The following is a 57671-nucleotide window of genomic DNA, read 5'->3' on the forward strand; positions in this document are numbered from 1 at the left end:
ATGATGTAGTCGCGTTCTTCGTCAGTCAGTTTTTTCTGGTCACGCGGGTGTTTGTAGAAGATAAGCCAGGCCATTGCCCATGCGAAGCTCAGCACACCAGAGATAATAAATGCCATCTGCCAGCTGTGCATGACGATTGCCCATACCACCAACGGAGGCGCAATCATCGCACCGATAGAGGAGCCGACGTTGAAGTAACCCACCGCGATAGAACGCTCTTTTGCCGGGAACCATTCGGAGCTCGCTTTCAGGCCAGCCGGGATCATTGCCGCTTCTGCCGCACCGACCGCACCACGTGCCAGCGCCAGTCCCCCCCAGCTACCTGCCAGCGCGGTTGCACCGCAGAAGACAGCCCAGGCAACGGCGAAGAAGGCGTAACCAATTTTGGTGCCCAGAATATCCAGCACATAACCGGCTACAGGCTGCATCACCGTATAGGCCGCGGAGTAAGCGGCAATGATATAGGAGTATTGCTGTGTAGAAATGTGCAGCTCTTCCATCAGGGTTGGAGCAGCAGCTGCAACGGTATTACGCGTCAGGTAGCCCAGCACGGTGCCCAGCGTCACCAGTGCGATCATGTACCAACGTAATCCTTTAATTTTACGCATGTAAACCTCATCGTGTCGTTATTCCGCATTTTCATACGGTCTTCATCCAGTACTACGGGAGGATGTCTCAATCGAGGGGCTTACCGGGAGAACCCGGTACGACCCGAACCTTGCCTTCGTACTCGTGCTTAATTCGGTATCCGTACCGTTAAGTCAGTTGAATTTTTCACCAACATGCATTCCGTCGGCTTATGTTTGACGGGGTGCACAATAACTTGTCATACAACTTTAAAAGGTGAATGCTGTCACAAAAGAGGTAATTTGAGTGTGGATATAGGTGGTAGGGCTTAAAACCAGTCGTGGCGCGGCTTGTGGCGCTTTTTTTAGTTTTTTAATGTCATTTTTTGTCAATTTTTATTGATCTAACTCACGAAAAAATCTTCGGCTTGGCGAAATTGGTGTGATAACTTTGTCAGCATTACAGATAAACATCTGACCACTCGTGAGAGGAAGACGATAATGACCCCGTTTATGACTGAAGATTTTCTGTTAGATACCGAATTTGCCCGCCGTCTGTACCACGACTACGCAAAAGATCAGCCGATTTTTGACTATCATTGCCACCTGCCGCCGCAGCAGATTGCTGAAAACTATCGTTTTAATAACCTGTATGACATCTGGTTGAAAGGCGATCACTACAAATGGCGCGCCATGCGTACCAACGGTGTGGCAGAGCGTCTGTGCACCGGTGACGCATCCGATAGGGAAAAATTTGATGCGTGGGCGGCGACCGTACCACACACTATCGGCAACCCGTTATACCACTGGACGCACCTCGAACTGCGTCGTCCGTTTGGCATCACTGGCAAACTGCTTTCGCCGTCTACCGCCGACGAAATCTGGAACGAATGCAACGAACTGCTGGCGCAGGACAAATTCTCCGCGCGCGGCATCATGCAGCAGATGAACGTGAAAATGGTCGGCACCACCGATGACCCGATCGACTCGCTGGAACACCACGCGACCGTGGCGAAAGACAGCACCTTCTCCATCAAAGTGCTGCCAAGCTGGCGTCCGGATAAAGCGTTCAACATTGAACAGGCCACCTTCAACGACTACATGGCGAAGCTGGGTGAAGTGTCTGATACCGATATCCGTCGTTTCACCGACCTGCAAAGCGCGCTGACCAAACGTCTCGACCACTTCGCCGCACACGGCTGTAAAGTGTCTGACCACGCGCTGGATGTGGTGATGTTTGCCGAAGCGAGCGAAGCCGAGCTGGATAGCATCCTGGCGCGTCGTCTGGCGGGTGAGACCCTGAGCGAGCATGAAGTCGCGCAGTTCAAAACGGCTGTGCTGGTGTTCCTCGGCGCAGAATACGCGCGTCGCGAATGGGTACAGCAGTACCACATTGGCGCGCTGCGGAATAACAACCTGCGTCAGTTCAAGCTGCTGGGCGCGGATGTCGGTTTCGACTCCATCAACGACCGCCCGATGGCGGAAGAGCTCTCCAAACTGCTGAGCAAACAGAATGAACAGAATCTGCTGCCGAAAACCATCCTGTACTGTCTGAACCCGCGTGACAACGAAGTGCTGGGCACCATGATCGGTAACTTCCAGGGTGAAGGAATGCCGGGCAAAATGCAGTTCGGTTCCGGCTGGTGGTTCAACGACCAGAAAGACGGTATGGAACGTCAGATGACTCAGCTCGCACAACTGGGCCTGCTGAGCCGCTTTGTTGGCATGCTGACCGATAGCCGCAGCTTCCTGTCTTATACCCGTCATGAATACTTCCGTCGCATTCTGTGCCAGATGATTGGCCGCTGGGTGACTGCGGGCGAAGCGCCAGCGGATATCAACCTGCTGGGCGAGATGGTGAAAAATATTTGCTTTAACAATGCGCGTGACTACTTCGCCATTGAACTGAACTAAGGTCCGGGGTTGATATGCAATACATCAAGATCCATGCGCTGGATAACGTTGCGGTAGCATTAGCGGATTTGGCTGAAGGCACGGAAGTCACGGTCGACAACCAGACGGTAACGCTCCGTCAGGCGGTAGCGCGTGGGCATAAATTCACGTTGTGCCCTATCGCCAAAGGTGAAAACGTCATTAAGTATGGTTTACCCATTGGTCATGCGCTGGTGGATATTGCCGCGGGTGAACATATTCACTCGCACAATACGCGTACCAATCTGAGCGACCTGGATACGTATAGCTATCAACCCGATTTCCAGCCTGAAGCGGCGCAAGCGGCAGATCGCGATATCAATATTTATCGTCGCGCTAACGGTGACGTTGGGGTGCGTAACGAACTCTGGATCCTGCCGACGGTGGGCTGTGTGAACGGCATCGCCCGTCAGATCCAGACGCGTTTCCTGAAAGAGACGAATGACGCTGAAGGTACTGACGGCGTGCATCTCTTCAGCCACACTTACGGCTGCTCTCAGCTGGGCGACGACCACATTAATACCCGTACCATGCTGCAAAACATGGTGCGTCACCCTAACGCGGGTGCGGTGCTGGTGATTGGTCTTGGCTGTGAAAACAACCAGGTTGATGCCTTCCGCGAAACGCTGGGTGAGTTTGATGCCGACCGCGTGCACTTTATGATTTGCCAACACCAGGACGATGAAGTGGAAGCGGGGATTGCGCATCTCCATCAGCTGTACAATGTGATGCGTAACGATCAACGCGTACCGGGCAAGCTGAGCGAGCTGAAGTTTGGCCTCGAGTGCGGCGGTTCCGATGGCCTCTCCGGGATCACCGCCAACCCGATGCTGGGTCGCTTCTCCGACTACGTGATTGCCAACGGCGGCACCACGGTGCTGACCGAAGTGCCGGAAATGTTTGGCGCGGAACAGCTTCTGATGAGCCACTGCCGTGACGAAGCGACGTTTGAGAAACTGGTCACCATGGTCAATGACTTCAAGCAGTACTTCATTGCCCATGATCAGCCTATCTACGAGAACCCATCACCGGGCAACAAGGCGGGGGGTATCACCACGCTGGAAGATAAATCGCTGGGCTGCACGCAGAAAGCGGGCTCCAGCCAGGTGGTGGATGTGCTGCGCTACGGTGAGCGTCTGAAAACGCCGGGTCTGAACCTGTTGAGTGCGCCGGGTAACGATGCGGTTGCCACCAGCGCGCTGGCGGGTGCGGGCTGCCACATGGTGCTGTTCAGTACCGGTCGCGGTACGCCGTACGGCGGTTTTGTGCCGACGGTGAAAATCGCTACCAACAGTGAACTGGCGGCGAAGAAAAAACACTGGATCGACTTCGACGCGGGTCAGTTGATTCACGGCAAAGCGATGCCGCAGCTGCTGAACGAGTTTGTGGATGCGATTGTCGATTTTGCCAACGGCAAACAGACCTGCAATGAGCGTAACGATTTCCGTGAACTGGCAATCTTTAAGAGCGGCGTCACATTGTAATAAAAATGTGATCTGATACGATAAAACGGCGTTTCACTTCCTGAAACGCCGTTTTTTTATGGTGTTCAATAAGGACTTCTCCATGACTGCGTATTGGCTTGCCCAGGGCGTAGGGGTACTCGCGTTTTTAATCGGTATCACCACTTTCATCAACCGTGATGAGCGGCGCTTTAAGTTTCAGCTCTCTCTCTACAGTGCGACGATTGGCGTGCATTTTTTTCTGATGGGGGCAATCCCGGCGGGAATGAGCGCGGAGCTCAACGTCATCCGCACCCTCATTTCGGTGTACACCCGCCGCATCTGGGTAATGTTTGTATTTATCGCCCTGACGCTGATTCTGGGGCTCAGCAAGCTGCACCACGCGATGGAACTGCTGCCCATTGCCGGTACGGTGGCCAGTACGTGGGCGTTGTTTCGTTGTAAAGGGTTGTCGGTGCGCTGCGTGATGTGGTGCTCAACGGCCTGCTGGGTTATCCATAACTTTTGGCTTGGCTCAATAGGCGGAACCATGATTGAGGGAAGTTTTCTGGTGATGAACGGCCTGAATATCATCCGTTTCTGGCGCATGCAGCGTCGCGGGATTGATCCGTTCAACGTCGAGAAGAAAGTACAGAAAGAAAGCCCCTCCGCCTGATGGCGAAGGGGAAAAGCATTAGCCCCGCAGCGCGTCCTTCGCCAGGCGAGCATCTTCTGCCTGGCAAACGGCGGCGGTGAACATCACGTCGGTGGAGGAGTTGATTGCAGTTTCGCAGGAGTCCTGCAATACGCCGATGATAAAGCCGACAGCCACCACCTGCATGGCGATTTCGTTCGGAATGCCGAACATATTGCAGGCCAGCGGGATCAGCAGCAGTGAACCCCCCGCCACACCCGATGCGCCGCAGGCGCACAGGGATGCCACCACACTTAGCAGCAGCGCTGTCGGCAGGTCAACCGGAATGCCCAGTGTATGCACCGCCGCCAGTGTGAGCACGGTGATGGTAATTGCCGCGCCAGCCATGTTCACTGTCGCACCCAGCGGAATGGAAACCGAGTAAGTATCGCGATCCAGATTCAGCTTCTCGCACAGCGACATATTCACTGGAATGTTCGCCGCAGAACTGCGGGTGAAGAAGGCGGTCACGCCGCTTTCACGCAGGCAGGTAAAGACCAGCGGATACGGGTTGCGGCGGATTTGCAGCCATACCAGCAGCGGGTTGATCACCAGCGCCACGACGGCCATACAGCCGACCAGCACCAGCAGAATTTGCGCGTAGCCCCACAGCGCGGAAAAACCGGTGGTGGCGAGGGTGGAAGAGACCAGGCCGAAGATACCAATTGGCGCAAAGCGAATCACCACCTTAACAATAAAGGTGACCGCGTTGGACATATCGTTGACCAGGTTTTTGGTGGTGTCATTGCTGTGACGCAGGGCGAAGCCCAGACCCACGGCCCACACCAGAATCCCGATGTAGTTCGCATTAATCAGGGCATGAATCGGGTTGGCGACGATACTCATCAGCAACCCGTGCATCACCTGTACAATACCTGTTGGCGGGGTAATGTCCGTCGCGCCGGTTGTGAGTTGAAGCGTGGAGGGGAACATAAAGCTCACCACCACCGCAGTTAACGCCGCCGAGAAGGTGCCCAGCAAATACATCCACAGAATAGGGCGGATATTGGTTTTTTGCCCTTGTTGATGGTTAGCAATCGAGGCCATAACCAGCGTGAGTACCAGTACCGGCGCGACCGCTTTCAGGGCGCCAACAAAAAGCGTACCGAGCAGGCCCGTGGCTTCCGCAGCCGGTTTTGAAATTAATGCCAGCGCGATACCCAGCACCAGACCAATCAATATTTGTTTTACCAGACTTCCCTGCACCAGGCGGCGAAAGAAGCTGGAAGACGGAGATGTCGTCATGAATGTATTCCTTCCAGTGATGTAATGTGCCATCCCGGTTACGAGTTATTTGTCTCGTTTATGTCAGGATGTAAAAAAATGTTTGCCTGGTTGAGTATAAGGAAAGTTGGCTGGCGGGGAAGCGTAAAATGCTGGAATTTACGCGGTGCATCATATTTTTTAACTTTAGTTTTACATCGCTGCCGGGCAGCGTACTGCTGCCCGGCGGAAAAGCTTAAGCTTGCTGATTCTTCTTGTCGTTCTGGTGGTTCACCCAGGCGTTGATAAGCAGCGTCAATACCAGAATGCCGCCCACCACGCCCAGCGAAATCGCGATAGGGATGTGGTAGAAATCGACGATCAGCATCTTGATACCGATAAACACCAGGATCACTGCCAGGCCATATTTGAGCATCGAGAAGCGCTCTGCCACGCCCGCCAGCAGGAAGTACATGGCACGCAGGCCAAGGATCGCGAACAAGTTAGAGGTCAGTACGATAAACGGATCGGTGGTGACCGCGAAGATCGCCGGGATGCTATCAACGGCGAAGATAATGTCGCTGAACTCGACCAGAATCAGCACCAGTAATAGCGGTGTGGCGTAGATAACACCTTTTTGGCGCACAAAGAAGTGCTCGCCCTCTATCTTATCGGTCATGCGCAGATGGCCGCGCAGCCAGCGTACCAGCGGTTTATCGCCAATGCCGCTCTCATCCTCTTTTGCCAGCGCCATCTTGATACCGGTGAACAGCAGGAATGCGCCGAACACATACAGCAGCCATTCAAACTGGGTGATAAGCCAGCTACCGGCGAAGATCATGATCGTACGCAGCACAATCGCACCTAATACACCATAAACCAGCACGCGGCGTTGCAGCGCTGCCGGAACCGAGAAGTAGCTGAACAACATCAACCAGACGAAGACGTTATCCACGGCCAGCGATTTCTCAATCAGATAACCGGTAAGGAAAGCGAGAGCCTGCGGATCGGCAACCGCGCGACCCTGAGTTTCCGCCAGATACCACCAGAAGGCAGCGTTGAACAACAACGAGAGCGTGACCCAGACGATAGACCAGGCTGCAGCCTGCTTCATGGTCATGGCGTTAGCGCCGCGTCGACCCTGCAACATCAGGTCGATGGCTAACATAATCACGACGACGACAGCGAATCCGCCCCACAGCAACGGTGTGCCGACACTATTCATAGATATTTTCCTTACGCATAAAAAAACGGCTGATGTCGAAAGACGTCAGCCGCTGCTTTTTTATGCATAGACCTCGCCTTCCGGCAAGGTCTCACTTACAACAAAAAGTATGCCCTTCAAACGGTTATCCGAAGGTGCATACGTTTTATTGCCCGGCGACCGGATATGGTTTTTCACATATCGTAATGACGGCCCACCGGCAAGGAAGTTACTCCCCTTTGCAGGTTACAAAATATTACAGACCATCAATGGCGTCAATGGCCTGTAACATCCGTTTTACATAGCTTTACGCTGGTACCTGCTCACTGATGTCATCAGCAGGGAAGGTGACACCCGTTTGGCGGCGAATCTCCGTTTGCAGTTTTGCCGTGGTACGGCTGACGGCAAGACCAGGATGGTTCACTTCATTGGTTTCCACCAGACGGGCAAAGACCTCTGCTTCATACAGCATAGTATTAATATGCTGCGGTTGAGAGAGATCCTGCGCTTTGCCGCCGCGCGGCACGAAGGTGACCTTCTGGCATTCGGAAATCTTCTCGATGACCAGTGAACCCTCTTCGCCCTGAATTTCGCTCGGCAGCACCGAGTCACTTACTTTTGAGTGCTGCAAAGTGACGCTGAAATCGCCGTAGTCGAGCACCACCAGACCGTGTGCATCCACACCGCTTTCCAGCAGGCTCGCCGATGCCTGTACGCCGTGCGGCTCGCCCCACAGCGCAACCGCCGAGGCCAGGCAATAAAAACCGATATCCATAATCGAACCGTTGGAGAACGCCGGATTAAAGGTATTTGGATTCTCGCCATCGAGATAACGCTGATAGCGTGAAGAGTACTGACAGTAGTTGATAAGCGCTTTACGCACCTTGCCTACTTTACTGAGCGACTGCTGCAACAGCAGGAAATTCGGCAGGCTGGCGGTTTTAAACGCCTCGAACAGCACCACCTGATTTTCGCGTGCGGTTTCAATCGCGGCTTCCACTTCGCGCAGGTTCGAGGCCAGCGGCTTCTCGCAAATTACATGCTTTTTATGGCGCAAGAACAGTTGAGTTTGTGGGAAATGGAGCGAGTTCGGGCTGGCGATGTATACCGCATCGATGGCATCGCTTTGCGCCATCGCTTCAAGCGAAGTAAAAAGATGCTCGACGGGGTAATCGTTGGCGAACGTTTGGGCCTGCTCAAGGCTGCGGGAGTAGATAGCGGTAAGCTTATATTTGCCGGTCTCGTGGGCGGCATCGACAAACTGTTTGGTTATCCAGTTTGTGCCAATAACTGCGAAACGTATCATAGACGCTGACGTGCTCCATAAAAGGGGATCTTCCTTCAATGTAGCACGCTGGCGTGACAAAATGAGTGCGCAGTAACGCACTTATTTCGTGGCGGGGCAACCGTGCTCGCTGTTCGGGCCAATCATGACCGTCGGGCCGAGATATTTGGGCTGACGGTGGAGGATTGTTGCATCAATCACTGCGCTGACGCGGGCGAGTTTTTCGCGCAGACGCACCAGCTTGCCGCGGCCTTGATCCAAATCCTCAGCGTTATAGCCGATGGCATCAATGCCATATTGCTTCGCCAGCCAGATGGCGCGTTGATTATGGAATTCCTGTGAGATAATCGTGATGTTATTTTCACCAAAGACTTTATTGGCGCGCACGACGGAGTCGAGAGTGGAGAATCCAGCGTAGTCACAGAAGATAGCGCTGGCGGGCACGCCTTTGGCGATCAACGCCTGCTGCATGCCGGAAGACTCATCGTAATTTTTACGGCTATTATCGCCGCTCACCAGCAGCCATTTTACTTTCCCGGAATGATACAGTTCCGCAGCGGCGTTAATTCGCCGGGTGAAGTAGTTGTTGCCCGGTTTGGCGCCTAACAGCAATCCCACATTACGCACAGGGATAGCGTTAACATCATTCCACGTCAGGTGCTCGCTCGTCTTGACTATCTCCCGGTTGGCGAAAAATATCATGGCAATAGCCGCAAACAATAGAAAACAGGCGAACCTGAACATGCGTCGAGAGCAAATAATGTGACGAAGAAAACGGGCTAGCGCGCGCAGCATTGAGCGTTATCCTTAACAAAAGCGGGGGGAAGACGATTGTAGACGTTAGTGGATAAAATCATAACGATCCGCTATCGATTTCAGATTTTGCCTTGCCCCAGCGACATCTGTGTCAGCCACAACCGGGTATCAAACTCCAGTTGGTGATACTGCGGTTCCATATGGCAGCAAAGCTGGTAAAACGCTTTGTCGTGCTCTTTCTCTTTCAGATGCGCTAATTCATGCACCACAATCATGCGCAGGAACGGCTCTGGCGCGGTGCGAAAAACGGTGGCAACGCGAATCTCCGCTTTGGCTTTTAGCTTTCCGCCCTGCACGCGCGAAACGGCGGTATGCAGGCCCAGCGCGTTTTTCAGCACATGGATCTTATTGTCATACATCACCTTATTAATGGGTGGCGCGTTGCGCAGATACTGGCTTTTCAGATCCTGTGTGTACTGCCACAGCGCTTTATCGGTGGCGAAATCGTGCGTGCCGGGATAGCGCTTTGCCAGCACGGTACCCAGACGCCCTTCTGCAATAAGCGTGCGCACTTGTGCCAGCAGGTGTTCCGGGTAGCCCTGGAGATAAGTTAGTTGCGTCATCACAGCCCCAAATCGGATTAAAAAGTGTATACTCACGCACCCTTTTCAGGGATAACGCCAAATTTTACCATTCTGGAGGGCCGATGAGCCACATAGACAACGGTTTCCGTTCACTGAACCTGAAACGTTTCCCGGAGACGGACGACGTCAACCCGCTACAGGCGTGGGAAGCGGCGGATGAGTATCTGCTGCAGCAGTTGGACGACACCGAAATCAACGGCCCGGTCCTGATTTTTAACGACAGCTTCGGTGCACTGAGCTGCGCGCTGGCAGAGCATAAGCCGTACAGCATCGGCGACTCTTACGTCAGCGAGCTGGGCACGCGTGAAAACCTGCGCCATAACGACATTGACGAATCCAGCGTCAGATTTCTCGACAGCACCGCAGAATATCCATCCGCGCCTGCCGTTGTGCTGATTAAAATCCCGAAAACGCTGGCGCTGCTGGAGCAACAACTGCGCGCGCTGCGTGAGGTCGTGACCCCGCAAACCCGCATTATCGGCGGTGCGAAAGCGCGTGATATTCATAACTCTACGCTGGCGCTGTTCGAGAAAATCCTCGGCACCACGACCACCACACTTGCGTGGAAAAAAGCGCGCCTGATCAACTGCACCTTCACGAAGCCGGCGCTGGCCGATGAGTCGCAAATCGTGAGTTGGCCGCTGGAAGGTACCTCGTGGACCATTCATAACCACGCGAATGTCTTCTCTCGCACCGGTCTGGATATCGGCGCACGCTTCTTTATCGAGCATCTGCCGGAAAACCTGGAAGGTGAGATTGTTGATCTCGGCTGTGGCAACGGGGTGATTGGCATGACGCTGCTGGAAAAAAATCCAGAAGCGACGGTGGTATTTGTGGATGAATCACCGATGGCGGTCGCCTCCAGCCGCCTTAACGTTGAAAGTAACCTGCCGGACGCGATTGACCGCTGCGAGTTTATGATCAACAACGCGCTCTCTGGCGTCGAACCGTTCCGCTTCAACGCGGTACTGTGCAACCCGCCGTTCCACCAGCAGCATGCGCTGACCGATAATGTGGCCTGGGAAATGTTCCATCATGCACGTCGCTGCCTGAAAATTAACGGTGAGCTGTATATCGTGGCTAACCGTCATCTCGACTATTTCCATAAGCTGAAGAAGATTTTCGGCAACTGCACCACTATCGCCACCAACAGCAAGTTTGTGGTGCTGAAAGCGGTGAAGCTGGGGCGTCGTCGTTAAGGCGAATCCTTCACTCCGGCCCTCTCCCATAGGGAGAGGGAGCAAAACCTCCGCTTCTGGAAGCGTGCTCGCAGCATTAAAATTCTCCATTTCCCTTCTCTTGTATCGCTCTGTTTGAAGCGTAATCTCATTTCGCCATGATGATCTAACGTATTGCCAATTTGGCAACATGCGTTATGATATTGCCAATTTGTCAACGGAGTTGATGAAGAATGCACTTGATAACACAAAAAGCGTTGAAAGATGCAGCCGAAAGATTTCCCCGGCATGCGATGGAAATCCTCGCGCTGGGGAAGGCGGTTTCGAAAGGATACTTCAGGACGCCTGAGGCACTAAAGGGGCTTTTCCCCTCTCTGGATAATCTTAAATACCTGGATAAACATTATGTTATCGACATTGGCGGAAACGAATTACGCGTCATTGTGATGATTTTTTTTGATTCGCAGAAGTTCTATGTTCGGCATGTCTTCACACATAAAGAGTACGACAGGTTTACGGCGGAACATCGAAGAAGGGGAAAAAAATGATGGTCATTTCTGATGTGCTCAAGGCGGGTGAAAAGCTGACAAAAGCCGCTCCTTTTTTGGCAGGGATCCAGAATGACGAGCAATATAAAGAAGCGCTTATACTGATTGAGCATCTGTTGCTTAACGATCCTGATAACCCGCTCGTTGACCTCGTGTGCGCAAAAATCACGGCCTGGGAGACATCCGCACCGGAATTTGCTGAATTTAATGCGAGGCTTGAAGCGATGCCAGCAGGCATAGCGGTAATCCGTACGTTAATGGATCAGTACGGATTAACGTTATCCGATCTTCCCGAAATTGGTAGCAAATCGATGGTATCGCGAGTTCTTAACGGACAAAGGAAGTTAACCCTTGAACACGCGAAAAAGCTGGCGGCCCGTTTTGGTATTTCACCGGCGTTGTTCATTGATTAAGGCATCGCAGCCCTAACACCACGCACGCTAGATCCCCTCTCCCTCATGGAGAGGGTTTCATATCTCCAGTGCCAGCTTAGTCCCCTGCGCGATTGCCCGCCGCGCGTCCAGCTCCATTGCCACATCGCAGCCGCCAATCAAATGCACGATTTTCCCGGCTTCTGCCAGCGGCTGCGCCAGCGCGCGCTGCGGATCCTGCCCGGCACAGATCACCACATGATCCACCTTCAGCACCTGCGCTTCATCGCCGATCGTGATATGTAACCCTTCGTCGTCTACCTTCTGATAACGCACCGCCGGGATCATCTTCACGCCGCGCGACAGCAGCGTAGCCCGGTGGATCCAGCCGGTGGTTTTGCCGAGCCCATCGCCGGGTTTACTCGCTTTACGCTGAAGCATCACGATCTTGCGTGGGCTCTTCGGCAGCAGCGCACCTTCCGGATGCAGGCCGCCCGGCTGTTGCAGCGTGGTGTCGATGCCCCATTCCTGACAAAATTCCGCAATATTCTGGCTGGTAGAAACGCCTGGCTGACTTAAATACATCGCGGTATCAAAGCCAATGCCGCCGCAGCCGATGATGGCCACCGAATTTCCCACTGGAACTTTATCGCGCAGCACCTGGAGATAGGTCAGCACTTTGGGATGGTCGATCCCGTCAATCGCGGGTATGCGCGGGACGATCCCGCAGGCGAGGATCGTTTCATCAAATGCCTGGAGATGATCCGCCGTGACGAGATGATTCAGTTTAAGCGTCACGCCCGTGACGTCGATCATCCGCCGGTAGTAACGCAACGTTTCGTAAAATTCTTCTTTGCCGGGGATCTGTTTGGCGATATTAAACTGCCCGCCAATTTCGCTATGTGCATCAAACAGCGTGACCTGATGCCCGCGTGCGGCGGCGTTGATGGCAAACGCCAATCCGGCCGGGCCCGCGCCGACGACGGCGAGATTTTTCTTTTTTAGCGCCGGGACAATCGGCATTTTGGTTTCATGGCAGGCGCGGGGATTCACCAGGCAGGAGGTAACCTTGCCGACGAAAATCTGATCGAGGCACGCCTGATTGCAGCCGATACAGGTGTTGATCTCATCGGCGCGGCCCGTCTGCGCTTTTGACAGCAATTCGGCGTCGGCCAGGAATGGACGCGCCATCGATACCATGTCTGCATCACCGCGCGCCAGAATATCCTCCGCGACCTGAGGATCGTTGATGCGGTTGGTGGTCACCAGCGGGATCGCGACGTGGCCTTTTAGCTTGCGCGTGACCCAACTGAATGCCCCGCGTGGCACCGGTGTGGCGATGGTGGGTATGCGCGCTTCATGCCAGCCAATGCCGGTATTAATGATCGTCGCCCCCGCCGCTTCAATGGCCTGCGCCAGTTGTACGGTTTCATCAAATGCGCCGCCGCCTTCCACCAGATCCAGCATTGAGAGGCGGAAGATGATAATGAAATCTTTGCCCACGCGTTCACGAACCGCGCGCACCACTTCCACGGCAAAGCGCATCCGGCGCGGATAGTCGCCGCCCCATTCGTCATCGCGATGATTGGTGCGTGCCGCCAGAAATTCGTTAATCAGGTAGCCTTCTGAACCCATCACTTCAACGCCATCATAGCCCGCTTCCCGCGCCAGTTGGGCGCAACGGGCGAAATCATCAATCAGCACGAGAATTTCGTCGTGCGTCAAAGCATGGGGCGTAAAGCGGTTGATCGGTGCCTGAATGGCCGAAGGCGCCACCAGATGCGGCTGGTAGCTGTAGCGCCCGGTGTGCAGGATTTGCAGGGCGATTTTGCCGCCCTCCTGATGCACCGCATCCGTCACCAGACGATGCTGAGGAAGCTGGCTGGCATCACTCAGCACCGCACCGCCTTCCATGCCCACGCCGGAAAGTGCCGGTGCGACGCCCCCGGTGACAATCAATGCCACGCCGTGACGCGCCCGTTCAGCATAGAAAGCCGCCAGACGTTCTGCACCCTCCGCATGTTCTTCCAGCCCGGTGTGCATCGACCCCATCAGGACGCGGTTTTTAAGGGTAGTGAAGCCCAAATTCAGCGGGGCAAACAGCGACGGATAGCTCATAAGATTGTCCAGTATGTAAAATTATTGTTATGTGGTCGGATGAGTTTAATTTAGCCGTCGGCGTCGAAAAGGGAAAAGAGGAATGTGGGGATTGTGATGGGATTCAAAGAACGCCCCCATGAGTGACATGGGGGCGTGCGATTTAGTGTTCGGTCGTGACCTGTTTTTCAACACGCAGCGACGCCAGTGCCTTACGCGCCGCCTTCAGCACCAGTTCGCATTGCTCGATAGTCAGCGTCAGTGGTGGCTCAATGCGGATGGTTTTGGCATTGTTGAGCGTTCCGGCAACCAGCACACGCTGGCGGAACATTTCGCTCGCGAAGCTGTAGCCAATTTCGTTATCAACAAATTCTATGGCCATCAGCATTCCTTTGCCGCGCGCTTCCCGCACCACGTCCGGGTATTCACGCGCCAGGCTGCGGAAGCCGTCCAGCAGCATGTCACCTTTCTGCTCTGCCTGTGCCGGGAGGTTTTCCGTCAACAGTACGTTGATGGTCGCCAGCGCCGCCGCACAGGCCAGCGGGTTACCGCCAAAGGTGGTGGTGTGCAGGAACGGATTATCGAACAGCACCGAAAAGACCTCTTCGGTGGCGATGGTCGCGCCGATTGGCATCACGCCGCCGCCGAGCGCTTTCGCCAGGCACAGAATGTCCGGCTGCACGTTTTCGTGCTCGCAGGCAAACATTTTGCCCGTGCGGCCCATCCCGGTTTGCACTTCATCGAAGATCAATAACGCGCCAAACTCATCGCACAGCTTGCGTACCGCCGGCAGATAACCCGGCGGTGGCAGGATCACACCGCCTTCACCCTGAATCGGTTCCAGGATCACCGCCGCCACGTCATCGCCGGTTTTCTGGCATTCAGAGAGCGCCAGACGCATAGCGTCAATGTTGCCAAACGGCACATGACGGAAGCCTGGCAGCAGCGGCATAAACGGTTTACGGAACGTGGATTTCGCCGTGGCCGAGAGTGCGCCGAGTGATTTGCCATGAAACGCGCCGCTGGTGGCGATGAAAGTGAATTTACCGCGTGGCGACTGGTACGCTTTGGCAAGCTTAAGCGCCGCTTCCACGGATTCGGTGCCACTGTTGCTGAAGAAACTGTACTTCAGTTTCCCCGGAGCCAGCGCGGCCAGCGTTTTTGCCAGCATCGCCCGAAGCGGGTCGAGCAGTTCCTGGCTATGTAGCGGTTGTTTGACGAGCTGATTCTGTACGGCGGAAACCACAACTGGATTACGGTGCCCCACGTTGAAAATGCCAAAGCCACCCAGGCAATCAATAAACTCCTGTCCCTGGGTGTCGACAAGCGTATTCAGACTCCCCGCTTGCCATTCTACGGCTCCGTAATCCCCGCCAGCAGTTACAGATTTTCGATACTCCAGAAACCCCGGATTCACGTGCTCTTTAAAGTATTCTCTGACCTCCTGGTTAAGTGCTTTCATCTCCTCATGATCAAGCGTGCGCTTTTCAATGAGATTCAGGGCGTGTGCGCTACAGGCCAAAGCCGATGCGCTGGAAGGTAACCTGTTCAAAATATGCTCCCGGGGCTCACGTATCACACGATACTGAATTAAGTATTGCAGGGAATGCGCCACTTCGAAGCGGGCGCTGAAAATCGGGATAAACACCAGGGAGAAATGCAGTTGCACAATATTTAATCGTCCAGCAGCCGCATGGCCGCAGGAGAAGGGGAAATACCCTCTCGCCAGATTGGGGCGAATTGCGCGAAAACGGGGCGGATCGTGCGCCATTTTGACGCATCAGAGAATATATCCTCTAAAAATGCGAGCTGAATCGAGATTAACGAATAAAGCTAATGTATTCACCGCCGACATACCCTTTACACAATAAGCCTTATTACCGGCAAGGATACCTGCATGTCAGCACAAACCTGGGTTAGTCAGCGTGAATACCCGCTGGATGAACACACGACCTTAATGTCGACCTCCGACCTTAACAGCTACGTCACCCACGTGAACGATGCGTTCATTCAGGTGAGCGGTTACAGCCTCGAAGAAATTAGCGGTCAGCCGCATAATCTGGTGCGCCATCCGGATATGCCAAAAGCGGCGTTTGCCGATATGTGGTACACCCTGAAGCAGGGTGAGCCCTGGAGCGCTATCGTTAAAAACCGGCGTAAAAATGGTGACCATTATTGGGTGCGCGCGAACGCCATCCCAATGGTGCGACAAGGCAAAGTGACCGGCTATATGTCAATTCGTACCCAGGCGACACCGGAAGAAATCGCGGTCACGGAGCCGCTTTATCGGGCGCTTAAAGAGGGGCGAAGCCACAAACGCCTGCACAAAGGAATGGTGGTGAGTAAACGCTGGTGGGGCAAGCTGCCCGCGATGCCGCTGCGTTGGCGCGTGCGGTCTATTATGACGTGTGTTTTTATCCTGCTGGCAGGAATGTTGTTGGCGACGCATACATCGTGGATACCATTATTGGCTACGGCATTGCTGACTGTCTTCGCCACGGTAGTTTTGGAAGCACAGATCGTGCGTCCGATAGAGAATGTCGCACGTCAGGCATTAAGCGTGGCGACGGGTGGGCGTAACAGCGTGCAGCATCTCAAGCGTAGCGATGAGCTGGGGCTGATTCTGCGATCTGTTGGGCAACTGGGGCTTATCTGTCGTTGGCTGAAAAATGATGTCGCAAGCCAGGTCTCCAGTGTCAGTCAGGGAAGTGATACCTTAGCCAGAGGCAATGATGTCCTTAACGAACGCACCCGCCAAACGGTGGTGAATGTTCAGCAGACGGTGGCGACAATGAATGAGATGAACGCCTCGGTGCAAAGCAATTCGCAAACGGCGGCGGCAGCCGACAAACTCTCAATTGCCGCCAGTGGCGCGGCCGAGCAGGGCGGGCAGGCGATGCAGGGCGTCGTCAGAACGATGGATGAAATTGCCGACAGCACGCAGCGCATTGGCTCCATCACCACGCTGATTAATGATATCGCCTTCCAGACCAATATCCTGGCGCTCAACGCTGCGGTCGAAGCCGCGCGAGCGGGCGATCAGGGGAAAGGTTTTGCCGTGGTGGCAGGGGAAGTACGGCAGTTGGCGAGCCGCAGCGCTACGGCGGCGAACGATATTCGTAAGTTGATTGAAGCCAGCGCCAGCAAAGTGCATTCCGGTGCCGATCAGGTTCATGCGGCGGGGCGGGTGATGAACGATATTCTGGCGCAGGTGCAGAATGTGACGCAGTTGATCGCGCAGATCAGCCAGTCGACCTCAGAACAGGCCAACGGGCTGTCAGATATTACGCGCGCGGTAGCGGAACTGGATGCCATTACGCAGAAAAATGCCGGGCTGGTCGCGGAAAGCGCGAATGTGTCGGCGATGGTAAAACATCGCGCCAGCCGGCTGCAGGACGCCGTAACGGTTCTGCATTAATCGAGCTGCGAAATCTCCAGCGCCGCGCGGTCGATCACGCCCACAATCTGTTTTAGCTGCGCGTCGCTGAGTTCGCTTTGGTTCACTTTCAGGTTCAGTACGGCCTTAAAGTTTTCCAGCGCGCGCTTCATTTGCGGATCTTTGCGCAGTTCGTGGCCGACCATCCGGGCTTTAAGTTTTAGCTGAACCTGCTCCAGCACCTCTTTATTTTCCGCCAGCACGTTGCTGCCTTCCCCGGTGATGGCGATTTTTTTGCGTCCACCGTCTTCTTCCTGGGTGGTGATCAGCCCCTGATCCTGCAACAGATCGAGCGTCGGGTAGATCACACCAGGGCTTGGGCTGTAGTTGCCCTGGGTCATGTTTTCGATCTCTTTGATCAGTTCATAACCGTGGCTGGCGTTGCGGGAAAGAATATCCAGCACCACCAGGCGCAGCTCGCCGTGGCCGAAGAAACGTTGACGACGTCCGCCGCCAAAACCGCCTCCACCGCCGTGACGACCTTCACCACGACCACCACGACATTCGCGATCACCATGGCATTCACGACCACCGCGTCCACCGCGGTCAAACTCTGAAAAGTGTCTCATCATTTTTTACCTTATCTTGTTTTAGATATATCTAACTTATATCTAAATGTATATCTTTAGCAAGGTGGAGATGCGGTTAACTTTTATCTTCATGAAATATAAATAATTAATTTGGTTTTGAAGGTTTTTTTGTGCGAAAGGATAACTATATCTTAAAAAAGACTTGCTTTCTGTCTAACTGGCAATCATTATCATTTGCATCAAGTTTAGATATATCTGTTTTTCACGAAGGCGACGGATAACACCACTATGAAAGAAAAAAAATACCCCCAGCGCGTGCGTAATGAGCTGCGTTTTCGCGAATTGACCGTGTTACGCGTGGAGCGCATTGGCGCAGGTTTCCAGCGGATCGTGCTGGGCGGCGAGTCGCTGGAAGGCTTCTCCTCACGCGGCTTTGACGATCACACTAAACTGTTTTTTCCTCAGGCAGGCGAACGTATCGCTCCGCCGACCATGACCGACGAAGGGATCGTCTGGCCGGAGGGTGTCCGTCCGCAGTCGCGTGATTACACACCGCTCTACAACGCGGAGCGCCACGAACTGGCCTATGACTTCTTTATTCATGATGGCGGCGTGGCAAGTTCATGGGCAATGAATGCCCGCGTGGGTGACACGCTGACGATTGGCGGGCCGCGCGGTTCGCTGGTGGTGCCGGAGGATTACGCCTGGCAGCTTTATGTCTGTGATGAGTCCGGGATGCCCGCACTGCGCCGCCGCCTGGAAAGCCTGCGCTCGCTGCCGACGCGTCCACAGGTAAAAGCGATTGTGACTATCGCGGATGAGGCGTATCAGGACTATCTGGCGGAATTCAGTGAGTTCGATATCGACTGGGTGATTGGTCATCGCGAGCAGGCAGTGGCCGATAAGCTGGCGACGCTGGACGTTCCAACAGAAGACTATTTTATCTGGGTGACCGGGGAAGGCGCGGTGGCGAAATCGCTGGTTGGCCGTTTTGAAACCGACGCGATTGATCAACAGTTGGTGCGAACTCAGGCGTACTGGCATAAGAAGTAAGTGCGCTTTTTGTCGGGTGGCGCTTCGCTTACCCGACCTACAAAAAACGGCAAAGCTTTGCAAAAAATAAGCTTATTGCCTCACCCGGCGCGGCGACTCGCTTATAACCTCTCGTAATAACACATTCCTTTTTGTTGTTTGCTATCTGTCACTCATTCCCGATATCGTCTGGACGTCCATACTTCTAAACCGCTATTTGGCAGACGAATGATAGTACTCAGGAATATTTCAAAGATTTTTAACCCTGGAAAAGGGACGATAACGGCAGTCGATAACGTCAACCTGAGCATCGAGCAGGGGCAGATCTACGGCATTATCGGCTACAGCGGCGCGGGAAAAAGCACGCTGATTCGCCTGCTCAATGGGCTGGAAAAACCGTCTGCGGGCAGCGTGATGGTGAATGGGCAGGATATCTCCGCCGCGAAAGGCGAAACATTGCGTCAGGCACGCCTGAAAATCAGCATGGTATTCCAGCACTTTAACCTGCTCTGGTCGCGTACGGTCAGCGAAAATATCGCCTTTTCGATGCAGATTGCCGGCGTACCGAAAGCCAAAATTCGCGCTCGCGTGGCGGAGCTGGTTGAGCTGGTGGGCCTGAAGGGGCGTGAAAATGCCTATCCCTCACAGTTAAGCGGCGGGCAGAAGCAACGTGTGGGTATCGCCCGCGCGCTGGCCAATAACCCGGACGTGCTGTTGTGCGATGAAGCCACCTCGGCGCTCGACCCGCAAACGACCGATCAAATTCTCGACCTGCTGCTGGATATCAACCGCCGCTTCCGTTTAACCATTGTGCTCATCACCCATGAAATGCACGTGGTGCGCAAAATCTGCGACCGCGTAGCGGTGATGGAAGAGGGCAAGGTGGTGGAAGAGGGCGATGTGCTGGAGGTCTTTACTCATCCGCAAAAACCGATTACTCAGCAGTTTGTACGCCAGGTGAGCCAGTACGTCGAAGAAGAGGCGTTTAACCCCGCACTGACCGACGACCTGACCGGCAGCATTATCAAACTGACCTTCACCGGGCAGACCACGCATCGCCCGGTGGTGGGCGAACTAACGCTGCGCTATGGCCTGCCGTTCAACATTCTGCACGGCAAGATGACGCAGACCACGCACGGCGCGTTTGGTCAGCTCTGGCTGCACGTGGTGGCGAACCCTGAACAACTGAAAAGCATCCTCGCAGATTTGCAGGAAACCGGTATCGACAGCGAGGTAGTAAAACATGGCTGAGCAATTCTTACCGCATCTGAAATGGGACGCCCTGTGGGCCGCCACCCAGGAGACGCTCTACATGACCGCGCTTTCCGGCGTGGCGACGTTTGTTCTCGGCATTGCGCTTGGGTTGGCGCTGTTTTTAACCGCCAAAGGCGGGCTCTTTTATAACCGCCCGCTCTACAGCGTGATTTCGGTGGTGGTGAATGTCTTCCGTTCCATCCCGTTCATTATTTTGATTGTGTTGCTGATCCCGTTTACCAAAACGATCGTCGGCACCATTCTCGGCGCGAACGCGGCGCTGCCTGCCCTGATTGTTGGCGCGGCTCCGTTCTATGCGCGACTGGTCGAGATTGCCCTGCGTGAAGTCGACAAAGGGGTGATTGAGGCAACCCGTTCTATGGGCGCACGCCTGTCGACGCTGATTTTCCGCGTCCTGCTGCCCGAATCTTCCCCGGCGCTGGTTTCCGGTATTACCGTCACGCTGATTGCGCTGGTGAGTTACAGCGCGATGGCGGGGGTAATCGGCGCAGGTGGCTTAGGGAATCTGGCTTATCTGGAAGGATTCCAGCGCAACCACAATGACGTCACGCTGGTCGCGACGGTGACGATTCTCATCATCGTTTTCATCATCCAGTTCTGCGGCGACGTACTGACTTCTCTGTTAGATAAACGCTAATAACACACACACAGGAACCATCATCATGAAAAAGACACTCACGCTAATCGCCGCCGCTACTCTGAGCGCCCTGAGCTTTGCTTCCTGGGCTGACACCCTGACCGTGGGGGCGTCCAACACGCCGCACGCGGAAATTCTGGAGCAGGCGAAACCGATTTTGGCGAAGCAGGGCATTGACCTTGAGATCAAACCGTTCCAGGACTACATCCTGCCGAACACCGCGCTGGCGGGCCGCGACATTGACGCTAACTATTTCCAGCACATCCCGTATCTGAACAGCGTGCTGAAAGATCATGCGGGCGATAAAGATTATGATTTCGTAAGTGCCGGGGCGATCCACATCGAGCCGATTGGTATTTACTCCAAAAAATACAAAACGCTGAAAGACCTGCCGGAAGGCGGAAAAATCATTATGCGTGACGCGGTTTCCGAAGAGGGGCGTATTCTGACCATCTTTGAAAAAGAGGGGGTGATTAAGCTGAAGCCGGGGATTGATAAAGTGACCGCGCGTATCAGCGATATCGTGGAGAACCCGAAAAAGCTGCAGTTCCTGCCGAACGTAGAAGCGTCTCTGCTGCCGCAGATGTACAACAACGACGAAGGCGCTGCGGTGGTGATTAACGCCAACTACGCGATTGATGCGGGCCTCGACCCGGTGCATGACCCGATTGCGGTAGAGAGTGGCGAAAATAACCCGTATGCCAACATCATCACCGTACATCGCGGCGACGAGAAGAAAAAAGATATCGTGGCGCTGGTGAACGTGCTGCACTCGAAAGAGATTCAGGAGTGGATCCGCACCAAATACAAAGGCGCGGTGATCCCGGTTAATAACTGATCCTTCCGCCCGGTTTACGCCGGGCGTTTCTCCCTCTCCGACACTTCTTTACAGCAATAAGATTGCCAAACCATTTTCGCCCGTTAAGATGAAGAGCCTGTGCGATTAGGTGTAATTGTTGCAGGCAGTTTGGACACGGACAGCGCGGAGGAACCGGAGCGTACACGTAGTACGTGAGGATTTCGAGCACTGCCCAGGGCCAAACTGACAAATAAAATAGCCTAATCGGATAGGCTCTAAGCCCGTATTTATACGAGGTAATGATGATTCATCGGCAGCGAAAGGCGATATTACTGGTAGCCCTTGCATGTCTGGTGGTGCTGGTTTGCACCGCGCAGCGCATGGCGAGCCTGCACGCCCTGACGATGAACGTTGCCTCCGTAAGCCAGACCGTCTCATCGGATGGCGATGCGCCCGTCACGCCGTGTGAACTGAGCGCGAAATCGTTGCTGGCGTCGCCACCTGTACTGTTTGAAGGCGCGTTGTTTGCCGTTGCACTGCTGCTGGCGGTACTGGCGGCGCTGCCCGTCTTCTTCACGCGCGTCTGGCCTCCCCGTGTTATCTCTCCGCCCCGATTGCGGGTGCATCTACGATTGTGTGTCTTCCGTGAGTGAGTTTTAGCCTGCGTTATTCAGGTTAATTAACTACTTACGGAGAAAACCAATGCTTACTTTTTTCAGGCAGCTTCTGCTCTGCCTGGTTTGTCTGTGGCTGCCCGCAAGCTGGGCGGCGGACAGCGGCTGGCTGCGCGCCGCCGATAACGATCACGCCAGCGTGCGGCTGCGCACGCAAACTCTTCCGGGCGGTGAGACGCGCCTGCTTCTGGATGTTCAACTGGAGAAGGGCTGGAAAACCTACTGGCGCTCGCCGGGCGAGGGTGGGATTGCGCCCACTATCGTCTGGGATGATGCGCCGTCGGTGACCTGGCGCTGGCCGGTGCCGCAACGTTTTGATGTCGCAGGCATTACGACGCAGGGCTATCACGATAACGTCAGCTTCCCCATCACGCTGCATGATGTCAAAACGTCGACGCTGAGCGGTGTGCTGACGCTCTCTACCTGTAGCAACGTCTGTATTCTGACGGACTATCCGTTCTCGCTCGACCTGCACGCTCCGGCGGATAAAAACATCGATTACGACTTCACTCGTGCGATGGGCACACTGCCACGCGAAGATGGGCTGACCACCACGTTGCAGGCGGATTATGCGCCGGGAAAAATGATCGTTACCGCCACGCGTGAGGGCGGCTGGCAATCGCCCGCGCTGTTTCTCGATACGCTGGACGGCGTCAGTTTTGCCAAACCCACCTTCCGGGTGAAAGGCGACACGCTCATCGCCACCGTGCCGGTGACGGACGAATGGGGCGATAGCGCACCGGATTTACAGGGCAAAACGGTGTCGCTGGTGCTGGTGGATAACGGCCTCGCGCAGGAGAGCACGCGGGTTATAGGCCGAGCGACTGGGCTACCACCTGACGGCGTGTCGCTGTGGCTGGTGCTGTCGATGGCGCTGCTCGGTGGGCTGATTCTCAATATTATGCCCTGCGTATTACCGGTTCTCGCGATGAAACTTGGCTCGGTATTACAGGGCGATAGCACGCAGCGTGATGTGGTGCGGCGGCAGTTTCTGGCCTCAGTGGCGGGGATAGTGTCGTCATTTTTGGCGCTGGCATTGATGATGACGGTACTCCGTCTGAGCAATCAGGCGCTGGGCTGGGGAATACAGTTCCAGAATCCATGGTTTATTGCGGCGATGGTGCTGGTAATGGTGCTGTTCAGCGCCAGCCTGCTGGGGCTATTTGAGATTCGCCTCTCTTCCAATGCCACAACATTTCTCGCCACGCGAGGCGGTCATGGATTAGCGGGGCATTTCTGGCAGGGGGCATTTGCCACGCTGCTGGCAACGCCCTGCACGGCGCCGTTCCTCGGCACGGCGGTGTCGGTGGCGCTGGTTGCGCCGCTGCCGAAACTGTGGGGCATTTTCCTTGCGATGGGGATTGGCATGAGCCTGCCGTGGCTGCTGGTCGCGGCATGGCCGGGGCTGGCGCTGCGCCTGCCGAAGCCGGGCCGTTGGATGAACCTCGTGCGTATCATATTGGGCGTGATGATGCTGGGTTCTGCGCTCTGGCTGCTGACGCTACTGAACATGCATATTGGGGCAGCCATCACCTGGGGCGTTGGCGGCGTAGTGGCATTACTGCTGTGTGTCGCACTGGCCTGGCGCTATCGCGGGCGTGTGGCGCTCGGCGCGGCAGGGCTCATGCTGCTGACTGCGGCGGCGCTATTCTGGCTGCCGCAATCCACTTCCCCGCTGCGCGACCGAATTGACTGGCAGCCGCTGAGCGAGCAGGCGATCCAGACGGCGCTGGCTGACGGCAAGCGCGTGTTTGTCGATGTGACCGCCGACTGGTGCGTCACCTGTAAAGCCAATAAATACAATGTGCTGCTAAGCGATGACATTCAGCAGGCGCTCACTGCGCCAGATGTTGTCGCCCTGCGCGGTGACTGGAGCCGCCCGTCCACCGTCATCAGCCAGTTTCTCCAGCGCCGCCAAAGCGCGGCTATCCCGTTTAATCAAATTTATGGCCCCGCAACGCCGCAGGGCGAGATCCTGCCGCCGCTGCTCAGCCGCGATGCGGTACTGAATGCGTTGTCCAACGCCAAAGGAAAAAACTAATGCGCGTATTTACTCTGATATTACTGCTGTGTGTGGCCACCTTTAGCCAGGCACAAGAAGCGGACACACAATCGCAGCTCACCGAGATGATTTTCAATGATCCGACAAGCCCGCGCCAGGGTGCGGAAAAACCGGCGCTGGTGATCGTCAACTTTACCGATTACAACTGTCCTTACTGCAAGCAGTTTGACCCGATGCTGGAGAAAATTGTGCAGGATTACCCACAGGTGCAACTGGTCGTCAAACTGCTGCCGTTTCGCGGCGAAAGTTCGATGACTTCCGCGCGCGTGGCGTTAACCACCTGGCGTCAGCAGCCGGAAAAATTCTGGGCGCTGCATCAGCGGTTGATGGCGAAAAAGGGCACGCATGATGACGCCTCGATCCTGAGTGCGCAGCAGAAAACCCAGACGGCGGATATCAAGGCGGATGCGCAAAGCACGGATAGCGTGAAGCTGAATCTGATCCTGTCGCAGGTGCTGGGCATTCAGGGGACGCCTGCGACGATCGTTGGCGATCAAATGGTGGCGGGTGCCATCGCCTATGACGATCTGGAGGCGCTGGTGAAAGAGCAACTGGCGAAAGCCAATGCGCAGTAAATTGCGCCGCTGGCTAAAGGATCTGGTCATCCTGCTACTCCTGGCGATGGCGCTGATGTGGGGGATGGATCAACTTCGTAAGCCTGAACTCCCGGAGAATGTTTCCGGGATAACCTTACAGACGCTGGACGGCGAAACCCATTCGCTGGCAGAGCTGAGCCAGAAAAAGCCGTTGCTACTCTACGTATGGGCGAGCTGGTGTGGCGTATGCCGCTACACCACGCCTGCGGTGGCGCAACTTTCGCAGGAAGGCCATAACGTGCTGAGCGTGGCCCTGCGCTCCGGAGACGACAACCAACTGGCGCAGTGGATGGCCAAAAAGCATCTGACCCTGCCGGTGGTAAACGACCCGCGCGGCGAGCTTTCCGCGCGCTGGCGGGTGAGCGTGACACCCACGCTGGTGGTCATCTCTCAGGGGCAGGTGGTAAATGTGACCACCGGCTGGAGCAGCTACTGGGGCATGCGCGCCAGGTTGTGGTGGGGCGGGCTTTAGTAGGTCACGTTGATGGTGACCGTATCGGCGTAGGTGTCGGGCGTGTAATTCGCGCTCGGCACCGTGGCATACGCATTGTAGGTGATGGTTTGCCCGTTCCCCGTTCCGGCAACCGTATTGCTGCCAGTAGTATTTCCCCACGGCGCACCGCTGGTTCCGGCGGTGGAACGAAGCTGATACGGCACCTGATCGCTGTTGCTGGCATTGCCGGTATTGGTTTTCATCACTCCGCTGCCGGTCGTGCTGTTGTTGGACGGTACCAGCCCGATGGTATAGGGCGTGTTGCTGGTGCAGGCCACGCCAATGCTGTTGCTGGCGCTGAGGTTAGTATCGGTGAAGGCCGCATTGCCAAAATTAATATTGCTCGCCGTGGTGACGTTGCAAAATTTGGTTACGGTAGCCGAGACGGTAAAGGGAAAGGTTGCCCCCTGCGTGGTACCGCAGTTTGCGGGGGGCGCAGCCAGGCCGATGTTTATTGTCATACTGGCGGTCGCCGCCGTGTAAGTATCCTGATAACTTCCCGGCACGACGCTGGTTTGTCGGGCGGGCACTTTGGCATACACCGTTAAGCTACCCGTCACCGGCGTCAGGTTTAACAAATTAAGCTGGATCGCCGGAACGGTGGTTCCGCTTTGATATTGGCTGCCCCAGACCGTAGTGTACGACGCGTTCGAATAAAGCTGATAATCGAGTGTCCCGGCAGGTGGCCCTGCGTAAGCCATTCTGCGCGGTATCACCTGCCCGCTGTTCGCTGATGCGCCGATGTTAAAGCAGATGGTGACGCCGGCCAGTAAATCGCCAAGCTCCTTAGTACAGCTGTAGTTGAAGGTCATGCTGGTATTGGTATCCGCGCTGCTTAACGGATTGACGTTCCCAAAACTGATGTTTTGCACGCCGGACATTGAGCACACGACGGCTTTGCTGGCCAGCGGGCAGAGCAATAATCCCAGCAGCAGTAATACCAGATGAATTAACCGCACATCACGACTCCTGTAGTTAGCGACAGACCAATGGGCCAATTTGCGGGATGCCTTTGGCCTGACGCGGGTAATCGAACTGCACCGCGCATTTGCCGCCCGGCAGAGCAACCTCCAGCGTGTTATGCGAAGAGACCATATCGAAATAGGCCATCCCATCAAAACCGATCATTACCGTATCTGTACTCTGTTGCCCTGGGTTGAGTGTGGCCTGGCTGCCTTCCGGCAACGCGCGGCCCTGCGCATCCACTAAGACAATCAACGCGGGTTGCGTGGTGGTAATACCAAACTCCACCAGCGTGCCGGAACGATCGGCGGGAACCGCGGCGGCGTTAACCCGATCGACGCGCGTGTTGGCCGGAAGATTCAGCGTGTCGATGCTTATCTGATTGTTTTGATAGCTATTGAGCTGTGTCACCAGCAGTAAGCCGTCGTCGTCGCTGGTGCCAACCACGTTATTCTCCAGCATCACCGGCACGTCCGGCACGCCCTGCGTCGACACCACCGCAAAGCCATTATTGATTTCCCGCGCGGCAAACAGACCGCCGCCCATCATTACCAGCGAACCGGTCGCGCCCGCGTAAGCGTAGTGGTTATCGGGAACACGGTTAAAGCCGGTATAGACCTTCCCGTATCGCCCCTGATAGCCGACTTCGCCCTGGCCGCTGGTTTCTGACGCCTGGCGATTGGCGGCGATATTCCAGCCCCAGCCACCTTCAGACGGCAGCATCTGGCTGGCATTCATCATGTAACCCGTCTCATCGTTAGTGCGCTGAACGGTACCGCTGACGGTGCGGTTGTTCTCCAGTGAAACCGTGAGCATCAGGTAGACGCTGCTGTCCTGGTGATCGTCAAGATTCTGGTTCAGCCCGAGGTTAAGCCAGGCTTTCTCCGTCAGCGCTTTTGACCAGTTGGCATTCACGTAGCGCAGGTTGCTGTCGTGCGGATAGCGAAACTGTAAATAGCCGACGCTGAAATTGCCGAGTGCCTGGGCGTTATAGCCCACCACCGTATTGCTGTTCAGCTCTGGCGGCGCCTGGCCGTAAGCAGTGGCGATATCGCGATAGTCGCCGCTGGTGACGGTCGTTGAGGTATTGAAGCTGAAAATATCGTTCGACCAGCGATAGCCGAGGCTGTACAGCGCGCCGTTTTTCCCTTGATCGCCGCTGAAGGCGATGGCGGCTGAAATCGTGCCGCTGCGCGGGCCTGGCACCCAGTCGTTACTGATGCCGCCGTTAAGCAGACTGTCGCTGGCTTCGCCATGGGCGGCGGTGGTGAAGGTGTTGCTGATGCCGTGACGCCACGTGGCGCTAAGCGCGGGTTTGCTGGCGTAATCAAACGAAGTGTAACCGTAGTTTTCCCGCACCACGCCCAGTTCGGCTGACCATTCCGTTAACCCCTTTCGCAGCAACGACTGATCGTTATAAAACGAAAAATTTTGCACAGTTGTGCGCCCCAGCGCATCGGTCATTGTCACCTGGGCGTTCCCCGCGCCGTTGATATTGGGCAGGGTGTTAATCTCAAAATTTCCGGCGGGGACGTTGCCGTTGTAATTTCTTACCCCGTTTACATACAGTTCCACACTCGACGGAAGTGTCGCGGAACCAAAAAATGCGGGCAGCGGGGTGGTGGGCTGATAGGGTTGCAGGCTGAAATCGGTGCCGATTTGCAGGCCGGCAATACGCGTGGAACGCGACCATGACAGAGCGCTGCTGAGCGTGTCGCCCAACGAGACATACAGCATTTTATCCGGGAAGGAAGAGCGCCAACTGGTATCAAGACGCGTGAATCCGTTGCTTTGATAACCCGGCGTGCTTTCGGTGGTGTTTTGACTTAACTGGGTCGAGCTGAGAACTCCGGCGGCGTTGAAGGCACGCAGCTCGCTCCACGTGTTGAGGCGTGCTTCATCATCCTGCGCGGCATAGAGATCGTAGTTGAGCAGTAGCCCGCGCGAGATGCTGGCTTGCGGCTGTTCCACGTTCTCTCTCCCCACTTCGGTAGTGCCGAGATCCAGCGCGCTAAGCGGGGCGGTGAGCGTGAGCGTCTGCTGCTGAACGTCGTAATCGACATTAAGCTGTGGAATGTCATTGAGCGCGCGCGTCTCGCCTGCCGGGATGCCAATCTGGCGCCGCGAGGCGGGACTGGCGTAGAGCTTTTCATTGATGAAACGGAAATGCACCAGCCCTTTGGGGTTTCCGTTAACCGTCACATCAAGGTAGAGGTCGATACCTTCATGCTGCGTGTTATCATTCATCGGAGTATCCCGTGATGGGCCAGTGTTGGTATTGTTCGCGACCGCGGCACCCGATACACATGTTGCGCTAAGCAAAATGACGTTTGCCAGACGGGAAAGTCTTTTACAGATTTTGCACCGCTTTTTGGCCATTGATCATGACTTCGAGTTTTCCGCCAGGTGCAATATTTGCGGCTTTTGGCGTTAATATCCATCGCATGGTCGAGCCTGGAAGAACATACCCCAGTAGCCCCGGCGTAATTTCTCTTCTGCCACCCTGTTGATTGATATACGTTACGGCGGAGAGTTGTGCATGACTATTTCCGTTATTACTGACCTCAAGGAAATTATCATTTCCGACACGTTTTACTCCCCATGTTAATTTCGCTTGCGGCGTGCCACTGTTCTTCGGTTGAATAAAAACGGGGAGTGAATAATGTAAAACGAATTGTAATTTATTGGACTGCGGCGTGGCTGATGGTAATTCATTAACAGATAACCGGTAAGACTCCTCGACACTGTTAGTTGGATTACCCAGGCGAATGACGCGAATCAACTGGCGCTGCCCGGGTTGCAGCGTGAGCATCGGCGGGCTGATGACCAGATCGCGCGAGGCGGTCAGGTTGTCTTTAAAATCGCGCTGGCTCCAGTGAAAGACGCGCACCTGCGCGTTAATGGTATTGGTGCCTTCGTTACTCAGCCAGATGCCGTCAGCATTTTTATCCTGAAGGGTCAAGGAGACAGGAGAAACCTGCAAACCGCTGGCCAGAGCGACATTTTGTGAAGCGATCAATCCTGTCAGGCAGAGCCAAACAGCCTGCCTTAAAAAGGTTTTTATTCTCATAAAATTCCGTTTTATCAATAGTTAACGTTAACAGTTACCGTGTCTGCATAGCTATCAGGTGTGAAGTTTGCGCTCGCAGCGGTCGCATAGACTGTGTAGGTTTGTGCAACGCCTGTACCGGTGCCTGCCACGCCATTACCCACCGTGGTCGTGGTCGCGGTGTTCCCCCACACCGGGCCGGTCGCGGAGGTTTGGTTAAGCTGATACGGCACTTTATCGGTATTGGTCGCGGCGTTGGCAACAGATGACATCGCCCCTGCACCGCCCGTACCACCGCCATTCGCCGTAGAGGGGGCAAGGCCGATAAAGTAAGGCGTTGTTTTCGAACAGTTCACCGAAATAGTGCTGTTACCGCTGGTATTGGTGGCATTGGCATTTACTGAACCCAGGTTAATGTTGGAGGATGCTCCCGCGGTAACACTGCATGATTTGAGAATAGTAATAAGAACCTGAAAGGTGGCTGTCGCCGTTGCGGCATTGGCTGCTGGAATAACAGCAAATGCGAAGCAAGGAAGAATGAAGCGCAGCAGGGTTGATGGTTTCATATTCTTATCCTCTACAGGTTATCTTATTCTTTTCAAAAGAGTGGAAGGGGAATTATCTCAATTGGGCTTAAGTAAACAGTAGGGTACGGAAATGTTTTGTGCCAATTTTAAAATAAAGATTTGTGCGTATTGAATTTCTTTAAGGATATATTTTATTTTCATGGTGATTTTATAGGAATAATCTTGTGGATGTTTTTGGTGAATGGAATAAATAAGATGAAATATAGGATATATTATATTTTCTAACAGCTTCTCCCTGTTGCCTGAAATGGCAAAAAAGCGATTTCCCGCTACACTCCCGATGAGGGAGGCTGAGGACATGGACGCCCGAAGAAGTGACCCGTACGAGGTTTCGTATGAAAGGTGTAAGAATCCCTTTGATATCGTGAGCCGTTTGAGGTCTTATAGTCTTGTTAATCACGTGGTTAATTTAAGGACGAGAACATGCCAACAGTCATCGCTAAAGCCCTGGATTTCATCAACGCTATGGATACAACCGTTGCGGTACCTCACTCTATGGATGAAAGCACAGCGAAGGGTATCTTTAAGTATCTGAAAGAAATCGGTGTACAGGTGAGTGCAGAAGAAATTACTGCGCGAGGGACTTCAGAGGGATGGAATCCCGAGTTCACTAAAAAAGTCGTCGGATGGGCTGAAAAAATCGCCTCTGACGAGCGTGTTGTGATTAAAAACCCCGAGTATTTTTCTTCCTATATGCAGGAACAACTGAGCGCGTTAGTGTGAGTTAACGTGGTGAGGTATGCTGCAAAAACGAAGGGCTTGCGTTTTCACGTAAGCCCTTGCTGTATCTGGTGGCCCCTGTTGGGTTTGAACCAACGACCAAGCGATTATGAGTCATAAAATTGGTATGTTTTTAATTGTTCGTCATTGTCTCTGTTTGTGTTTTTAATTCCATATAATCAATCAGTTATGAAGTTGATTTTGTTTCTGATTGGTCCTCCCATTTCCCCATTGTACTATTCTTACCTGACCCAAAATGGGCATTGGGTCAGGTAATGTTTATCCTCAGAAAAGGTAACCTCATGGCCGCTAATCTTACGAGACTGCTATACGTGGATTGAAGACAAAAAGTACGTCGTACTACGTTTGGAGCAACAGCGTTAAACGTGGCACCGGCAGACTGGACGTTAAGGTTCAGCCGTCAGGCAGCAAGGTTTTTTATTTCCGTTACTACGTTGAGAAGGGGAAGAAAGAGAAATTCATTCAGTTGGGCATCTAGCCTGAAATGAGACTGGTGACGGCCAATGAGTTGGCGAAAAAGTATGGAGCCTGGCTTGTTGAAGGAAAAGAGCCCCAACAAGAGCTTGAGCAACAACGCCTGGCCGAAAAGCACATTATGCAGATCCTTCGTTTTCAAAGATCGTTTCAAGAATTGATGCATGGCTATGTTAACAAGATGAAGCTCGACAATAAGCGGACCTGGGCTGATGTTCTGAAGCGTCTTGAAAAAGAGTGCTACACGGTTATCCCTCGAGAAACCAAAGCGAAAGATGTTACACCTCTGCAGATCAAAACCATTCTCTCAGGCATTATCCAGCGTGATGATCGGATTCGCTCGTATCTGATGGCGGCATTTAACTACGGCCTGAAAGCTGATAACGATCCGATGAATACTAGCGTGGGTATCACGTTTGGTCTTGAAGCTAACCCGGTCTCGGCTCTACCGAAACAGTATTCGGCGGAGAAAGTGGGTGATACATGGTTAACACTGGAAGAGCTACGTTTTGTCATGGAACAGTTCGCTCAGGCAACTAACGTTGGGCCATTGATGCAACATCTCATACGATTCTGTGTTTATGCAGGTGGGCAGCGTCCATTCGAAATGATTGCCAGTCAGTGGAGTGCGATTGACTGGCAGCAAAAGACGCTTCTGGTCATAGCTGATGTATCGAAAAACAAGCGTGAGCACCTGATCCCGCTATCTGAATCAGCATTACAGGAATTAGCTTCTGTGAAGGAGCTGACAAAGGAAAGTAACAGTCCCTTTATCTTCCCATTCTCAACCAACGGAGAACGACCGGTTCGCACTGATAGCCAGGCACGGTCTATCATGTATTTTCGGGCCTTCAACTCTGAGTTCAAAGTTTTCACCGCACGAGATCTGCGTCGCACCTGTAAAACCCTGATAGGTGAGGCGGGAATTAGTAAAGAGAACCGCCATCGTATCCAGAATCACGCTTTGAACGACATCTGCTCGAAACACTACGATCGTTATGACTACCTGACCGAAAAGCGCAGGGCGTTTGAGATTTGGGAAGACAGGGTTAATGTATTTTCAAATACAGTTCCAGTGCGGCGATCTGGCTGTCAGTAAGTTCGATACCCTAACGAGCCACTTTTTCTTCCAGTGCTTTAAGACGCTTTTTGAAACTCTCAAGATTGTGGCGCAGCCAGACAGAACGGACGCCACTTCCTGAGATAAAAAAGCCCTGTTTACGCAGCTCATTGCTGGTCCTGTGTTGGTCATGAGCAGATAACGCAACAGCATAATCAGCAATGACCTGCTCAGTTGCATCATCAGTACGATTTTTGAGATAGGGAGCGCGTCGGCTGCGATTAATGAGCGCGTCCACACCGCCTTCATCAGCCAGTTCACGATAACGGTAAAATATATCTCGGGAGACGCCCATGATTTTACAGGCTTTAGATACGTTGCTGAGTTCTTCAGCCAGATTAAGCAATCCAGTTTTGTGTTTGATGACGGGATTAGTAGTATGAAGTATGAGAGTTAGCTCGTGTTTTGTATAAGGACTCGACACCCATATCAAAACCGCTAACTCTCAACCTTTCAAGGCCATATGTCAGATCATGCCGCGACTAATACAAATTAATCGTTACGCCCAGCACACCCTGAGCAGGGGATTCAATATGCTGCCCCTTTACGTAATTAAACTCGCTGTAAAGCAGCACATTTTTACTTAGTTGTACTGAAGCCCCCACGCCATACTTTCCTGACAAACCATCGACGTTATTGTCGAAAGCAAATTTCTCATTGATGATGACCTGGTTGGACTTCGCAAACTCATTGACTACGCTGGCTTTGATGAAGGGTTTAATTTCATAGGTCTTCACCTCGAACGTGGTGCCCAGTTTGATACCGCCTTCGAGCTTATAAGAAGAACCTGTTCCGGTTTTTGCCTTCATCTCATTATCGAGTTGGACGTCAGCACTGTTAGTTTTGAACAAAGAACCTCGTAAATAAGGTGTCACTTCCACGGTATCTGCCAGTGTAAAACGTCGTCCTGTTTCAACTGAGGCGCTCAAACCCTGTTGTGACCATTTTCCACGGGTCATTTGCCCGTTACTCATCTCTGCGTTGAGCTTATTGCTGAGATCGTTGTACTTAACGAGCCCATCCACATAAAACTGGTCATGGCCAAGCCATGCCGCATAAATACCGATTCCGAAGCTATCAATATTACTGTTGCCACCCCGATCATGCTTTACAGTGTTCTGTGAGTATGAAAGCAGTCCGCCAAGAATAAAATCCCCACTCACTGTGGCGATGGCATCGTCATAACCCAACTCAAGCCCATATTGCTGGAAGTGATAACCGGCACCGTTGGAGGTGCTGATAATGGATTTATTTCCCAGATAATGAGCCCACAATTGATCTCCTTTCTTATTCTCGCGGTTCCAGACCCCCCGGTACATGCGCCAGCTCTCTATTTCGCTGTTCAGGATGTCGAGATTCGCGCTGGCCATATTGAGGATGGCATCCGTTGACGGCGTTGTAATAGGTTTTACCGGGGGCAAGGGGTTACCCGGCTCAGGGATTTCTGTGCCTGGCTGTTCGGGCGACGGTTCCTCTGTCCCTGGTTTTTCTGGTTCAGGGATTTCTGTACCCGGCTGTTCGGGTTCAGGCTCTTGCGTCCCCGGTATTTCTGGCCCAGGCTCTTCCGTCCCTGGTTTTTCTGGTTCAGGGATTTCTGTACCAGGCTGTTCGGGTTCAGGCTCTTGCGTCCCCGGTATTTCTGGCTCAGGCTCTTCCGTCCCTGGTTTTTCTGGTTCGGGCTCCTCTGTTCCAGGTTTACCCGGTTCAGGTTCTTCAGTGCCCGGTTTGGCTGTCAGACCCAGATACCAGACGTTGCCCTCCAGTTGATCCTTATCTCGTTCTTTATACAGCGAATACATCCAGGTCCCGCCGTCTACAGAGGCCACCGTATTACCGTTTTTATTGGCTAAATGAAAACCCGCGTCACCCTCAACATCTTGTACCAGGTTAAGCGTCAGATCGCTGGCATCGGAGATCTCACGCCCGCTATCATTAACCTCTACGCTGAAGTTTCCGTGACCATCATTAATTTTGACGAAATTACCGGTTTTATCCGCCATGGAGGTATTAAAGAGAAAAGTGCCGTTGCCACTGAGTGTGCCAACGGTAAGACTGGGGTAGCTCTCCTCATTACGTAAAAACGCAACAACACCCTCGGCCATGGTTAAGTTGTTAATCGTGGATGAGCGATCGTCAGAACCTGTCGCGGCGGTAACAGTTAATTGACCTTCATTCAGATTAACATTGTCAGCCTGAGATCCCGTCTCCATGATCGCGACGCCTGACTGATTCACCTCAAGGTAGCCTGTCGAAACCGCTCCCGTCTTGAGCAGACTGGTACCGCCATTTAACCGGGTATTGTTAATTACAGAGCCTGAGTTCGCCTCCTGATAACCCCCGAAGAGCGTAGTATTATCCGCAATAGAATTCTTACCCGTTAAGAGTTGTGAACCGCCATTAATCACAGTATCTGTAACTCTCGAACTTTTTTCTAACTGCTGGAGACCTCCGTTAATGACGGTTCCTGTCACCGTTGAATACACCAAAGGTTTATAGCTCAGATCATTTTCTCTTATACGTTGTAGCCCGCCATTGAGGGTGGTCCCTACGACCTCAGCCCCTTGATTAACCATTTGTTCGCCATTATGGATCGTCGTGTTAAAAGATTTCGCTGCCTCACCCACAACCTGACGGCCTTCATTAAGGGTGGTGTCATTGGCACGGCTCCCGGTTCCGAAAACATATTGCTGACCGCCATCAATGATTGTATTTTGGGTCAATGGAGGGGCTTCCGCCATCGATGCTGTATTTGATAATTGTTGTAAGCCGCCGCTGTGGATAATTGTATTAACCGTAATTACATTACCTGAAATACTTTGTGTGCCGCTGTCAAATATTTCAGTATTTGAAACGGATAAAGCTTCTTTGTCTCGCATAAAGCTGGAAACGGACTGTTCACCGCCAGAATAAATTCTGGTATCAGAAATTGTTGTGTCTGGCCCGAAATTATTATTTACGTGTTGCTGACCATCCTTGATTGTCGTGCGGGTTACTGTCCCACCAAATACATCCTGACGGCCGCCATCTATCGTAGTATTATCCACTATGGCATCGTCATAAACCACTTGCCTGGCACCTGCACGAATCAGGGTATCCTTGAGGGTGGAGCTGCCCTTTGACTGCTGGTAGCCCTCCTGCACACCGTCGGTATCAAGGATTGTCCCCGTGACGGTGGCGCTTCTGACAAACTGAGTGCCGCCGTTGATCAGCACATTAATAGACTGTCCGCCGTTCCATACCTCCTGACCACCGAACCGGGTAATGGTGGTATCGATAGCCGTCCCATAAACAATTTGCGATGTATTATTTTCATCAAGGACAGTACCGTACACGGTCTCTCCGACATTAATTGTCTCGGCCAGTGATTGAAGGGGGATAGCCAGCCCATGCAGGGCTGTAAAAATGACCAGACTGGTCCTGTTAAAATGAAAGTTCATCGTCTCACTCCATGATTATCCAAAAAATAAATTAATAACCCCCCTGCGCTTTTCAAATTATGAGTACATCAGAATAAATCATGATGGATTCTCGAATTAAACACCGAGTGAAAGCGAGGCGTATTACTTAATTGCGATTGATCCTATATGTTTTAAATACCTAGAGAAAGTGTGTGAAAAATGAATTAGGATTCTTCCAGTCAGTGAAAAAATAAGAATTGAGCCGTCTGAAATAGTTTGTTAAAAATAAACCAAGAAAAACAATATGTTATCTTTATTTGTGGTTGTTATGTAAAAGAAATGATAATTTCAGGAGGATTTTAATCCGCCTTGTATTAGGAATTTTGACTGCTTCGAAACCCTGGGCGTCATCCCCTGATTGGGTTATGGGATGACGTCGTATTGCTAAAGAGCAGGTTGAGACGATGATCAGTCACTGCCCCAGAGTACCAGTCAAGATACGGGATTCGGGGCTGAGCGTCCTGAAAACCTGACCGGCTCATGGGTGAAAGGATGTGGTCGTCTCACTTGGGCAGTCATTGCTGTCGGTGTTGTCATCCAGGTGAGAATTTTACGCTGCGATGCTCTTGTCGATTCAACAATGTTCAAAAGTGATTTTTGAGGCATTGTAAAACAGTCCTTGTAATGTCGTTACGCCCACTTTTTTGTAAGCACTGGATCTTAACGTATAGGCCGTTTTGATATGCATATTCATGATCCGGGCAATAGATTGCATACTTTCTCCCATTAAAACATAGTTAATAACCTGTCTTTCTTTCTTTGAAAGCATGTAATTTTTATACTCCACAATGTCTGCAAGGGCAGTTCCGGACACAACGTCGAGCAATTGCTGTTTAAGTTGCTTTAAGGGCATTTTCTTGTAAAAACAATAAATACGATCCGGTGGTTGAAGGATGGTATCGAAAATGATTAAGCGGTCACCCCTCATTTTGCAGAAAAATAAATTATTAGTGATAACTGAATTAAATCTCATTCTGGGATCAAAGTCGATAATAAAATAGTTGTTACTATTAATAGTGATATCATTTAAATGATTCCACTGTTCGATGTTAACATGCTCAATATTGTAAATTACACCTGTTTTCTCCAACAGTTCTGGCATAATGGATGAAATCAGGAATATAAGTCCTTTATAAAAGAAACTGTCATTACTTATAACTAATATTTTCCCCTGCTGACAACCGTCCCAATGATTATCCATAGTCTATTATTACTCTCCGCGTTCTCATTATTATGGTTTCAATGTAATTTAAAAATTATTACGTGTATAGCAAGGCTAATAAAGGACGTTAAATGAATATTCTTAATTATTAATAAGCCCTTGAACAGTCATCAAAGCAATGAAAAATTTTAATCATAAAGGGGTATTGGTAATGCTATGTTTTTATTGCATAAATTTTATATGCGCGGTGATATGTCCGCTGAAATAGTGACAAAACAATGTGGATGCAGACTCATTGGCGTGAATAATCCGAAAAAAGCCATCCGCGTAGACTTGAACAGGTCTGAAAATTATCTATAACTGTGACTTGCGTCACGAAAATAGATATATTATGAAGACTGGCCAGCTTCGGAAAACTAATCTTGAACAATATTTTAACAAAAAAAATACTGTTCATTAGCAAATTGTTTCCTGGTTTCGGAACTTCACAGCGAATGGCGTTAAGGTCAACCGTGTTAAGCCGTACAGGAATGCTCTCTGAGTATTATTAATAATAGTTATGTAAAATTATCTAATTATTAGATCAGCTAATTCTCAAACGCACCCGGTATGATCATCAGGTGCGTTATCATGTTTATACCAGGGTTAAACAAAGCAGATAAAATACTGTCATGCTATCTGCTCTACTGTAAATAAAATCATTGAAAGAGTCAGTTACCTTAAGGAAAAAATGTGACGGGATAGAACAAGGAAAAGCCTCTCGTCGCGCTGAGGCCAATCTGTGTTAAATTAGTTCCGTAATTTCAGCGGACATGGAGATAAAAAATGGAATTCGTGAGGCTATTTGTGATCAGCTCAAATTATTACTTGCAACAGGGATGGATCACTTTCGTTAATAATATACAGCCAGAGATCCTCACCAAAACCAATACATTCTGCGAAGTGGTAGCCATACCGGCCTCTGATATTGCGGAAATTGACAAGCACTTAACCGGAAAATGTTGTGTGCTTATCGATAAAGCCATTATTTTGGAGCCTGCATGGCGCCGATTCTCTGTCAGTCATCTCTCAGAGAGTGTGCGGGTTTTCGTTATTAATGAGGTGCGAACACCCGAGGCGAGTCATCGTTTTGTCATGCCCTTCAGACCCTCTCTAAATACAATCAAAAAATTAATCATAAAAGCCATGCAAAACGATCATTTTTTAATTAATGATGCCTCCAGTTTTTCGGTGAATCATCTTCCAAAGGAGTGGCGGAATTTTTTGGAACTTTTGCTGAGCGGTAAGTCGATTAAAGAAATTGCTGAAATAAGCGATATTTCAGTGAAACGAGCCTATTATTTGCGCTCAAAAATCCTCAGCGATCTTGGCATCTCGCACCTCAATGAATTGATCCGAAAAGCCAATGGCACACTTGTGGGCTAAAAGAAGACCTGAATTCCGGGGAGTCGTAACTTTCATTCTATTGATTTTAAATTATTAATTTTATCAATTTTGATATCCAGCCTTTCGTCAGGTAACGGTTAACCTGATCCTTGTCAGCCATGTGAACGACCTTTTGCACCCGGCCCCGGTAACCATGACGCTCACTTTTTCTGTATCCCTTCTGCTATGTAAAGCTACGGTAAAAAAACGCAGCGCATTTTTTAAAGTCAGGCTATTGAGGTTGAGTTTAAACTCGCTGGCGGATACTCCGGGCGTGGTGCCTTCAATGCCCTTCATCTCTCATAAAGACTTTCTCTCAACGAGTGAATTTTCCTCCTTCGAAGGTGATGTTACTGATATTCAATAACTTTTTGTAATGGTAAGAAGCTTAATGAATATTTTCATCACCTTACTTTTAAATATTGGGTAGGACGTTGTTCTTCTACTCTTTAGGTAGTGCGGGAAGATACGTTTGATTAAAAGAAATAGCTCAGCATCGTAATAATATGAATTAACTGTATTATGAGGATTTGTTTACAGACATATAATACTATTCTGGTTTAATTGGCATGGCGTCAGCCTCGTGAAATTTCAACGAAAATTAACCTTAGCTTCTTTAGGAGTGTCTCTGTGGTGTCAAAGCAGGACAGGACTGCATCAAGCTTTTATCGTAATGCCGCCCAACCGGATTTTTATCCCGACGATAGTATACTCAGAGATATATCCACCCTGAAAGAGATTCAGTTATATATTCCAGCATCTCGCTGCCGATTAAACTTATAGAAGAACAGGGGCGAGTGGTGGGTCAGGATGCATTGATCGGCCCAGGTTGGCCTGATTCCGAAAATCGGGTCTCGTTGAATACCTTATATCAAACGATTTCACATTTTAGGAAAGAACTGGCGGTTATTCTTCCTCAGCTGGACATTATCACCACGGTGAAACGCACGGGGATCCTTTTCTCGGCAGAAATTCAGGTTGAGCTTTTAAATCAGCAACATTCCGCTTCTCTTCAGGACCCGGCGCGGGAGCATAATTTGGATGAAAATACGTTAAAAAAATAACGTCCAACCTCCAGGAATAGCCATCACACTCTATATTTTATGATGCTACTCTTGCTTACCGGTAGTATTATTTTCTTTTTCTACAGTCAAAATATGCAACTTTACTCTTTTTACGACCATTTCCATTCCAGCGGAGTCGAGAATACGGCTGGCTGCAAAATCTTTTTTAACAAAGACGAAAGCAATCATCCTGATAAGGATTCTCGTTATTATCCTGATGCCTTTGATTGTCAGGGCTTTCCCATGCCTATATCACGCAATGGTCCTTGCATAAACGCTCTTCCGCTATGCTCTGCAATCGCCAATAGGGCAAAATCCTTAACTGTAAAACGTACTACTATTTGAGCCACTCTTCATGAAGACCATAACAACAAAAACCATGGTAGTGCTTTCGCTGGTTGTCATGGCGATTGGCATGGCGGAAATGTCCACCTGCGATATTCGCGTGTATGAAGGGCAGCACGTGAAGAAAGGCGATGAGCTCGACATGTTCCCTTTTGATGGATCCGCTCACTGCATGTTCTTTTCAAAGGACGTGGATATCGAATTTGACCTGCATGCTCAGCAGCCCAGCCTGGAGAGCCACAACATTCCTGTTAACGCGAGAATTGCGACGGTAAACCCAAACAGTAATCGTGACGCAATCCAAAAGTAAAAAAGCCACTCCTTAGAGTGGCTTAATTATATGATTTTAATTCTAAAATTTGGTGGCCCCTGTTGGGTTTGAACCAACGACCAAGCGATTATGAGTCGCCTGCTCTAACCACTGAGCTAAGGGGCCGTGGCGGGGAATTATAAAGTAACTGCGGTTTACAATCCAGTTGTTAAGGTACGTCTGCTGTTTTTATAAACAACGTATTTTCAATTCGTTATAATGGTCACATGAACCATTTATCAGAGAACAGCATGGTTAAAGATATTATCGCTCCAGGGCTGCGGGTGGTGTTTTGCGGCATTAACCCGGGTTTGTCTTCCTCTTCACTCGGTTTTCCCTTCGCGCATCCGGCTAACCGCTTCTGGAAAGTGCTGCATCTGGCCGGGTTTACTGACAGGCAATTGAAGCCAGAGGAAGCCGAGCATCTGCTCGATTTTCGCTGCGGTGTCACCAAACTGGTTGATCGCCCTACGGTACAGGCCACGGAAGTGAAGCGCCAGGAGTTACATGACGGCGGGCGGGCGCTGATTAGCAAAATCGAGGACTATCAACCTGCAGCGCTGGCGGTGCTGGGGAAACAGGCATTTGAACAAGGATTCAGCCAGCGAGGCGTGCCGTGGGGCAAGCAGTCGATGTCGATTGGCGTGACGCAGGTGTGGGTGCTGCCGAATCCGAGCGGGTTAAACCGAATTACGACGGATAAGCTGGTTGAGGCGTACCGGGAACTGGATCAGGCGCTGGTGTTGCGGGGGCTTTGATGGATGCCCTCACCCCGGCCCTCTCCCGAAGGGAGAGGGAGAAAATCCCAACCATTATGCACAATCGATCCCCTCTCCCTCAGGGTTAGGGTGAGGGTATAAAACCCCCATAAAAAAAGCTCCCCGTAGGGAGCTTTTTACGTTTCACAGACCGGGATTAATCGTCCAGGAAGCTACGCAGAACTTCAGAACGGCTCGGGTGACGCAGTTTACGCAGCGCCTTCGCTTCGATCTGACGGATACGTTCACGGGTAACGTCGAACTGTTTACCCACTTCTTCCAGCGTGTGGTCAGTGTTCATGTCGATACCGAAACGCATACGCAGCACTTTCGCTTCACGCGCGGTCAGGCCAGCCAGAACGTCGTGCGTTGCCGCACGCAGACTTTCAGTCGTCGCAGAATCCAGCGGCAGTTCGAGGGTGGTATCCTCGATGAAATCACCCAGATGCGAATCTTCATCGTCGCCGATCGGCGTTTCCATGGAGATAGGCTCTTTAGCAATTTTCAGCACTTTACGGATTTTGTCTTCCGGCATCAGCATGCGCTCAGCCAGCTCTTCTGGCGTCGGCTCGCGGCCCATCTCTTGCAGCATCTGGCGAGAAATACGGTTGAGCTTGTTGATGGTCTCAATCATATGCACCGGAATACGGATGGTGCGCGCCTGATCCGCGATAGAACGGGTGATCGCCTGACGGATCCACCAGGTTGCATAGGTGGAGAACTTGTAACCACGACGATATTCGAACTTATCAACCGCTTTCATCAGGCCGATGTTACCTTCCTGAATCAGGTCGAGGAACTGCAAGCCACGGTTGGTGTATTTCTTAGCGATAGAAATAACCAGACGTAAGTTCGCTTCAACCATCTCTTTCTTCGCACGGCGGGCTTTCGCTTCACCGATGGACATACGACGGTTGATATCTTTAACCTGCTCGATGGTCAGGCCGGTTTCTTCTTCAATTTGTTGCAGCTTCATCAGGCTGCGCTGAACGTCTTCTTTAATGTCGAGCAGCTTCTCAGACCACGGCTTGTTCATCGCAATGGCGGCGTTGAACCAGGTTTCGCTGGTTTCGTTGCCGGTGAACAGGGTGATGAAGTTTTTCTTCGGCATTTTGCACTGTTCAACGCACATCTTCATGATGATACGTTCCTGGGTACGCACACGGTCCATCATGACGCGCATGCTGTTCACCAGGTAGTCGAACTGTTTTGGCACCAGGCGGAACTGTTTGAAGACTTCGGACAGCTTCAGGATCTCTTCCTGCGCGGCGGCATGACTACGGCCTTTCGCCTTGATGGTGTCGCGAGTCACTTCATACTGCGTGCGCAGTTCAGCGAATTTCTCACGTGCCAGTTCAGGGTCGATGCTGTTGTCATCATCGCTGCTGTCGTCGTCGTCCTCTTCATCTTCATCGTCGTCATCCATCTCTTCCTGAGAGAGTTCAGAACCAACGTGAGTCGCGGTCGGTGCTAAATCTTCTTCAGCGTTCGGATCGACGAACCCGGTGATGAGATCGGACAAACGCGCTTCTTCCGCTTCAACACGATCGTACTGTTCAAGCAGATAGGTGATGGCTTCCGGGTATTCCGCGACGGAACACTGAACCTGGTTGATCCCGTCTTCAATACGTTTAGCGATGTCAATTTCGCCTTCACGGGTCAACAGTTCAACGGTACCCATTTCACGCATGTACATACGAACCGGGTCAGTGGTGCGCCCGATTTCAGATTCCACGCTCGAAAGCACCTGTGCGGCGGCTTCTTCCGCATCTTCATCGGTGTTGTTCGATGTTTCAGCGAGCAACAGGTCATCGGCATCCGGTGCTTCTTCCATCACCTGAATGCCCATGTCGTTGATCATTTGGATGATGTCTTCGATCTGATCGGAGTCGACGATATCTTCCGGCAGATGGTCATTGACCTCGGCATAGGTCAGATAGCCTTGCTCCTTACCACGTTGGACAAGAAGCTTCAGCTGTGACTGCGGGTTTTGCTCCATAAGACGGTATCCACACTTATTTCATGAGATTGGTGTCGGTCGGCGAAACAAGCCGCCAACAGAGTGTAACGAGGACTAATTTATATTTTGCCGCTGCCCTTCACGCGGCTTTCGGGGGCTTCCCGAGTGATATTCGGCACTTAAGCCGTTCAATTCTATTTTTTGGCCAGTTCCTGGTTTAGCGTCCAGAGTTCCCGGCGTTCCTCACTGCTGAGCCCGTGTGTGCGATCGCGAGCAATCAACTCTTCTTGTCGCAGAACCAGCAATGAGTCAAACATATGGTTGAGTGAGTCGGTGAACGTTTTTTCTGCGATATCCTTATCTGCTATATCGTCCCACATCGACAGTTTTTCAAGGGTCGCGGCTTCATTTGTGCCACGATATTGTTCCAGAAGTTGACCAGTGGTCAGTCCAGGCTGTGACAAACAAGTGTTGACCAGTTCTGCAAATAAGCCAAGTCCCGGCAGTTTTTTTGGATCCAGACCATTCAACGGTGGAACCAACGGCGCGAGATCGGGGTTTTGCACCAGTAACCCTATCAGTATACGCATGGTCGTGCGTTTTAGCTGTGGCGCGGGGCGAACCACGCCGTTTTCTGCCTGTTTCGGCATTAAACGTTCAAGCTGGGCATCATCGAGAATCCCCAGTTTATTTCCCAGCTCCTGACGCAAATAGATGCGTAAGGTTTCGCCCGGAACCTGGCCGATGAGCGGCAGCGCCAGCGTACTTAACTGCGCGCGCCCGTCCGGGGTGCTCAAATCGACCTGCGGCATCAGACTGTTAAACAGAAACGTGGAGAGCGGCTGTGCCTGCTCCATCCGCGCTTCAAATGCTGCTTTACCCTCTTTACGCACCAGCGTATCCGGGTCTTCGCCGTCGGGCAGAAACATAAAGCGTAACTGACGCCCGTCGGTCATATACGGCAGCGCCGTTTCAAGCGCGCGCCATGCGGCATCGCGACCGGCACGGTCACCGTCATAGCAACAGATGACGTTATTGGTCACCCGGAACAGTAGCTGAATATGGTCGGCGGTGGTTGAGGTGCCAAGCGAGGCGACGGCATAGTTAATGTCGTACTGCGCCAGAGCGACCACATCCATATAACCTTCGACCACCAGTAAACGTTGGGGTTCAGCTTCTGTCTGTTGCGCTTCATAAAGGCCATACAGCTGACGGCCCTTATGGAAAATATCAGTTTCCGGGGAGTTGAGGTATTTCGGCAGGGCATCGCCCAGCACGCGTCCACCAAAACCAATGACCCGGCCACGTTTATCTCGAATAGGGAACATGACGCGCTCGCGAAAGCGGTCGTAGCTACGCCCCTGCTCGTTGGTTACCAGCATACCGGCGTCAATAAGCGCCTGGCGATTTTCACTATTGCCGCCAAAGCGTTTCAGGACGTTGTCCCAACCCGGAGGCGCATAACCAATCGCGAAACGAGAAATCACTTCGCTGCTGAGGCCACGCTTTTCCAGATACTGGCGCGCGGGGTCAGCGGCAGGATTCATCAGGGATTGCTGATAAAACGCATTTAGACCGTCCATCAGTTGATAGAGACTTTGCCGTTGATGGCGTTCTATCTGACTCGGCCCGTTGCCTGCTTCATACGGCACTTCAAGGTTGTGCATGGCGGCCAGTTCTTCGACGGTTTCCACGAACTCGAGCTTGTCGTAGTTCATCAAAAAGTCGATGGCGTTGCCGTGCGCGCCACAGCCGAAGCAGTGGTAAAACTGTTTTTCACCGTTGACGGTGAAAGAGGGGGTTTTCTCGTTATGAAAAGGACAGCACGCGTGATAGTTCTTGCCCTGCTTTTTTAGCTTCACTCGCGCATCGATCAAATCGATGATGTCGGTGCGTGCCAGCAGATCATTAATGAATACGCGCGGAATTCGTCCAGCCATAAGCCCCGTAGTTTTTAATGATGCTTAAACGAAAACAAGCCGCGCTTTCCTTCCGGAAGCACGGCCTTGCAACTACTACTCGGTCTGACAATTGAGAGCGTGTGCTCTCAAGAGATTAGTACAGACGAGTACGGCGTGCGTTTTCGCGAGCCAGTTTCTTCGCGTGACGTTTCACAGCAGAAGCTTTAGCGCGCTTACGTTCGGTAGTCGGTTTTTCATAGAACTCACGACGACGAACTTCCGCCAGAACACCCGCTTTTTCGCAGGAACGCTTGAAGCGACGCAGTGCTACGTCGAACGGCTCGTTTTCACGTACTTTAATTACCGGCATGTAACTCTCACCTTTAATAAATTCGGTTTGCCGCTGGCATCAACGCCAGCTTATTTCAAAATGGTGCGGAATTTTACTGCAATTGCTGCTGCTTTGTAAAGCACCGACGCGTTTTTGAAAGGGACTTTTTAAGGGTGAGGAGTATACACGAAGCAGGTTCCTGGGGCGAACAATGTTTTACAAGCTGGGGCAGAAAACCTACACTGCGCGGTATTGAAACGAGGTAAATCTAGCCATGCGTGTACTGGGAATTGAAACATCCTGCGATGAAACCGGCATCGCAATTTATGACGATGTAAAAGGTCTGTTAGCCAACCAATTGTATAGTCAGGTGAAATTACATGCTGATTACGGCGGCGTGGTGCCTGAACTGGCCTCGCGCGATCACGTGCGTAAAACGGTGCCGCTGATTCAGGCCGCACTGAAAGAAGCGAATCTGACGGCAAAAGATATTGATGCTGTCGCCTATACCGCCGGGCCGGGTTTAGTTGGCGCGCTGCTGGTTGGCGCAACGGTCGGGCGTTCGCTGGCGTTTGCCTGGAATGTTCCGGCGATCCCGGTACACCATATGGAAGGGCACCTGCTGGCGCCGATGCTGGAAGATAACCCGCCGGAATACCCGTTTGTGGCGCTGCTGGTCTCAGGTGGGCATACGCAACTTATCAGCGTGACTGGCATCGGCGAGTATGAACTGCTGGGCGAATCCATTGATGATGCGGCCGGTGAAGCCTTCGATAAAACCGCCAAACTGCTGGGGCTCGATTACCCAGGCGGCCCGATGCTGTCGAAAATGGCCTCCCAGGGTACGGAAGGGCGCTTTGTCTTCCCGCGTCCGATGACTGACCGTCCGGGGCTGGACTTCAGCTTCTCCGGGCTGAAAACCTTCGCGGCAAACACCATTCGCAATAATGACAACGACGATCAAACCCGTGCCGATATTGCCCGTGCTTTTGAAGATGCGGTGGTCGATACGTTGATGATCAAGTGCAAACGCGCGCTGGAACAAACCGGCTTCAAGCGTTTGGTGATGGCAGGTGGCGTAAGCGCTAACCGCACGCTGCGGGCGAAGCTGGCGGAGATGATGCAGAAACGTCGTGGCGAAGTGTTCTACGCGCGCCCGGAATTCTGCACCGATAACGGGGCGATGATTGCCTATGCAGGCATGGTGCGCTTCAAAGCAGGCGTGAATGCAGATCTTGGCGTGACCGTGCGTCCGCGTTGGCCGCTGGCGGAATTACCGGCAGCATGAGGGACGATGCCGGATGCGGCGTAGACGCCTTATCCGGCCTACAAGAAATTGAAAATTCAATACATTGCAGGAGCGTCGTAGGCCTGATAAGCGAAGCGCATCAGGCAATGTTGCGATTGTCATCAGTCTCAAAGCGTGTCATTCGGCACGCTTTTATTTTTTCTCTTCTTTCTTCTTCTTAAACCGCGCCCAGATTTTTGTTTCCTGACGTCGCCACAGACGCTGAATATTGTCATGATGACGCAGTAAGATCAGGCACGACAGCATTGATACCGGGAAAGTGTATTGCGGTTTAAACCACCAGACATAAAACGGCGCAACCAGTGCGCTGACGATGGCGCCCAGCGACGAATAGCCGCTCAGCAGGATGGTCAAAAGCCAGGTGCCGGCCATCACGCCAGTGAGATCGAGGCCAATCGGCGCGATAGCACCAAACGCGGTGGCCACGCCTTTCCCACCGTGAAAGCCAAAGAAAACCGGCCAGATATGTCCCAGACAGGCAGCGATAGCCACCAGCCCAAGCCAAAACGGCGTGAGCCCGAGGGCATACGCGCCCCAGACCGGCAACATCCCTTTCAGGATGTCGAAAATCAGAACTGCTACGGCTGCTCCCTTGCCGCCAATTCGTAAAACGTTGGTCGCCCCGGGATTCCCCGAACCACTCTCGCGAGGATCGGGTAAACCCGCGATGCGGCAGACCAGAATGGCGCTGGAAATTGAGCCGCAAAGGTAGGCGAGGAGGATCATTCCAGGCGCGATTGCACTCATAACGCTGTTCCGTTGTGAAAATGTCGAAGTATTCTCTGCATCTGTGGATAATACGCATAATTCGCCGGAAGTGGTATCCGGTTCAGCCAAAAAGCAGGCAGGTCGTGATGGATATTGTATTTATAGAGCAACTTTCGGTAATCACCACTATCGGTGTTTACGACTGGGAACAGACCATCGAGCAGAAACTGGTGTTCGATATCGAAATGGGATGGGACAACCGTCGGGCGGCATCCAGCGATGATGTTAAGTATTGCCTGAGCTATGCCGATATTAGCGATGCGGTGATTGCGCATGTTGAAGGAAGCCGCTTTGCGCTGGTTGAGCGCGTAGCGGAAGAAGTAGCAGAGTTGCTTATGACGCGCTTTAACTCCCCGTGGGTGCGCATTAAAGTCAGCAAACCAGGCGCGGTCGCCAGAGCGGCGAACGTGGGTGTGATTATCGAGCGTGGCCAAAATCTGAAACAAACTATTTAAATTCACAATGGATTAAACCAAACGGCATTACACCGGTCTTAGAGCCGGGTTTATTTTATTTTTTAATTTTTAAGGGTTTAAGTGATGAGCGATATGCACTCGCTGCTGGTGGCGGCTATTCTGGGTGTTGTCGAGGGATTGACGGAGTTTTTGCCCGTTTCCAGCACCGGCCACATGATTATTGTCGGGCATCTGCTGGGTTTTGAAGGCGAAACGGCGAAGACGTTTGAAGTAGTGATTCAGCTCGGTTCGATTCTGGCCGTGGTGGTGATGTTCTGGCGTCGTCTGTTTGGCCTGATTGGTATCCATTTTGGCCGACCGATTCATGAAGGTGAAGGAAAAGGGCGTTTGTCGCTCATCCACATTCTGTTGGGCATGATTCCGGCAGTGGTTCTGGGGCTGGTGTTTCACGATACGATCAAGTCGCTATTCAATCCGATTAACGTGATGTACGCGCTCATTGTCGGCGGTTTCCTGCTGATTGCCGCCGAATGCCTGAAGCCGAAACAGCCGCGCGCGGTAGGCGTGGACGACATGACCTATCGTCAGGCATTTATCATTGGCTGCTTCCAGTGTCTGGCGCTGTGGCCAGGCTTTTCTCGCTCAGGGGCGACCATTTCTGGCGGTATGCTGATGGGGGTGAGCCGCTATGCGGCATCGGAATTCTCATTCCTGTTGGCGGTACCGATGATGATGGGTGCCACGGCATTGGATCTCTATAAGAGCTGGCATTTCCTGACGCTGGCGGATTTGCCGATGTTTGCCGTAGGCTTTGTGATGGCTTTCCTTGTGGCGCTGGTGGCGATTAAGACCTTCCTGCAACTCATCAAGCGCATCTCGTTTATTCCGTTCGCTATCTACCGCTTTATCGTCGCGGCAGCGGTGTACGTGGTGTTCTTCTGATGTCCTGCCCTCAGTCTTTCGGCTGAGGGCAACGTTGTTCCTTCCAGTGGGCGACGGCTTTAATGCGACGGCGCGTTAACTCTTCGCGGATTGCCGGCCCCTGAAACCCCGCTTCAATGACCTCTTTATTCGATACACCTTTCGCCACTATCCAGGATTCACGCAGCAAGCGCCCTTGCGGGTAATCGCTGGCTTCAAAATGGGTGCGCCCACGCACGTCGGCTTCGCTGGTTAGCGCAATCTGCTCGACGCGCTGAGGCTTGCGCCAGGCATCGATAGCATCGAACAGCTTGACGATCGTTTTTGGTTGCAGAATCGGGAAGGTATGAATGAGATCGTGGAACTCTGCCACCAGTTTCGCCAAATCGCGCATCTCATTAGGCACTTTCAGACGCTGGCAGAGTTGTTCCACCAGTTTGACGCCCGCCGGGCCGTGACCATGATGACGCGGCCAGAGATGTTTTGGCGTTAAACCTTTGCCTAAATCGTGGCAAAGAGTGGCGAAGCGGATGTCGATCTCCGGGCTCAGCATTGCCGCCATCGTTAGCGTCATCAGCGTATGCACGCCGGTATCGATTTCCGGATGCCATTTCTCCGGCGCAGGCACGCCGTACAGCGCGTCAACTTCCGGGAACAGAACTTTCAGCGCGCCGCAGTCGCGTAAGGTCTGGAAAAAGACCTGTGGGTTGCGAGTACCGAGCGCGCCTTCTGTCTCTTTCCACACACGTTCCGGCGTCAGGTGTTCAAGTTCGCCGGCGGCAGTCATGTCGCGCATCAGCGTCAGTGTTTCATCGGCAATGCGGAAGCTAAGATGGGCATATCGGGCGGCAAAACGCGCCACGCGCAGCACGCGGAGCGGGTCTTCACCAAAGGCGGGGGAAACATGACGCAGCAGGCGGTTTTGCAGATCGGCACGACCGCCGTAAGGGTCGATAATCGTGCCGTTGTCGTCCTGTGCGAGGGCGTTCACTGTCAGATCGCGGCGAAGTAAATCTTGCTCCAGCGTCACATCCGGTGCGGCATAGCAGGTAAAACCCGTATACCCGGAACCCGATTTACGCTCGGTACGCGCCAGCGCATACTCTTCATGACTTTGCGGATGCAAAAACACAGGAAAATCGCGGCCTACCTGCTGGTAGCCCGCGTCGAGCATTTGCTGTGGCGTCGCACCGACTACGACCCAATCTTTATCTTTGACCGGCAGGCCTAATAAACCGTCTCTTACCGCACCACCGACCAGATAACTCTTCACGCCGCGTTTCTCCTCACTGTTGTCCTGTGTGGATAATACGAGAGAAGCGACGTTATGGCTAATTCATCCAGCGGTCTTTACGCTTACGGCTTGGCACCAGATGCGGCAGCACCAGGCCAAGAATCAGGCCCGCGCCCAACACGCCGCCACCGTACATAAACCACTGCATGATGATGGTGCGCTGTTTATCGTCGAGCTGCAGATTAGCGGCGCTGACTTTTTTCTGTGCCACGATAAGCTCATTTTTCAGCTTTTGATTCTCTTCTTTCAGGCTGTTGATCACGCTGTCGCTCTGAGAGACTTTGGTCTGCATTTCAGCGGTACGCTGATTCCAGGTCGAATCGATGTTAGTCAGCTTGTCGGTCAGGGTTTTCACCTGATTTTCCAGATCCGGCACACGGGTGCGCAGGCTCGGGGTTTCCGTCAGCTCTTTCAGCGGGATCCACGCGGTACGGCCATTGCCGTCGCGAACTTGTCCATACTGGGTGCCGGGATTGGTTTGCAGCAGGGTGACTTCTTCACCGGCATTAATAGAGCCCACCAGGCGATAGTTATCGCCAGGGCCGCTGCGAACCCAGGTATTCAGTTCATCAGAAACATAACGCTTCTCTTCTGCGTGAGTGACGGCGGAAGCGGTGAGTGCAAGTAAAGTGACTGCGATTAGGCGTAATTTTGGCATCAGGTCATCGTTTTTGTCATAAAAGTGGAACGATAGTAGTGGCAACAGTCTGGCGACGCAAAGCCTTCTACAGCAATCAGAATCATCCAGGAGGCGCGGGTGACGTCGCAATAGTGTTAACCGCGTAAAGTTGCCGCGCAAATTGCGCATTGCATGGTAATTTTTCGCAAAATACTATCTACTGACAAAAAGATTACCTGGAAGTTCGCCGAAAGGGTACTTCAGGGCCACGAAACCATAAGAAATCAGCCATGGCACAAGAAATTGAATTAAAGTTCATCGTTGATGAGGCAGGTGTTGAAGCCCTGCGTCAGCATCTCTCCACCCTAAAAGCCGAGCATACGGCTGCCGGGAAACTCCTCAATATTTACTATGAAACCGAAGATAACTGGCTGCGGCGTCATGACATGGGCCTGCGCATTCGCGGCGCGGGCGATCGCTATGAAATGACCCTGAAAGTGGCCGGTCGTACGGTGGGCGGGCTGCATCAGCGCCCGGAGTACAATATCGACCTTGATGAACCGACCCTCGCGCTGGAAAAACTGCCTGCAGAAGTCTGGCCGAATGGCGAGATGCCCGAAGGGCTGGCGGCGCAGGTGCAGCCGCTGTTCAGAACCGATTTCATGCGTGAAAAGTGGGTAGTCAGTCACGGCAAGAGCCAGATTGAAATTGCGCTCGACCTGGGCGACGTCAAAGCGGGCGAGCATCAGGAGCCAATTTGCGAGCTGGAACTGGAACTGCTTTCCGGTGACACCGTCGATGTTCTGACGCTGGCGCAGCAACTGAGCCAGACGGGGCTGGTGCGTCAGGGCAGCCTGAGCAAAGCCGCGCGCGGCTATCATCTCGCACAGGGCAATGAGGAGCGTCCGCTCAAACCTGCTGAAATCATGCAAATCGCGCCGAAATCGACCATTGAGCAGGGGCTGGAAGCGGCGCTGGAAAAAGCACTGGCGCACTGGCAATACCACGAAGAGCTGTGGGTTCGCGGTAATAGAAAAGCGAAAGACGAAGTGCTGGCGGCAATCGGCCAGATTCGCCACACGCTGACGCTGTTTGGCGGCGTGGTACCGCGCAAAGCCAGCGCGGCGCTGCGCGATTTACTGACCCAGGCAGAAGCGGTGCTGGGCGGCGATATTTCCGCTCATGATGCCGCCTTTAACGTGGCGGTGACCCAGGCCAAGCTGGCCTTCACCGAGTGGCTGGTGACGCGCGGCTGGCGGCCTTTCCTGGATGCCAAAGCGCAGACCAAAATCAGTGACTCCTTTAAGCGTTTCGCCGATACCCATCTTTCACGCCAGGCGGCAGAGCTGCGCACCACTTTTGCGTATCCCCTGGGCGACAGCTATGCCGACCAGTTGCCACGTTTAACGCGCGATATCACCTGCGTGCAGCTGCTGGCGGGTTATTACAATCGCGCGCAGGCCGACGCATGGCTGGCGAACTGGCTGGGGCTGCGTCACGCCATTTTGACGCGCCAGCACATCGAAATTGAACATTTCCGCAATGAAGCACTGGCGGTTGAGCCATTCTGGTTACACAGCGGAAAACGATAACTGACCTCAGGGAAACCGAGTATGAACCCGCTTTCATCGCAGTTACAGCAGCACTGGCAAACGTTGGTTGAGCGGCTACCAGAGACCTTTCCGGTAGCGACACTGACGCCGCAGGCGCAGGCCGTCATGACGTTCAGCGATTTCGTTCAGCAAAGCCTGACGATCTATCCCGAATGGCTGGAGACGCTCGCCAGCCAACCGCCACAGGCGGACGAATGGCAACACTATCGCGACTGGCTACAGGCCGCGCTGGTCGATGTAACCGATGAAGCCGGGCTCATGCGTGAACTGCGGTTGTTCCGCCGACGTATCATGGTACGCATCGCCTGGGCGCAGTCGCTATCGCTGATTTCTGAAGTGGATACGCTGCAACAGCTCAGTGTGCTGGCCGAGACGCTGATCGTCAGCGCCCGTGACTGGCTCTACGACGCCTGTTGTCGCGAATGGGGCACGCCCAGCAACGCCGACGGCGTCGCGCAACCGCTGTTGATTCTTGGCATGGGCAAGCTGGGCGGCGGGGAGCTGAACTTCTCCTCAGATATCGACCTGATTTTTGCCTGGCCGGAGCACGGCTCCACGCGCGGCGGGCGACGCGAACTCGACAACGCCCAGTTCTTTACCCGTCTTGGTCAGCGGCTGATTAAAGTGCTCGACCAACCGACCCAGGATGGCTTTGTCTATCGCGTCGATATGCGCCTGCGCCCGTTTGGTGACAGCGGCCCGCTGGTGCTGAGCTTTGCCGCGCTGGAGGATTATTACCAGGAGCAGGGGCGCGACTGGGAACGCTACGCGATGGTGAAAGCGCGGATTATGGGCGACAACGATGACGTCTGGAGCAAGGAATTGCGCGCAATGTTGCGGCCCTTTGTTTTCCGTCGCTATATCGACTTCAGCGTGATTCAGTCGCTGCGTAGCATGAAAGGGATGATTGCCCGCGAAGTGCGCCGCCGGGGTCTGAAAGACAACATCAAGCTCGGCGCGGGCGGCATCCGCGAAATCGAATTTATCGTCCAGGTGTTCCAGTTGATTCGTGGCGGGCGCGAACCGTCGTTACAGGAGCGCTCACTGCTGCCGACGCTTGCGGCGATTGAAAACCTGCATCTGCTTTCAGGGCAGGACGCAAACGCGCTGCGCGAAGCCTATCTTTTCCTGCGTCGTCTGGAAAATCTCCTGCAAAGCATCAACGATGAACAGACGCAAACCCTACCGGGCGACGACCTTAACCGCGCGCGCCTGGCGTGGGGAATGGGCGTGGCTGACTGGGAGACGCTCACCGTACAGCTTGAAGGGCTGATGGCGGGCGTGCGCCGCATTTTTGACGAACTGATTGGCGACGATGAATCTTCGCCGGAAGAAGAGACGCTGGCTGAAGACTGGCGTGAACTCTGGCAGGACACGTTGCAGGAAGAGGACAACCCGCCGGTACTGGCGCACCTCAGCGAGGACGATCGCCGCCAGGTGGTGGCGCTGATTGCGGATTTCCGCAAAGAACTGGATAAACGAACCATTGGCCCGCGCGGTCGTCAGGTGCTCGATTCGCTGATGCCGCATCTGTTGAGCGAAGTGTGCGTTTGCGATGATGCCCCGGTGCCGCTGATGCGCATCACTCCATTGCTGATTGGCATCGTTACGCGCACCACTTACCTGGAATTGCTCAGTGAATATCCGGGAACATTGAAACACCTTATCCGGCTGTGCGCCGCCTCACCGATGGTGGCGAGCCAGCTGGCGCGTTATCCGCTGTTGTTGGATGAACTACTCGACCCCAACACGCTATATCAACCGACAGCGACCGACGCCTATCGCGATGAACTGCGTCAGTATTTGTTGCGCGTGCCGGAAGAGGATGAAGAACAACAACTGGAAGCATTGCGCCAGTTTAAACAGGCGCAATTGCTGCACATTGCGGCGGCGGATATCGCCGGTACGCTGCCGGTTATGAAAGTGAGCGACCACCTGACCTGGCTTGCGGAGGCGATGATTGACGCCGGGGTACATCAGGCGTGGACGCAAATGGTTGCTCGTTATGGGCAGCCAACGCACCTGCACGATCGCCACGGACGCGGTTTTGCGGTAATTGGTTACGGCAAGCTGGGCGGCTGGGAACTGGGTTACAGTTCCGACCTGGATCTGGTGTTCCTTCACGATTGCCCGGCGGATGTGATGACCGATGGCGAACGCGAAATTGATGGTCGCCAGTTCTACCTGCGTCTGGCGCAGCGCATTATGCATCTGTTCAGCACGCGCACCTCTTCTGGCATCCTTTATGAAGTTGACGCGCGTTTACGTCCCTCCGGCGCGGCGGGAATGCTGGTGACGACCGCCGAAGCCTTTGCTGATTATCAGCAGAACGAAGCGTGGACATGGGAGCACCAGGCGCTGGTTCGCGCGCGCGTGGTTTATGGCGACCCGCAGCTTCAGCAGCAGTTTGATGCTATTCGCCGCCAGATCCTCACCAACGTGCGAGACGGCGACACCTTACGCACGGAAGTGCGTGAAATGCGTGAAAAAATGCGCGCCCATCTTGGTAATAAACATCGCGATCGCTTTGATATTAAGGCTGATGCTGGTGGGATCACGGACATCGAATTTATTACGCAATATCTCGTGTTGCGCTACGCCCATGACAAACCGAAACTGACCCGCTGGTCAGATAATGTGCGCATCCTCGAGCTGCTGGCGCAGAACGACATCATGGATGAGCAGGAAGCACAGGCGTTGACCCGCGCCTACACCACGCTGCGCGATGCGCTGCATCATCTGGCATTGCAGGAATTACCGGGGAACGTCGGGCTGGAGCGTTTTACCGCCGAGCGTGAACAGGTAGAGGCGAGTTGGCTGAAGTGGCTGGTCACGCCGTGAAATGTGCTATTATCGCGCCAAATTTTTGAATCTCTCAGGAGACACGAATGAAAGTAACGCTGCCAGAATATGAGCGCGCAGGGGTGATGGTTGTTGGTGATGTGATGCTGGATCGCTACTGGTATGGCCCAACCAGCCGTATCTCCCCGGAAGCGCCGGTGCCGGTGGTGAAGGTTGAAACCATCGAGGAACGTCCTGGCGGCGCGGCGAACGTGGCGATGAATATCGCGTCCCTGGGAGCGAATTCTCGTCTGGTCGGCCTGACCGGTATTGATGACGCAGCGCGCGCATTGAACAAAGCGCTGGCGGACGTAAACGTCAAATGTGATTTCGTCTCTGTGGCAACGCACCCGACCATTACCAAGCTGCGTGTGCTGTCGCGTAACCAGCAACTGATTCGTCTCGACTTCGAAGAAGGCTTTGCCGGGGTTGACCCGCAGCCGCTGCATGACCGCATTAAAAGCAGTCTGGCGAGCGTGGGCGCTCTGGTGCTTTCCGACTACGCCAAAGGCGCGCTGGAAAGCGTACAGCAGATGATTAAGCTCGCGCGTGAAGCGAACGTCCCGGTATTAATCGACCCGAAAGGCACTGATTTTGAACGTTATCGCGGTGCGACGTTGTTAACGCCAAACCTCTCTGAGTTTGAAGCGGTTGTCGGTAAGTGCAAAAGCGAAGCGGAGATCGTTGAGCGCGGCATGAAATTGATTGCCGATTACGAACTTTCCGCACTGCTGGTAACACGTTCCGAGCAGGGTATGACACTGCTTCAGCCGGGTAAAGAGCCGCTGCATCAACCGACCCAGGCGCAGGAAGTGTATGACGTCACCGGTGCCGGTGACACGGTGATTGGTGTGCTGGCGGCAACGCTCGCGGCGGGTAACTCACTGGAAGATGCCTGCTACTTCGCTAACGCGGCGGCAGGCGTGGTGGTGGGTAAACTCGGTACTTCAACCGTTTCGCCTATCGAGCTGGAAAACGCCGTGCGCGGTCGTGCGGAAACCGGCTTTGGTGTGATGAGCGAAGAAGAGCTGAAACAGGCGGTGGCCGCGGCGCGTAAACGCGGTGAGAAAGTGGTGATGACCAACGGTGTCTTCGACATTCTGCACGCGGGTCACGTCTCTTATCTCGCTAACGCGCGCAAGCTGGGCGATCGTCTGATCGTCGCGGTAAACAGCGATGCCTCGACCAAACGTCTGAAGGGTGAATCCCGCCCGGTGAACCCGCTGGAACAGCGTATGATCGTGCTGGGCGCACTGGAATCCGTCGACTGGGTGGTTTCCTTTGAAGAGGATACGCCGCAGCGTTTGATCGCCGGGATCTTACCGGATCGCCTGGTGAAAGGCGGCGATTATAAACCTGAACAGATTGCCGGCAGTGAAGAAGTGTGGGCCAACGGCGGTGAAGTACTGGTGCTCAACTTCGAAGACGGGTGCTCGACCACCAATATCATCAAGAAGATTCAGAAAGACGCTAATAAGTAAGCGGTATCTGCTTCGTTTAAAAGCCCTGTCGCCTTCGAACGACAGGGCTTTTTATTGATTAATCAGAAATATGATTTAGCACATTTTTTATCCACAATAAGCGCACGGAATGTCCAAATTCTGATTTTTGGTCGGCGAATACTGAAATCAGATAAAGCATATACACTCAGATATACAACGACTGAAGGAGTATGCCGATGGACAACAGCAATATTTATTCCCTGAATAATTTTGATTTTTTGGCCCAGAGCTTTGCCAGAATGCACGATCAGGGTCAGGACGTTGATTTAGAAGCGATTACCGGCAACATGGATGAAGAGCACCGCGTCTGGTTTTGCAAGCGTTATGAACGCTATTGCCGGATGGTAGAGAAGCGTAAGGAAACTGAGCTGGAACACTGATTCATTTGCCCCGGGAGTCGCGTGGGGACGTAGATCGTAGGCCGGGTAAGCGCAGCGCTACCCGGCTTTTTCTTACTCTTTATCTTCCACTGACGTGGCCGCACGACCTTCGAGCTCGCTAAGACGCTGTTCAAGAAGCGCCAGTTTCTCACGCGTACGCAGCAACACCTGCGTTTGCACATCAAACTCTTCGCGGCTCACCAGATCCAGACGAGTCAACTGTGACTGCAGAACCTGACGCACTTTTTTCTCTACATCATCCCCGAAATCACGGAGGCCTTTCGGCATAGATTCATGGACCTGGCGTGCGATTTGTTCAATTTTTTTCGGGTCAATCATCGTCGTTTACCTGATTTGTCTGTTCTGACAATCATTGTAGTGCCTTCGCCTGGTTCTATAAACCAGAATTGTTCGAAGCTTATGCATTGCCGAAGATAGTCAATAGCGTTATAGTGAGTACGCTTATTCTCAGGGCGGGGCGAAATTCCCCACCGGCGGTAAATCAGCTACGGCTGAAAGCCCGCGAGCGCTTTGAGTGCAAACTCAAAGGTCAGCAGATCCGGTGTAATTCCGGGGCCGACGGTTAGAGTCCGGATGGGAGAGAGTAACGATTCAGTCGGGCTGAGCCCGCTCGCGTTATCCATTTGCCGCTAAACCGGCACTCCTAAGACTGCCCTGATTCTGGTAACCATAATTTTAACGAGGTTTTTTTACCATGAATCAGACGCTACTTTCCTCTTTTGGTACTGCTTTTGAACGCGTTGAAAACGCACTGATTGCTCTGCGCGAAGGCCGCGGCGCGATGGTGCTGGACGACGAAAACCGTGAAAACGAAGGCGATATGATCTTCGCCGCCGAAAACATGACTGTTGAACAAATGGCGCTGACTATTCGTCACGGTAGCGG

At 52.9% G+C, this 57671-nt stretch carries 51 protein-coding genes, 1 tRNA gene, 2 pseudogenes and 1 riboswitch (2 of these 55 running past the window's edge); of the genes and pseudogenes, 29 read left to right on the forward strand and 25 right to left on the reverse strand.

Annotation, left to right across the window (positions count from 1 at the left end; genetic code table 11):
* A protein-coding gene (exuT, locus tag DBY68_RS04945; RefSeq protein WP_108475036.1) for a hexuronate transporter ExuT crosses the window boundary here: on the reverse strand, positions 1-608 show its 5' end (the start). It extends 688 nt beyond the left edge of the window; the window shows 608 of its 1296 coding nt (coding positions 1-608); the start codon lies at positions 606-608; its stop codon lies off the left edge, out of view.
* A 459-nt stretch (positions 609-1067) separates the two neighbouring features.
* On the opposite strand from exuT, the gene uxaC reads away from it, so the two are divergent.
* The 3 genes from uxaC to DBY68_RS04960 all read left to right on the forward strand — a co-directional run bounded on the left by uxaC (position 1068) and on the right by DBY68_RS04960 (position 4616).
* A complete protein-coding gene (gene uxaC, locus DBY68_RS04950; RefSeq protein WP_108475037.1) occupies positions 1068-2480 on the forward strand; it encodes a glucuronate isomerase in 1413 nt (470 codons plus the stop codon).
* A gap of 14 nt (positions 2481-2494) precedes the next feature.
* The gene (locus DBY68_RS04955) at positions 2495-3982 is read left to right on the forward strand and encodes an altronate dehydratase family protein (protein ID WP_108475038.1); all 1488 of its coding nucleotides are present in this window, start codon (positions 2495-2497) and stop codon (positions 3980-3982) included.
* 82 nt (positions 3983-4064) lie between these two features.
* Complete coding sequence (locus DBY68_RS04960; protein WP_108475039.1) at positions 4065-4616, forward strand: YgjV family protein; 552 nt, start codon at positions 4065-4067, stop codon at positions 4614-4616.
* A gap of 18 nt (positions 4617-4634) precedes the next feature.
* On the opposite strand, the gene sstT is transcribed toward DBY68_RS04960, so the two are convergent.
* From sstT to DBY68_RS04985, 5 genes are all read right to left on the reverse strand, one after another.
* Positions 4635-5879: a serine/threonine transporter SstT gene (gene sstT, locus DBY68_RS04965; protein WP_108475040.1), complete on the reverse strand. Its 1245-nt coding sequence runs from the start codon at positions 5877-5879 to the stop codon at positions 4635-4637.
* Between the two features lie 214 nt (positions 5880-6093).
* Complete coding sequence (locus DBY68_RS04970; protein WP_108475041.1) at positions 6094-7062, reverse strand: TerC family protein; 969 nt, start codon at positions 7060-7062, stop codon at positions 6094-6096.
* Positions 7063-7348: 286 nt separating this feature from the next.
* Positions 7349-8347, reverse strand: coding sequence for a Gfo/Idh/MocA family oxidoreductase (locus tag DBY68_RS04975; RefSeq protein ID WP_108475042.1), 999 nt, complete (start codon positions 8345-8347; stop codon positions 7349-7351).
* Between the two features lie 81 nt (positions 8348-8428).
* A complete protein-coding gene (locus DBY68_RS04980) occupies positions 8429-9121 on the reverse strand; it encodes a vancomycin high temperature exclusion protein (RefSeq protein WP_108475043.1) in 693 nt (230 codons plus the stop codon).
* An 80-nt stretch (positions 9122-9201) separates the two neighbouring features.
* Positions 9202-9705: a M48 family metallopeptidase gene (locus DBY68_RS04985; RefSeq protein ID WP_108475044.1), complete on the reverse strand. Its 504-nt coding sequence runs from the start codon at positions 9703-9705 to the stop codon at positions 9202-9204.
* Positions 9706-9788: 83 nt separating this feature from the next.
* Here DBY68_RS04985 and rlmG point away from each other — a divergent pair, with 83 nt between their 5' ends.
* The 3 genes from rlmG to DBY68_RS05000 all read left to right on the forward strand — a co-directional run bounded on the left by rlmG (position 9789) and on the right by DBY68_RS05000 (position 11865).
* Positions 9789-10925, forward strand: a complete 1137-nt coding sequence (rlmG, locus tag DBY68_RS04990; RefSeq protein WP_108475045.1) for a 23S rRNA (guanine(1835)-N(2))-methyltransferase RlmG — start codon at positions 9789-9791, stop codon at positions 10923-10925.
* A 212-nt stretch (positions 10926-11137) separates the two neighbouring features.
* Positions 11138-11452 (forward strand): type II toxin-antitoxin system HigB family toxin, encoded by a 315-nt coding sequence (locus tag DBY68_RS04995; protein WP_108475046.1) that lies wholly within the window; start codon positions 11138-11140, stop codon positions 11450-11452.
* On the forward strand, positions 11449-11865 hold the full coding sequence (locus DBY68_RS05000) for a helix-turn-helix domain-containing protein (RefSeq protein WP_108475047.1): 417 nt from the start codon (positions 11449-11451) through the stop codon (positions 11863-11865). The genes DBY68_RS04995 and DBY68_RS05000 overlap by 4 nt, the downstream gene beginning before the upstream one ends.
* A 57-nt stretch (positions 11866-11922) precedes the next feature.
* Here the strand turns inward: DBY68_RS05000 and DBY68_RS05005 are convergent, their stop codons facing one another.
* Entirely contained in the window at positions 11923-13941 is a 2019-nt protein-coding gene (locus DBY68_RS05005; protein WP_108475048.1) for an NADPH-dependent 2,4-dienoyl-CoA reductase, read from the reverse strand.
* A gap of 142 nt (positions 13942-14083) precedes the next feature.
* Positions 14084-15472, reverse strand: coding sequence for a putrescine aminotransferase (gene ygjG / locus DBY68_RS05010; protein WP_199538649.1), 1389 nt, complete (start codon positions 15470-15472; stop codon positions 14084-14086).
* A 345-nt stretch (positions 15473-15817) separates the two neighbouring features.
* Here ygjG and DBY68_RS05015 point away from each other — a divergent pair, with 345 nt between their 5' ends.
* A complete protein-coding gene (locus DBY68_RS05015; protein WP_108475049.1) occupies positions 15818-17338 on the forward strand; it encodes a PAS domain-containing methyl-accepting chemotaxis protein in 1521 nt (506 codons plus the stop codon).
* Here DBY68_RS05015 and DBY68_RS05020 read toward each other — a convergent pair.
* Positions 17335-17925 (reverse strand): PadR family transcriptional regulator, encoded by a 591-nt coding sequence (locus tag DBY68_RS05020; protein WP_108475050.1) that lies wholly within the window; start codon positions 17923-17925, stop codon positions 17335-17337. The genes DBY68_RS05015 and DBY68_RS05020 overlap by 4 nt on opposite strands.
* A gap of 249 nt (positions 17926-18174) precedes the next feature.
* On the opposite strand from DBY68_RS05020, the gene DBY68_RS05025 reads away from it, so the two are divergent.
* From DBY68_RS05025 to DBY68_RS05060, 8 genes are all read left to right on the forward strand, one after another.
* Entirely contained in the window at positions 18175-18939 is a 765-nt protein-coding gene (locus DBY68_RS05025) for a siderophore-interacting protein (RefSeq protein ID WP_108475051.1), read from the forward strand.
* Positions 18940-19146: 207 nt separating this feature from the next.
* Complete coding sequence (locus DBY68_RS05030) at positions 19147-20169, forward strand: ATP-binding cassette domain-containing protein (RefSeq protein WP_108475052.1); 1023 nt, start codon at positions 19147-19149, stop codon at positions 20167-20169.
* Positions 20162-20830: a methionine ABC transporter permease gene (locus DBY68_RS05035; protein ID WP_108475053.1), complete on the forward strand. Its 669-nt coding sequence runs from the start codon at positions 20162-20164 to the stop codon at positions 20828-20830. The genes DBY68_RS05030 and DBY68_RS05035 overlap by 8 nt, the downstream gene beginning before the upstream one ends.
* A 25-nt stretch (positions 20831-20855) precedes the next feature.
* Positions 20856-21668, forward strand: coding sequence for a MetQ/NlpA family ABC transporter substrate-binding protein (locus DBY68_RS05040; RefSeq protein WP_108475054.1), 813 nt, complete (start codon positions 20856-20858; stop codon positions 21666-21668).
* Positions 21669-21931: 263 nt separating this feature from the next.
* Positions 21932-22282, forward strand: a complete 351-nt coding sequence (locus tag DBY68_RS05045; RefSeq protein ID WP_108475055.1) for a copper resistance protein — start codon at positions 21932-21934, stop codon at positions 22280-22282.
* A 49-nt stretch (positions 22283-22331) separates the two neighbouring features.
* Positions 22332-24344, forward strand: a complete 2013-nt coding sequence (locus DBY68_RS05050; protein WP_108475056.1) for a protein-disulfide reductase DsbD domain-containing protein — start codon at positions 22332-22334, stop codon at positions 24342-24344.
* Complete coding sequence (locus DBY68_RS05055) at positions 24344-24940, forward strand: DsbA family protein (protein ID WP_108475057.1); 597 nt, start codon at positions 24344-24346, stop codon at positions 24938-24940. The genes DBY68_RS05050 and DBY68_RS05055 overlap by 1 nt, the downstream gene beginning before the upstream one ends.
* Positions 24930-25433, forward strand: coding sequence for a protein disulfide oxidoreductase (locus DBY68_RS05060; protein ID WP_108475058.1), 504 nt, complete (start codon positions 24930-24932; stop codon positions 25431-25433). Before DBY68_RS05055 ends, DBY68_RS05060 begins: the two co-directional genes overlap by 11 nt.
* Here DBY68_RS05060 and DBY68_RS05065 read toward each other — a convergent pair.
* The 4 genes from DBY68_RS05065 to DBY68_RS05080 form a co-directional block, all read right to left on the reverse strand.
* Positions 25430-26413 carry a spore coat protein U domain-containing protein gene (locus tag DBY68_RS05065; protein WP_108475059.1) on the reverse strand — a complete coding sequence of 328 codons (984 nt, stop codon included), beginning with the start codon at positions 26411-26413 and terminating at the stop codon, positions 25430-25432. The genes DBY68_RS05060 and DBY68_RS05065 overlap by 4 nt on opposite strands.
* Before the next feature lie 16 nt (positions 26414-26429).
* On the reverse strand, positions 26430-28664 hold the full coding sequence (locus tag DBY68_RS05070; RefSeq protein ID WP_108475060.1) for a fimbria/pilus outer membrane usher protein: 2235 nt from the start codon (positions 28662-28664) through the stop codon (positions 26430-26432).
* A 103-nt stretch (positions 28665-28767) separates the two neighbouring features.
* Entirely contained in the window at positions 28768-29487 is a 720-nt protein-coding gene (locus DBY68_RS05075; RefSeq protein ID WP_108475061.1) for a molecular chaperone, read from the reverse strand.
* A gap of 14 nt (positions 29488-29501) precedes the next feature.
* Positions 29502-30032: a spore coat protein U domain-containing protein gene (locus tag DBY68_RS05080; protein ID WP_108475062.1), complete on the reverse strand. Its 531-nt coding sequence runs from the start codon at positions 30030-30032 to the stop codon at positions 29502-29504.
* 444 nt (positions 30033-30476) lie between these two features.
* On the opposite strand from DBY68_RS05080, the gene DBY68_RS05085 reads away from it, so the two are divergent.
* Positions 30477-30776: a DUF1889 family protein gene (locus DBY68_RS05085; protein ID WP_108475064.1), complete on the forward strand. Its 300-nt coding sequence runs from the start codon at positions 30477-30479 to the stop codon at positions 30774-30776.
* A 299-nt stretch (positions 30777-31075) separates the two neighbouring features.
* Positions 31076-32367 (forward strand): annotated as a pseudogene (locus DBY68_RS05095) (integrase arm-type DNA-binding domain-containing protein).
* Positions 32368-32380: 13 nt separating this feature from the next.
* On the opposite strand, the pseudogene DBY68_RS05100 reads toward DBY68_RS05095, so the two are convergent.
* From DBY68_RS05100 to DBY68_RS05110, 3 genes and pseudogenes are all read right to left on the reverse strand, one after another.
* A pseudogene (locus DBY68_RS05100) lies at positions 32381-32776 on the reverse strand (helix-turn-helix domain-containing protein); the annotation flags it as partial.
* A gap of 94 nt (positions 32777-32870) precedes the next feature.
* A complete protein-coding gene (locus DBY68_RS05105) occupies positions 32871-35825 on the reverse strand; it encodes an autotransporter outer membrane beta-barrel domain-containing protein (protein WP_108475066.1) in 2955 nt (984 codons plus the stop codon).
* A gap of 595 nt (positions 35826-36420) precedes the next feature.
* On the reverse strand, positions 36421-37047 hold the full coding sequence (locus DBY68_RS05110; protein WP_108475067.1) for a LuxR C-terminal-related transcriptional regulator: 627 nt from the start codon (positions 37045-37047) through the stop codon (positions 36421-36423).
* 786 nt (positions 37048-37833) lie between these two features.
* Here DBY68_RS05110 and DBY68_RS05115 point away from each other — a divergent pair.
* Together DBY68_RS05115 and DBY68_RS05125 are read left to right on the forward strand one after the other, a co-directional pair.
* Positions 37834-38433 carry a hypothetical protein gene (locus tag DBY68_RS05115; RefSeq protein WP_108475068.1) on the forward strand — a complete coding sequence of 200 codons (600 nt, stop codon included), beginning with the start codon at positions 37834-37836 and terminating at the stop codon, positions 38431-38433.
* Between the two features lie 800 nt (positions 38434-39233).
* Entirely contained in the window at positions 39234-39497 is a 264-nt protein-coding gene (locus DBY68_RS05125; RefSeq protein ID WP_158529102.1) for a hypothetical protein, read from the forward strand.
* A 45-nt stretch (positions 39498-39542) separates the two neighbouring features.
* On the opposite strand, the gene DBY68_RS22885 is transcribed toward DBY68_RS05125, so the two are convergent.
* Positions 39543-39686 (reverse strand): hypothetical protein, encoded by a 144-nt coding sequence (locus DBY68_RS22885; protein WP_158529103.1) that lies wholly within the window; start codon positions 39684-39686, stop codon positions 39543-39545.
* A 166-nt stretch (positions 39687-39852) separates the two neighbouring features.
* On the opposite strand from DBY68_RS22885, the gene DBY68_RS05130 reads away from it, so the two are divergent.
* Positions 39853-40152, forward strand: a complete 300-nt coding sequence (locus tag DBY68_RS05130; RefSeq protein WP_108475071.1) for a phosphatidylserine decarboxylase — start codon at positions 39853-39855, stop codon at positions 40150-40152.
* 50 nt (positions 40153-40202) lie between these two features.
* On the opposite strand, the gene DBY68_RS05135 is transcribed toward DBY68_RS05130, so the two are convergent.
* Positions 40203-40278 (reverse strand) — tRNA-Ile (locus DBY68_RS05135).
* Between the two features lie 125 nt (positions 40279-40403).
* Between DBY68_RS05135 and mug the strand changes: the two genes are divergently transcribed.
* The gene (gene mug / locus DBY68_RS05140) at positions 40404-40910 is read left to right on the forward strand and encodes a G/U mismatch-specific DNA glycosylase (RefSeq protein WP_108475072.1); all 507 of its coding nucleotides are present in this window, start codon (positions 40404-40406) and stop codon (positions 40908-40910) included.
* A 157-nt stretch (positions 40911-41067) separates the two neighbouring features.
* Here the strand turns inward: mug and rpoD are convergent, their stop codons facing one another.
* The 3 genes from rpoD to rpsU all read right to left on the reverse strand — a co-directional run bounded on the left by rpoD (position 41068) and on the right by rpsU (position 45141).
* Positions 41068-42909: an RNA polymerase sigma factor RpoD gene (gene rpoD, locus DBY68_RS05145; RefSeq protein WP_108475073.1), complete on the reverse strand. Its 1842-nt coding sequence runs from the start codon at positions 42907-42909 to the stop codon at positions 41068-41070.
* Positions 42910-43064: 155 nt separating this feature from the next.
* Positions 43065-44810, reverse strand: coding sequence for a DNA primase (gene dnaG, locus DBY68_RS05150; protein ID WP_108475074.1), 1746 nt, complete (start codon positions 44808-44810; stop codon positions 43065-43067).
* 115 nt (positions 44811-44925) lie between these two features.
* Complete coding sequence (gene rpsU, locus DBY68_RS05155; protein WP_001144069.1) at positions 44926-45141, reverse strand: 30S ribosomal protein S21; 216 nt, start codon at positions 45139-45141, stop codon at positions 44926-44928.
* Positions 45142-45376: 235 nt separating this feature from the next.
* Here rpsU and tsaD point away from each other — a divergent pair, with 235 nt between their 5' ends.
* The gene (gene tsaD, locus DBY68_RS05160) at positions 45377-46390 is read left to right on the forward strand and encodes a tRNA (adenosine(37)-N6)-threonylcarbamoyltransferase complex transferase subunit TsaD (RefSeq protein WP_108475075.1); all 1014 of its coding nucleotides are present in this window, start codon (positions 45377-45379) and stop codon (positions 46388-46390) included.
* Between the two features lie 153 nt (positions 46391-46543).
* Here tsaD and plsY read toward each other — a convergent pair whose 3' ends face one another.
* Positions 46544-47158 (reverse strand): glycerol-3-phosphate 1-O-acyltransferase PlsY, encoded by a 615-nt coding sequence (gene plsY, locus DBY68_RS05165; RefSeq protein WP_108475076.1) that lies wholly within the window; start codon positions 47156-47158, stop codon positions 46544-46546.
* Positions 47159-47265: 107 nt separating this feature from the next.
* On the opposite strand from plsY, the gene folB reads away from it, so the two are divergent.
* Both folB and bacA read left to right on the forward strand, forming a co-directional pair.
* Entirely contained in the window at positions 47266-47634 is a 369-nt protein-coding gene (gene folB / locus DBY68_RS05170) for a bifunctional dihydroneopterin aldolase/7,8-dihydroneopterin epimerase (RefSeq protein ID WP_108475077.1), read from the forward strand.
* Between the two features lie 84 nt (positions 47635-47718).
* Positions 47719-48537 carry an undecaprenyl-diphosphate phosphatase gene (bacA, locus tag DBY68_RS05175; RefSeq protein WP_108475078.1) on the forward strand — a complete coding sequence of 273 codons (819 nt, stop codon included), beginning with the start codon at positions 47719-47721 and terminating at the stop codon, positions 48535-48537.
* 10 nt (positions 48538-48547) lie between these two features.
* Here bacA and DBY68_RS05180 read toward each other — a convergent pair whose 3' ends face one another.
* Both DBY68_RS05180 and DBY68_RS05185 read right to left on the reverse strand, forming a co-directional pair.
* Positions 48548-49789 (reverse strand): multifunctional CCA addition/repair protein, encoded by a 1242-nt coding sequence (locus DBY68_RS05180; protein WP_108475079.1) that lies wholly within the window; start codon positions 49787-49789, stop codon positions 48548-48550.
* A gap of 58 nt (positions 49790-49847) precedes the next feature.
* Entirely contained in the window at positions 49848-50468 is a 621-nt protein-coding gene (locus tag DBY68_RS05185) for a TIGR04211 family SH3 domain-containing protein (protein WP_108475080.1), read from the reverse strand.
* A gap of 251 nt (positions 50469-50719) precedes the next feature.
* On the opposite strand from DBY68_RS05185, the gene DBY68_RS05190 reads away from it, so the two are divergent.
* The 4 genes from DBY68_RS05190 to glgS all read left to right on the forward strand — a co-directional run bounded on the left by DBY68_RS05190 (position 50720) and on the right by glgS (position 56765).
* A complete protein-coding gene (locus tag DBY68_RS05190; protein WP_108475081.1) occupies positions 50720-52021 on the forward strand; it encodes an inorganic triphosphatase in 1302 nt (433 codons plus the stop codon).
* Positions 52022-52042: 21 nt separating this feature from the next.
* Positions 52043-54883, forward strand: a complete 2841-nt coding sequence (gene glnE / locus DBY68_RS05195; RefSeq protein WP_108475082.1) for a bifunctional [glutamate--ammonia ligase]-adenylyl-L-tyrosine phosphorylase/[glutamate--ammonia-ligase] adenylyltransferase — start codon at positions 52043-52045, stop codon at positions 54881-54883.
* 47 nt (positions 54884-54930) lie between these two features.
* Positions 54931-56364 (forward strand): bifunctional D-glycero-beta-D-manno-heptose-7-phosphate kinase/D-glycero-beta-D-manno-heptose 1-phosphate adenylyltransferase HldE, encoded by a 1434-nt coding sequence (gene hldE / locus DBY68_RS05200; protein WP_108475083.1) that lies wholly within the window; start codon positions 54931-54933, stop codon positions 56362-56364.
* A 191-nt stretch (positions 56365-56555) separates the two neighbouring features.
* The gene (gene glgS, locus DBY68_RS05205) at positions 56556-56765 is read left to right on the forward strand and encodes a cell surface composition regulator GlgS (protein ID WP_167405936.1); all 210 of its coding nucleotides are present in this window, start codon (positions 56556-56558) and stop codon (positions 56763-56765) included.
* A 72-nt stretch (positions 56766-56837) separates the two neighbouring features.
* Here glgS and DBY68_RS05210 read toward each other — a convergent pair whose 3' ends face one another.
* On the reverse strand, positions 56838-57104 hold the full coding sequence (locus tag DBY68_RS05210) for an accessory factor UbiK family protein (RefSeq protein ID WP_108475085.1): 267 nt from the start codon (positions 57102-57104) through the stop codon (positions 56838-56840).
* Between the two features lie 121 nt (positions 57105-57225).
* Positions 57226-57375, forward strand: a riboswitch (FMN riboswitch).
* 105 nt (positions 57376-57480) lie between these two features.
* Between DBY68_RS05210 and ribB the strand changes: the two genes are divergently transcribed.
* Positions 57481-57671 carry the 5' end (the start) of a 3,4-dihydroxy-2-butanone-4-phosphate synthase gene (gene ribB, locus DBY68_RS05215; protein WP_108475086.1) on the forward strand. Its footprint extends 463 nt past the window's final position, so the window shows 191 of its 654 coding nt (coding positions 1-191); it begins with the start codon at positions 57481-57483; its stop codon lies off the right edge, out of view.

The sequence above is a fragment of the Pseudocitrobacter sp. RIT415 genome (assembly GCF_003057695.2).
Classification (GTDB): Bacteria; Pseudomonadota; Gammaproteobacteria; order Enterobacterales; family Enterobacteriaceae; genus Pseudocitrobacter; species Pseudocitrobacter faecalis.

Bases quoted from the DNA above. Each gene is read 5' to 3' on its own strand.
- bacA (WP_108475078.1), top strand. From the start codon at position 47,719: ATGAGCGATATGCACTCGCTGCTGGTGGCGGCTATTCTGGGTGTTGTC.
- DBY68_RS22885 (WP_158529103.1), bottom strand. From the start codon at position 39,686: ATGATTGCTTTCGTCTTTGTTAAAAAAGATTTTGCAGCCAGCCGTATT.
- dnaG (WP_108475074.1), bottom strand. From the start codon at position 44,810: ATGGCTGGACGAATTCCGCGCGTATTCATTAATGATCTGCTGGCACGC.
- rpsU (WP_001144069.1), bottom strand. From the start codon at position 45,141: ATGCCGGTAATTAAAGTACGTGAAAACGAGCCGTTCGACGTAGCACTG.
- DBY68_RS05185 (WP_108475080.1), bottom strand. From the start codon at position 50,468: ATGCCAAAATTACGCCTAATCGCAGTCACTTTACTTGCACTCACCGCT.
- DBY68_RS05020 (WP_108475050.1), bottom strand. From the start codon at position 17,925: ATGAGACACTTTTCAGAGTTTGACCGCGGTGGACGCGGTGGTCGTGAA.
- glgS (WP_167405936.1), top strand. From the start codon at position 56,556: ATGCCGATGGACAACAGCAATATTTATTCCCTGAATAATTTTGATTTT.
- DBY68_RS05035 (WP_108475053.1), top strand. From the start codon at position 20,162: ATGGCTGAGCAATTCTTACCGCATCTGAAATGGGACGCCCTGTGGGCC.
- hldE (WP_108475083.1), top strand. From the start codon at position 54,931: ATGAAAGTAACGCTGCCAGAATATGAGCGCGCAGGGGTGATGGTTGTT.
- folB (WP_108475077.1), top strand. From the start codon at position 47,266: ATGGATATTGTATTTATAGAGCAACTTTCGGTAATCACCACTATCGGT.
- DBY68_RS05040 (WP_108475054.1), top strand. From the start codon at position 20,856: ATGAAAAAGACACTCACGCTAATCGCCGCCGCTACTCTGAGCGCCCTG.
- DBY68_RS05210 (WP_108475085.1), bottom strand. From the start codon at position 57,104: ATGATTGACCCGAAAAAAATTGAACAAATCGCACGCCAGGTCCATGAA.
- DBY68_RS05000 (WP_108475047.1), top strand. From the start codon at position 11,449: ATGATGGTCATTTCTGATGTGCTCAAGGCGGGTGAAAAGCTGACAAAA.
- mug (WP_108475072.1), top strand. From the start codon at position 40,404: ATGGTTAAAGATATTATCGCTCCAGGGCTGCGGGTGGTGTTTTGCGGC.
- DBY68_RS05030 (WP_108475052.1), top strand. From the start codon at position 19,147: ATGATAGTACTCAGGAATATTTCAAAGATTTTTAACCCTGGAAAAGGG.
- glnE (WP_108475082.1), top strand. From the start codon at position 52,043: ATGAACCCGCTTTCATCGCAGTTACAGCAGCACTGGCAAACGTTGGTT.
- DBY68_RS05025 (WP_108475051.1), top strand. From the start codon at position 18,175: ATGAAAGAAAAAAAATACCCCCAGCGCGTGCGTAATGAGCTGCGTTTT.
- DBY68_RS05085 (WP_108475064.1), top strand. From the start codon at position 30,477: ATGCCAACAGTCATCGCTAAAGCCCTGGATTTCATCAACGCTATGGAT.
- tsaD (WP_108475075.1), top strand. From the start codon at position 45,377: ATGCGTGTACTGGGAATTGAAACATCCTGCGATGAAACCGGCATCGCA.
- plsY (WP_108475076.1), bottom strand. From the start codon at position 47,158: ATGAGTGCAATCGCGCCTGGAATGATCCTCCTCGCCTACCTTTGCGGC.
- DBY68_RS04995 (WP_108475046.1), top strand. From the start codon at position 11,138: ATGCACTTGATAACACAAAAAGCGTTGAAAGATGCAGCCGAAAGATTT.
- DBY68_RS05070 (WP_108475060.1), bottom strand. From the start codon at position 28,664: ATGAATGATAACACGCAGCATGAAGGTATCGACCTCTACCTTGATGTG.
- DBY68_RS05105 (WP_108475066.1), bottom strand. From the start codon at position 35,825: ATGAACTTTCATTTTAACAGGACCAGTCTGGTCATTTTTACAGCCCTG.
- DBY68_RS04975 (WP_108475042.1), bottom strand. From the start codon at position 8,347: ATGATACGTTTCGCAGTTATTGGCACAAACTGGATAACCAAACAGTTT.
- DBY68_RS05015 (WP_108475049.1), top strand. From the start codon at position 15,818: ATGTCAGCACAAACCTGGGTTAGTCAGCGTGAATACCCGCTGGATGAA.
- DBY68_RS05045 (WP_108475055.1), top strand. From the start codon at position 21,932: ATGATTCATCGGCAGCGAAAGGCGATATTACTGGTAGCCCTTGCATGT.
- DBY68_RS05115 (WP_108475068.1), top strand. From the start codon at position 37,834: ATGGAATTCGTGAGGCTATTTGTGATCAGCTCAAATTATTACTTGCAA.
- sstT (WP_108475040.1), bottom strand. From the start codon at position 5,879: ATGACGACATCTCCGTCTTCCAGCTTCTTTCGCCGCCTGGTGCAGGGA.
- DBY68_RS05110 (WP_108475067.1), bottom strand. From the start codon at position 37,047: ATGGATAATCATTGGGACGGTTGTCAGCAGGGGAAAATATTAGTTATA.
- rpoD (WP_108475073.1), bottom strand. From the start codon at position 42,909: ATGGAGCAAAACCCGCAGTCACAGCTGAAGCTTCTTGTCCAACGTGGT.
- DBY68_RS05055 (WP_108475057.1), top strand. From the start codon at position 24,344: ATGCGCGTATTTACTCTGATATTACTGCTGTGTGTGGCCACCTTTAGC.
- DBY68_RS05060 (WP_108475058.1), top strand. From the start codon at position 24,930: ATGCGCAGTAAATTGCGCCGCTGGCTAAAGGATCTGGTCATCCTGCTA.
- DBY68_RS05075 (WP_108475061.1), bottom strand. From the start codon at position 29,487: ATGAGAATAAAAACCTTTTTAAGGCAGGCTGTTTGGCTCTGCCTGACA.
- DBY68_RS05130 (WP_108475071.1), top strand. From the start codon at position 39,853: ATGAAGACCATAACAACAAAAACCATGGTAGTGCTTTCGCTGGTTGTC.
- DBY68_RS04970 (WP_108475041.1), bottom strand. From the start codon at position 7,062: ATGAATAGTGTCGGCACACCGTTGCTGTGGGGCGGATTCGCTGTCGTC.
- DBY68_RS04980 (WP_108475043.1), bottom strand. From the start codon at position 9,121: ATGCTGCGCGCGCTAGCCCGTTTTCTTCGTCACATTATTTGCTCTCGA.
- DBY68_RS05050 (WP_108475056.1), top strand. From the start codon at position 22,332: ATGCTTACTTTTTTCAGGCAGCTTCTGCTCTGCCTGGTTTGTCTGTGG.
- uxaC (WP_108475037.1), top strand. From the start codon at position 1,068: ATGACCCCGTTTATGACTGAAGATTTTCTGTTAGATACCGAATTTGCC.
- DBY68_RS04955 (WP_108475038.1), top strand. From the start codon at position 2,495: ATGCAATACATCAAGATCCATGCGCTGGATAACGTTGCGGTAGCATTA.
- DBY68_RS04960 (WP_108475039.1), top strand. From the start codon at position 4,065: ATGACTGCGTATTGGCTTGCCCAGGGCGTAGGGGTACTCGCGTTTTTA.
- DBY68_RS05080 (WP_108475062.1), bottom strand. From the start codon at position 30,032: ATGAAACCATCAACCCTGCTGCGCTTCATTCTTCCTTGCTTCGCATTT.
- DBY68_RS04985 (WP_108475044.1), bottom strand. From the start codon at position 9,705: ATGACGCAACTAACTTATCTCCAGGGCTACCCGGAACACCTGCTGGCA.
- DBY68_RS05005 (WP_108475048.1), bottom strand. From the start codon at position 13,941: ATGAGCTATCCGTCGCTGTTTGCCCCGCTGAATTTGGGCTTCACTACC.
- DBY68_RS05190 (WP_108475081.1), top strand. From the start codon at position 50,720: ATGGCACAAGAAATTGAATTAAAGTTCATCGTTGATGAGGCAGGTGTT.
- rlmG (WP_108475045.1), top strand. From the start codon at position 9,789: ATGAGCCACATAGACAACGGTTTCCGTTCACTGAACCTGAAACGTTTC.